Raw genomic sequence first — 56,108 nt, forward strand, 5'->3', positions numbered from 1 at the left:
CAGCAGGGTGTCGGCGTCCGGGGTCCAGCCCACGGCCACGTCGCCGTTCCACTTGTCGTAGCGCGAGGCGACGGTGTCGTTGTTGCCGTCCTTGTAGTCATCGGCGTGGGCTTGGTTGCCGATCACCCGCACATACCCCAACGGCCCGCCGGCGGCCGCATCGACGACTTTATCGAAGCGCCCGTTGGAGCCCGCCAGGATGCTCGCGTTGACCCGCGTACCCAGCTCGCCGAACTGCTCGGGCCCGCGCTCGAACAGGATTGTGCCCGCCGAAGCGCCCGGGCCCCAGAGCACGGTTTGCGGGCCCTTGATCACCGTCAGCTTGTCGTAGGTTTCCGGCGAGATATAGGAGGTGGGCGCGTCCATCCGCCCCGGACACGCACCGAGCATCATGCTGCCGTTGGTGAGGATATTCAGGCGCGAGCCGAACATGCCCCGAAGCACCGGGTCGCCATTGGTGCCGCCGTTGCGCACCAGGGCGAAGCCGGGGATGGTCTTGAGGTAGTCGCCGCCGTCGCTGGCGGGCACCGGTTGGCGCGGGTCCTTGGGGTTGGTGACGACGGTCAGGGGGGAGCTGGGGGCGATCGCAGTGATCACCGTCGGGCTCAGTTCATTGTGGTCGGCGTGCTCGTCGGCATGGGCCTGTGGAACCAGCAGCGCGCCGCATAGAACGGCGAACACGGGAGTGCATCCCAAACGGGTGTCAGCAGAAAACCTGGACATGAAAAATTCCATCATTCATTCGTAAACAACACGGCCAGCAGCCTGCGGCTGTCTGTCTAAAGTCGGCCGGGGTGAAGTAACGGTGTGAAGGGCTTACGCGATGATGGGCGGGGCTCGGCTGCGGGCGCCGGGGAACACGGTTTGCCGGGCATGGCCCAGGCGTGGGGCGGGGGTGAGGGCATTGGCGGGCGGCGGGCTGCCGAGGGTGACAAACGACACGCTGCCAGGCAGCGCCGGGCAACTGAAGAGCAGGCTGCAATAGCCGCACTTTTCCCAAAGCACGTGGTGCTCGTCGGGGGCCTTGTGGTGGTCGGTGGCAGGCTTTGCATCGCCATGACAGCTCGGGGCGTCCATGGACATTGCCATCGACATACCGGCGTGATGATCCATCGGCATCGCTTGGGAAATCAGCGGACCGATAAAGATCATCAGCATGGCGAACAGGCTGATCCAGCTGCCGCGCATAAGGCTCATTGGCTTACGGCGGTGTGGGGACAACCTGGCGCGTGGGGCGCCCACGAAGGTTTATCTACTGGGCGTGCATGTGCTCGTGACTGGCCATGGGCGGTTGCTTCTGCACCGACACTTCCACCTTCACGGGTCCTGCTTTCTCGAAGTTCAGGGTCAGCGGGAAATGCTGGCCGTCGCGCAATACGCTGCGGTCCTTCAGGTCCAGCAGCATCACGTGGTAGGCCATGGGCGCGAACGTCAGGTCACCTTTGGCCGGCACCGCGACGCTGGCCACCTGCTGCATCTTCATCAGATCGCCCTGCATCACATGCTCATGCAGCTCGGCCTTGGCGGCCACGGGCGTGTCGACGCTGAGCAGGCGATCCGCATGCTCGCCCTGGTTATGAATCACGAAATACGCCGCGACGGTCGGCGCGTTGGGCGGCAGCTCCTGGGACCAGGGTTCGCTGACCACCAGTTCGCCGACCTTGAAGTCTTCGGCATTGGCAGCAGCACACACCGGCAGCAACAACGCAGCCAGAAGCAGGGAAGATTTAAGCATGGCAGTTCTCCAGAACGGTTCTAAACGCAGTTCACTTGCGAAGAAATCAGACCGTTGGAGAGGCGCGGGGGTTAAGGCTCGGCCATTGCTGGCGCGGGGCAGGGGATTGCAATGACGGCGGTGGCAGGTCTTGCACCGCGTCGAATCGTGCGAAATACAGCGTGGGCGAATGCCCCGGCAGCGCCACTAATGGCGCCGAGCCGGAGCAGCACCAGCAATGCTGCATGGTGGAGTGATCGTCCTGCTGCGGTGCTGGAATTTCCAGCTTGCCCAGGGCAATGGCCGTCAGCTTGGTGGCATTGGAGGAGCAGAAACTGCCCCACAGCAATTGCTTGACCGGGTCGTCCGCCTGCTGCATCGCACTCGCCAGCGGCATGGCAAACGCATTGAACAGCACTGCAAGGCAGGCTATCCAGGCAATTGCAAAGCGTTGACGGGCCATGGCGGACAATCCGTAGGGTTAATCGATCAGGTGGGTATTTAGCCTGATCGGGGGGGATAAGTAAAAAGGGGCGGTGTGGTTTGGTGTCGCAGTGCTGTCAATCAGCCGTGGCGTGCAGCTTCAGGCCGAGCGCTTTCATAACCTTCATGATAGTCGCGAACTCGGGATTGCCAGTGCTGGAGAGGGCTTTATATAAACTTTCGCGTCCGAGGCCGGCGTCGCGGGCTACTTGAGTCATTCCTTGGGCGCGAGCGATGTTGTTGAGGGCTGAACGAATAAGCAGTCCGTCACCGGTATCCTCCTCGAAGCACGCTTCAAGATACTCGGCCATATCTTCAGGAGTCTTGAGGTGCTCCGCTATGTCGAAGTCTGTAAATTCAGTCATGGCTTACTCCTTTTTTTCAAAGTCTGCTGCAATTTGCTTAGCGCGCTGGATATCGCGTTTCTGCGTTGATTTATCGCCGCCTATCAACAACAGGTAAACCACCTCCTCTCTACGAGTGAAATAAACCCGGTATCCAGGGCCGTAGTGGATGCGCATTTCCGAAACGCCATTTCCTACTGTTTCACAGTCTCCGAAGTTACCTGATTGTGCGTTATCCAACCTTGCCAGTACGCGTGCACGGGCCGGTTTATTGTTTAACGAATCAAGCCACTCCAGGAAATGCTCGGATTTCTTGAAGTGAATCATCTTTGATCGTATTCCTTGGGATACAGAATGACAAGTCACGATGCGCCGCAAAAGCAGTGCATCCCCATCGCAGACTCTGGTGCAAAACTGCGAGAGGGGAGCTTAGGGCGAGGGCTTTTGGCTGAACCAGCCGGCTGGTTCGGAGGGGGTTGTAAGGCGAATCGGTTTTTAAAGCGGGGTTGTCAAAAGGATGTCGATGATTGAGGCGTTTTCCTACGAGGTCATTGCACCTTGCGATACCGGCGACTCGGTCTTCCTGCTGGTTTGAGGTGATGCTATCGCAGGCAAGCCAGCTCCCACAGTTTGGATTGTGCCCGATTCGAATGTGGCGGCCTTCCACAGAAATTTCCGACAGCGATTGGCGGTTGTCCTTGGGAAACTCAATCTCTAGTCTCCGTACACCGCTGCAAACTCAGCGGGCGGGCGTCGCGGCCCGGATCCCTATAGGCGCTAAGCGCCATCGTCTGCTTTCAGTTGGCGCTTTTTTATCGTCTACTGTGCGGCGCTATGGCGGCTGTGCGCGGGATACCTTCGGGTATGCCGGGTTGCCTAGGGACCGGTCCGCGAACCTGCGCACAGCTGCCACCCTCCATCGCGTCGCGGCGATCAGTGGCAGCTCCACTTCCCTTAGGAGCTTCACAATGATTAAACCTACCCCCAATCCCCCTTTTCGGCTGTTCACCGTAACCGACGGAATCAGCACCGAAGACTTGTTGATCAACCTCATCGAAACACTTGCCTCGGCCAACGCGCTGAGTTGCGACTTGGCGTTTAGCCTGGAAGGATCGAAGCGAGAGGAATTGCTGGGCGTTGCTCAGTTGATCGAACTGGCGGAGTTGCTGGCTGATCGGGTGCACGAAGGTGCTGGACAGACAGCCGCCGCGAGGAACTGACTGACCGACGCAGATCAGTGTGGGAGCTGGCTTGCCTGCGATGGCATCGCCGCGGTGTATCTGAACGACCGCGTCGTCTGTATCGCAGGCAAGCCAGCTCCCACCTTTGTTTCGTGTTGCGTCATACAGACTGGAATGCTTCCAGTACCGAGTTGACTGTCGTGAACTCCATATCCACCTGCGCCAACACCGGCCGCCTCAAAACCAACACCGGCACCCCCCGCTCCCGTGCCACTTCCAGCTTCGGCTCGGTAGCCGTGCTGCCGCTGTTCTTGCTGATCAGCACATCAATCTGCCGCCGCTCAAACAACGCCCGCTCATCCTCGATCAAAAACGGCCCACGGGCGCCAATCACTTCGCAGCGTTGATTGCTGGGGTACACGTCCAGTGCGCGCAGCGTCCAGAACTGTTCAGCGGGGATTTCGTGCAGGTGTTGCAGCGGCTCCCGGCCCAGCGTGAACAGCGGTCGCTTGAAGGGCTTGAGGGCTTCGATCAGCTCGGCCCAGTCACTCACCTCGCGCCAGTCATCACCGGCCTGTGGCTGCCATGCCGGGCGGCGCAGGGCCCAGCAGGCTACGCCGCACAAACCAGCGGCGCGGGCAGCATTGGCGCTGATCTGCGCGGCATACGGATGGGTCGCGTCCAGCACCAGTTCGATGCCTTCATCGCGAATAAACTGCGCCAGGCCTTCAGCGCCGCCGTACCCGCCAACCCGTACCTGACAGGTGAGATCGGTAGGCACCCGCCCCACACCCGCCAGGCTGTAGATATGCTCGGGGCCCAGTGTACGGGCGATGGCCAGGGCTTCCGTCACGCCGCCCAATAGCAGGATGCGTTTCATAGCGGCTTGATCACTTCCAGCAAGGTGATCGGCAGTGCCTGGCGCCAGGTATCGAAATCCCCCAGCGGCTGGGCCTGGGCCACATGAATGCGGGTCAGCTCGCCGCCGTGTTGTTCGCGCCAGGCCATCAGGGTCATTTCGCTTTGCAGGGTCACCGCGTTGGCAACCAGCCGGCCGCCGGGGCGCAGGTGGTGCCAGCAGGTGTCGAGCACGCCGTCGCGGGTGACGCCGCCGCCGATGAAGATCGCGTCCGGCGCTTCCAGGCCTGCGAGTGCGTGGGGCGCGGTGCCGCGAATCAGTTGCAGGCCGGGAACGCCGAGGGCGTCACGGTTGTGTTCGATCAACAGTTGCCGGCCTTCATCGGCCTCGATGGCCAGGGCGCGGCAGCTGGGGTAAGCGCGCATCCATTCGATCCCGATGGAGCCGCTGCCCGCGCCCACGTCCCACAGCAGTTCGCCGGGCATCGGCGCGAGGCGGGCGAGGGTCATGGCGCGCACGTCGCGCTTGGTCAGTTGGCCGTCGTGCTTGAAGGCCGAGTCCGGTAGCCCTGCCAGGCGTGACAGGTGCTGTGTACTGGCGTCGGCCACGCAGTCGATAGCCACCAGATTCAACGCGGCAATCGGCTCGCCCGGCCAATCCCGGGCGATGCTATCGATGCGCCGCTCATCCGGCCCGCCGAGGTGTTCAAACACGCTCAGGCGACTTTCGCCAAACCCGCGCTCGGCCAATTGCGCCGCGATAGCCGCCGGGCTCTGGCCGTCATTGCTCAGCACCAGCAAACGCACGCCGGTAGCGAGGTGAGCATTCAGCGCCGCCAATGGCCGGGCAACCACCGACAGCGTGACCACGTCCTGCAACGGCCAGCCCAACCTCGCTGCTGCCAGCGACACGGAAGAGGGCGCTGGCAAAATCAGCAGTTCGTCGGCCGGAATCTGCCGAGCCAGGCTCGCGCCCACGCCATAGAACATGGGGTCGCCGCTGGCCAGCACGCACACCGCCTCACCCCGGCGCGCCAGCACCGGCTCCAGGGAAAACGGGCTGGGCCACAACTGGCGCTCGCCACGGATACACACCGGCAACAGGTCCAACTGACGTTGGCCGCCTACAATTCTCGAGGCGCGCAACAGGGCATGCCGGGCGTTTCTGCCCAGGCCCTTGAAGCCGTCTTCACCGATGCCTACTACCGTCAGCCAGGGCGACATATGAATTCCTTGAACGACATCCGACGGGCAGGCTTTTCATGCCGCCGGACAAAGCAGGCATAATACCGCGCCTTTACCCGTGAACCGGTAGCCCTGTGAAACCACCACCACTGTCCAATACCTTGCGCCCCTCGGCTTGTCCGGGGTTGCTGCGTATTGTCCAGGCGTTGGATGGCGGGATTTGCCGGATCAAACTGGCGGGCGGTTCGATCCGCGCCGAGCAGGCGTTTGCCGTGGCCGACGCGGCCCGGGCCTATGCCGGCGGGGTGATCGAGGCGACCAACCGCGCCAACCTGCAGATTCGCGGGATCGGCGCCGAACCGGACGCATTGATCGCGGCCTTGCTGGCCGCCGACCTGGGCCCCCGTAGCGCCGCCGGGGATGATGTGCGCAACCTGATGCTCAGCCCCAGCGCCGGCATCGACCGCGACATGCTGTTCGATACCCGGCCGTTGGCGGACGAGATTCTCGCTACCCTGGAAACCCACCCGCGTTTCCATGGGTTGTCGGCCAAGTTCGCCGTGCAGCTGGACGGCGGTGAGGCCCTGGCGATGCTCGAACACCACCACGACCTCTGGTTGTCGGCCTTCAACGCCAATGGCCAGACGCTATTGGCGTTCGGCCTGGCAGGCTGCCCGGCACAGGACGCACCCCTGGCGGCGGTGCCTTTGGCGCAGGGGCATGCACTGGTGGTGGCGGTGCTGGAGTTGTTCCTTGAGCTGGCCCGGCCCGAACACACCCGCATGCGGCACCTGCTGGCCGAAACGTCTGTGGATAACTTTCTGGGGCAAATAGACCTGCCGTTGCAGCCTGTCGACGGCTTCTCACGCCGCGAAAACCCCGCGCCGCTGCACCTGGGAAGTTATCCACAGCGCCAAAAAAATCGGTGCTACGTCGCCGCCGTCGCCCCTTTGGGCCGCCTGAATTCGGCGATGCTCAGGGGCGCCGCGCAACTGGCCGTCGACCATGGCGACGCCACCCTGCGCGTCACGCCCTGGCAAGGCCTGCTACTGCCCAATATCCGGGATGCGGCGGCTGTGACCGAACGCCTCGAACAGCTTGGCTTTCTGTGTTCAGTGGACCAACCCCTGGCGCGCCTGATCGCCTGCACCGGTTCCAGCGGTTGCGCCAAAGGCCTGTCCGATACCAAGGCCGACGCCCTGCAACTGGCGACGCTTGCCCCCGGCCACAGTGTGCATGTGTCCGGCTGCCCGCGTTCCTGCGCTGCCGCACACACCGCGCCGGTCACGTTGCTGGCCGTGAGCCCCGGCCACTACGACCTCTATTTTCGCGACGCAGGCCTGCCCGGCTTCGGCCGTCTGCACGCGCGCACTCTTTCTATTGAAGCGGCGGGCGCCGTGTTGCGCGCCCACCCACGGAGCAACACCGATGATTGATTACATCCGCGACGGTCAGGAGATCTATCGCAACTCCTTCGCGATCATTCGCGCAGAAGCCAAGCTGGATCGCATTCCTGCCGACCTGGAAAAACTCGCCGTGCGGGTGATTCATGCTTGCGGCATGGTCGACGCCATCGACGGCCTGCAATTTTCCGAGGGCGCGGGCAAGGCCGGGCGCGAAGCCCTGGCCGCTGGCGCGCCGATCCTGTGTGATGCGCGGATGGTCTCCGAAGGCGTGACCCGTACGCGCCTGCCGGCCAACAATCAGGTGATCTGCACATTGCGCGATGACAGCGTGCCGGAGTTGGCCCGCGAGCTGGGCAACACCCGTTCCGCCGCCGCCCTGGAACTGTGGCGCCCGCACCTGGAAGGCAGCGTGGTGGTGATCGGCAATGCGCCGACTGCCTTGTTCTACCTGCTGGAAATGCTCGACGCCGGCGCGCCAAAACCCGCGCTGATCCTCGGTTTCCCGGTGGGTTTTGTCGGCGCCGCCGAATCCAAGGCCATGCTGGCTGCAGACAGCCGTGGCGTACCGTTCGTGATCATGCAGGGCCGCCTGGGCGGCAGTGCGATGGCCGCCGCCGCGGTGAACGCCTTGGCCACGGAGGTCGAATAATGCCGGCACGCGGACGTTTGATTGGCCTGGGCGTAGGCCCCGGCGACCCGGAACTGATTACCCTGAAAGCCCTGCGCCTGCTGCGCGAATCGCCGGTGGTGGCGTACTTCGTGGCCAAAGGCAAGAAGGGCAACGCCTTCGGCATCATCGAAGACCATCTGGTGCCCCAGCAAACCCTGATGCCGCTGGTGTACCCGGTGACCACGGAAGTATTGCCGGCGCCGTTGTCCTACGAACAAGTGATCAGCGATTTCTACGACACCGCCAGTGTCGACGTGGCGGCGCACCTGGATGCCGGGCGCGACGTGGCAGTGATCTGCGAAGGCGACCCGTTCTTCTACGGTTCCTACATGTATTTGCACGACCGCCTGGCCGAGCGTTACGAAGCCCAGGTGATCCCGGGCGTGTGCTCGATGCTCGGTGGCGCCTCTGTGCTGGGCGCGCCGTTGGTGTACCGCAACCAGAGCCTGTCGGTGCTTTCCGGCGTATTGCCCCATGACGAACTCAAACGTCGCCTGGCGGATGCCGATGCGGCGGTGATCATGAAGCTGGGGCGCAACTTCACCAAGGTGCGCCAGGTATTAGAAGAGTTGGGGTTGGCGAGCCGGGCGTTGTACGTCGAGCGCGCGACCATGGCCAATCAGAAAATCGTCGCCCTGGACCAGGTCGATCCAACGTCCTCGCCGTACTTCTCGCTGATCATTGTTCCCGGCGAAAGGTGGCAAGGCTGATGACGGCTCCCGCGATTGTCATCCTGGGGCAGGGCAGCCTCGCCACGGCCCGGGCTATCCAGCAGGTGTATCCCGACGCGTTGATCCACGGCCTGGCCGGACGGGTCGAGGGCGCAGACCAGCCCTACACCGAATTCGGCGCTGCCGTGCGCCAGTTGTATCAACAGGGCACGCCGATCATTGCGTTGTGCGCCGCCGGGATTGTGATCCGCACGCTGGCGCCGCTGCTGTTGGAGAAAGGCGTGGAGCCTGCCGTGCTCGCGGTCGCCGAAGACGGCAGCGCCGTGGTGCCGCTGCTCGGCGGCCTCGGTGGTGTGAACGTACTGGCGCGGGAAATTGCCGCCGCCTTGGGCGTTGCCGCTGCGATCACCACCAGCGGCGAGCTGCGTTTTGGCACCTGCCTGCTTAATCCGCCCAGCGGTTATCAGTTGGGGGACTTGGAGCTGGGCAAGCGCTTTGTGTCGGACTTGCTGGCGGGCGAGTCGGTGCGTATCGAAGGCGCGGCACCGTGGCTGGATCAGGCCAACTTGCCGCAGGATCAGCAAGCGCGTCTGGCGATTCATGTGGGCAGCGCCGAGCGCACGCCTGCGGCTAATGAACTGCTGATTTACCCGAAGAACGTGTTGGTCACCTGCCAGCCGGGGCCGCAATTGGCCGGCCGCATTCGTGCGGCGTTGCAGGACGCAGGGCTCGCCGTGCAGTCCCTGGCGTGTTTGCTGGCAGCTGAAACCGAGATGGCCGATTCGTCGTTGCATGAAGCGGCATTGGAGTTGGGCGTGCCATTGCGCTTCGCCGGTTTGGAGACGCCAGCGGACATTGCGATCACGGTGTCCGAGGCACCTCTGGACCTGTCCCAGATCGGTCGCCCCCGTGGTCGCCTGGCGGTCATCGGCCTGGGCCCCGGCGCTGCCGAGCTGATGGTGCCCGCCGTGAAGGCCGAGCTGACCCGCTGCACCGATGTGCTGGGTTACGAAACCTACGTGCGCATGGCCGGGCCATTCCGCCCGGACCAGATCCAGCATTGCACCGATAACCGCGAAGAAATGCAGCGCGCTCGTCACGCCTTTGAGCTGGCGGCGCAAGGGCGTTCGGTGGTGGTGGTGTCTTCGGGTGACCCGGGCGTATTCGCCATGGCCGCCGCGGTGATCGAAGCCCTGCACGAATCCGGCAACCCGGCCTGGCATCAGGTCGACCTGGAGATCCTGCCGGGCGTGTCGGCATCCCTCGCCACGGCGGCCCAGGCGGGTGCGCCGTTGGGGCATGACTTCTGCGTGATGTCGCTGTCGGACAACCTCAAGCCCTGGGCGATCATCGAGAAGCGCCTGGACCTTGCGTCCCAGGCCGACCTGGCGTTGGCGTTCTACAACCCGATTTCCCGTGCGCGGCCCTGGCAGTTGGGGCGCGCCCTGGAGATCGTCGCGCAGCACCGCACGGCCGAGACGCCAGTGGTGTTGGGCCGCGATATTGGCCGCCCGGGCCAGACCTTGCGCGTCACGACCCTGGGGCAACTGACCCCGGAGCAAGTGGACATGCGCACCATGGTGCTGATCGGCTCGTCCACCACCTGTGTATTCCCCCGGGCCGGTGGTGGCGAGTGGGTGTACACGCCACGTTGGTACGGCGAGAAACCGGCCTCCTGAAAAACGGTGGCCCCGCCATGGGGTCGCCTTGAAAAAGCTCTCAGGTGATGGAAGAAAGGTCTGCTTGCCGAATGTTTTTTGCATCGGGTCGAGTCGTACCTTTCTCTACCGGCTGAAGAAAAACACCGAGCCTTTCCACGCCGCCGGTTCATCCCCAGCGTTTATTCGGCGCCGCCGCCCGGGGTGGTTTTTCCTGCGTGCTGCAGCGCGTTTTGTCGTCCATTTCCAGTAACTCAAAATCCCCGGCAACTCGACTAGTGTTGGCGTTAAGCCCCATGTTGGGGGTTCTGGAGAATGGCTATGGAGCGAAATAACAGACGGATCAACAGTGCAAAACGCAGGAAGCTGATTGCCGCTTACCGGCTTCCGGGGGCGTCCGGCCCGTCGTCCGGGTGGGTCCCGCCGGTGAGGCCCGAGGGGGATGATGGGTTGAATGCGGCGGTGGTGAACAACAGTGTCATGTCGTTTGTGGACGGCATGACGAGCCTCAACAAGGAATACACCCGCAAGAGTTATCTGCTGGCGAGCAGCTACGTCAGCGATGTGTTGCGCATCGCACGGGGAACGGAGGCCTGGTACGACGAATTTATCAAGGTGATGATCAGCCTGGGCTGGATCCCGGTCAGGAGCAGTTTTGAGCGGGTGTACACGACCCGCAAAGGGTTGTCGGTGCAGTTGGCGGCGCTGAATCTGGTGGCGGCCACGGTGGCTTCGACGTTCTTGTCGGGGCCGTTGATCAGCGCGCTGCCCAAGCGGGTGGGTGATGCAGTGGAGGCCTTGAAGCAGCTCCCGGCCTCATTCGAGTTGTTCAAACGAAATACCACGACCCACGACGGTGGTGATTTCGGCTTGGCGTCCTGCTCGGAAACGGCGGGGGAAGTCTCGATGGTGTTGGTGACCTACAGTTCCCACGGTGTCAGCAAGCAGGTGGGCGTGCCGTTTCTGGAATGGGACAGTGGCTCCGTTGAAGCCTTCAGTGGTCGTACCTGCCTGGTGCTGAACAGCTCGGTGGTCAACGAAGCCACGCTTCAACTGCTGCGGGACAGCGCAGGGGACAAGGTCCGGCTGGCTATCGCCAAATACAGGATTTGATCTACGGCACCAGGTAACCGCGTACGCCGGTAAAGATGATTTGCGCGGCCAGGGCACACACAAACAGCCCCATCAACCGGCTGACAATTTGCAAGCCCTGGTCGCCGAGGATGCGTTCGATTCGGTTGGACAGGTACAGCACCACGCCTACCGTCAGGCTGGCCAGGGCAATGCTGAGGATGGCAGTGATCTTGTCGTCCCAATGCGGCTGGCTGACGCCCATCACCAGCAGCGCACCGATGGTGCCGGGGCCGACGGTCAGGGGGATGGTCAGCGGCACGATGGTCACGTCCTGCTGTACGTTGTCGGTCTGCACCGCCGACTTGCCTTGGGCCATGCCCAGGGCCGAGATAAACAGCACACTGCCGGCGCCGATGCGGAAGGCGTCGACGGTGATGCCGAATACGCTGAAGATCACCCGGCCGAACAGGTAGAGCAACACGCTCGAGACCAGGGTGGCGAGGGCCACTTTCCAGGCCAGGCGCCGCCGCTCCTTGCTGGAGTAACCGCGGGTCAGGCTGATAAAGCAGGAGAGCACGAAGAAGGGGCTGTAGAGCACCAGCATCTTCAGGTAAACGCTGAATAGCACATGGAGCATGGGCGCGGGCTCGCGGCGGGGACGTGTGGGGAGTCTATCAGGCGCCACGGAACAATTGTGGGAGCAGGCAAGCCAGCTCCCACAGGGATATCCTGTTTCAGGTCAGGTAGGGGCGTGTTCCGGTCGCTGTTGGCGCTGCGCCACCCAATACTCCACCAGCTCACGCAACTGCGATAACTCCACCGGCTTGGCCATGTGCCCGTCCATCCCGGCCTGGCGTGCACGCTCTTTATGCTCTGAAAGAATGTGCGCCGTCAGCGCCACGATCGGCGTGCGAATCCGCTGGTTGCTGACTTCCCATGCCCGCAGTTGCTGGGTGGCGGAGAAGCCATCGAGGATCGGCATTTCACAGTCCATCAACACCAGGTCGTAGCGCTGGGTCTTCATCGCCTGCAGGGCTTCTTCGCCGTTGCTCGCGGTGTCGGGCTGCAGGTTGAGCTTGCCGAGCATGCCGCGAATCACCTTGGTGGAGATGCTGTTGTCTTCCGCCACCAGGATCTTGAAATCACTCGGCACCGTCACGGGAACGGGGGCGCTGATCGCCGGCTGGCGAGGCTGCACGGTGCCCTTGCTGCGTTGGGTCAGTTCGTCGGCGAGCGTGGTCTTGAGGGTATAACCGGCCACGGGCTTGGCGAGGATGCGCTTGATCCCGCAGTTGCGCGCGATGATCTTGCTCGGCGCATTGCTGATGCCGGTGAGCATGATCAGCAAGATGTCGTGGTTCAGGCTCGGGTCTTCCTTGATCTTCGCCGCCAGCTGCATGCCGGTCATGCCAGGCATGTTCTGGTCCAGCAGCACCACGTCGAAATAGTCCCGCAGGTGCGCCTTGGTGCGCAGCAGGGCCAAGGCTTCCTTGCCCGACGGCACGGCGCTCACGTTCAGGCCCCAGGCCGTGCATTGTTGCACCAGCACTTTGCGGCAGGTGTCGTTGTCGTCCACCACCAGCACGCGTGCACCCTTGAGCGGGCCGTCGAGGTCGGAGGTCGGATGCTCCAGGCGTTCCGGGTCCAGCGGCAAGGTCAGCCACAGCGTGCTGCCCTGTTGGCTACCGCTCTTGATGCCGAACTCGCCGTTCATCAACAGGATCAACTGGCGGGCGATGACCAGGCCCAGATGGCCGCTCAAGCGGGTGGCAGACAGGAAGTTCTTGCTGTGCAACTCGCTGTGCAGCAGGGCGTCGCGCTCGGCGGGTTCCATCGGCAGGCCGCTGTCTTGCACGGCGATGCGCAGGCGCGGTTTGCTGCTGCGCTCGTCCAGTGCCACGACGATCAGCACTTCGCCTTCGTCGGTTTTTTGCAGGGCGTTTTCCAGCAGGCTCAACAGTGCCTGGCGCAGGCGCGTCGGGTCACCGCTGATCACCCGTGGCACTTGTGGCTGGATAAAGCTGATCAGCTCGACGTTCTGCTGTTCGGCCTTGGCGCGGAAAATACTCAGGCAGTCTTCGATCAGCGCATTGAGGTCGAATTGCACGTCGTCCAGTTCGATCTGCCCGGACTCCAGCTTGGAGATGTCGAGAATCTCGTTGATCAGGGTGAGCAGTTCATTGCCGGCGCTATGAATGGTTTGCACATAGTCCCGCTGCTTGACCGACAGCGGCGTGCCCAGCAGCAGTTCGGTCATGCCCAGCACACCGTTCATGGGGGTGCGGATTTCGTGGCTGATCTTCGCCAGGAACTCGGCCTTGGCGGCGATTTCGGCATTGCTGGCCGCCAGGTCGCGGCTGAGGCTGAAGTTGTCTTCGGTGATTGCGCGCTGGCGTTCGCCCAGCGCCAGGCTCATCAACAAGCCGCTGAGGCAGATAAAGCCGAGCAGGGTGACGATCAAGCCTTGGGGCGCCACCAGTGTCAGGCCCAGCAACGCGGGCAGGATGATCAGCGTGCCAATGTTGAAGATCACCATCGCCACCATGAACAGCCGCGCCGGGCGATAACCTTTTTGCCAGTGATAGGCCGAGACGAACAGCATGCTCAGGCCGGCCAGCGCCACCAGGGCGTAGGTGATGATGTTCAGGGGCAGCGTATTGACGAACAGCAGCAACAGCCCGACCAGGACGATCAGCAGGATGTCGGCCATCAACAGCTTGTTCAGCGGGTGCGGGCCCAGGGGGGCAAAAAAACGGTAGGCGAACATCAGCCCGCACGGTGCGGTCAGCAGCAGGGCGAGGTAGGCGCCGGGGGTTTGTACCGCGTGCCAGTTCGGCAGCCACGGCCCCACCACGTTGAGCAACAGCGCCAGGCTGAGCATCAACAGCACTTCGCAGGCGGCGAGCCACAGGCTGCTGCGGGAGCGATGGTAAGCGTAGCGGGTCAGGTTGTGCAGGATCAGCATCACCAGGCAGCCGAACAGCAGCCCGTAGATCAGTGTCTGGTTCTGGTTGGCCGCGGCCAGTACGGCGGGCTCCAGGGTGATGTAGGGGCGCAGTTCGTGTTCCGAGACCATGCGCAGGTACACGTCCAGCGGCTTTTGGCTTTGGGGCATCGGCAGCATGAAGTCGCTGCTGGGCAGCGGGCGCTCGGCCTGGGGCTGGCGGGTACCGGTGGCTTGCTGCTCCACCAGGGTGTCGCCGTCGAGCACGTACAGGTTCAGGTGAGACAGGTCGGGGGCGAATACCCGCAGCACTTGCTCGTGCTTGCCGGGTTGCAGCCTGAAGCGCACCCACAACGCACCGTCCGGTTGCGCGGCGGTAATCCGGTCCAGTTCGATGGGGCTGAATTGATTGATGTAGCGGGGCGAGCGGATATCGCTCAGTTGCAGATCGGCCTGTTCATCAAGCAATACCGCCCAGCCACTGCCTTGTGCGGCGGCCTGGGCCGGAAGCAAGCAGAGCAAGGTCAGCAGACTGACAGTGAAACCTATGGCGATCCTGAGCCAGCGCACGGCGAAATCCCTTCGTAGGTTGATGCATGGGTATAACTATGCGCGGGGCCACAAGAGTAGGGCAAGGGCCAAGGGCCCCTGCCTAACCGAACGGATAGCTGTTTACTGACTTTCGCCACGCTCACGGGCAATGGCGCGGTAGCCAATGTCGGTGCGGTAGAAGCAGCCCTTCCAGTCGATCTTTGCCGCCAGCTTGTAAGCCTGTTGCTGGGCGGCATCTACGCTGCTGCCCATGGCGGTTGCGCACAATACGCGACCACCGGCGGTGACCACCATGCCATCCTTGAGCGCGGTGCCCGCGTGGAACACCTTGCCTTCCAGCGTAGCAGCCGCGTCCAGACCTTCAATCACATCGCCCTTGGCGTAGTCGGCCGGGTAGCCGCCGGCGGCCAGCACGATGCCGACGCTTGGGCGCGGGTCCCATTGGGCTTCGACCTTGTCCAGGGCCTGGGCCAGCGCAGCTTCCACCAGCAACACCAGGCTCGACTGCAGGCGCAGCATTACCGGCTGGGTTTCCGGGTCGCCGAAGCGGCAGTTGAACTCGATGACTTTCGGGTTGCCGGCCTTGTCGATCATCAAGCCGGCGTACAGGAAACCGGTGTACACGTTGCCTTCGTCCGCCATGCCGCGAACGGTGGGCCAGATCACCAGGTCCATCACGCGTTTGTGCACGTCGGCGGTGACCACTGGGGCCGGGGAGTAGGCACCCATGCCGCCGGTGTTCGGGCCGCTGTCGCCGTCGCCCACGCGTTTGTGGTCTTGGCTCGTGGCCATCGGCAGCACGTTCTTGCCGTCGACCATCACGATGAAGCTGGCTTCTTCGCCGTCGAGGAACTCTTCGATGACGACGCGCGAACCGGCTTCACCGAAAGCATTGCCGGCGAGCATGTCGCGCACGGCGTCTTCGGCTTCGGCCAGGGTCATTGCGACGATCACGCCTTTACCGGCGGCCAGGCCGTCGGCCTTGATCACGATCGGTGCACCGACCTCACGCAGGTAAGCCAGGGCCGGCTCGATCTCGGTGAAGTTCTGGTAGTCGGCGGTCGGGATCTTGTGGCGCGCCAGGAAATCCTTGGTGAAGGCTTTCGAGCCTTCCAACTGGGCAGCACCGGCAGTAGGGCCGAAGCAGTCCAGGCCGCGGCTGCGGAACAGGTCCACAACGCCGGCCACCAGCGGCACTTCCGGACCGACGATGGTCAGGGAAACGTTTTTCTCGGCAAAGTCTGCCAGTTGCTCAAGGGCCAACACGTCGATGGCGACGTTTTCGCACTTGGCTTCAATGGCGGTGCCGGCGTTGCCGGGGGCAACGAACACTTTCTGGACGCGCGGGTCCTGGGCAACTTTCCAGGCCAGGGCGTGTTCACGGCCACCGCTGCCAATGATCAAAACATTCATTTCAAAAACCTCGAATTCTGTTAGTGGCGGAAGTGGCGCATGCCGGTAAACACCATGGCGATGCCGGCTTCATCAGCCGCTGCAATCACTTCTGCGTCACGCATCGAGCCGCCTGGCTGGATTACTGCAGTCACGCCAGCTTTTGCGGCGTTGTCGAGGCCATCACGGAACGGGAAGAAAGCGTCGGACGCCATCACCGAGCCCTGCACTTGCAGGCCGGCATGTTCGGCCTTGATCGCAGCGATACGCGCCGAGTTCACACGGCTCATCTGGCCGGCGCCGACACCGATGGTCTGGCGGTTCTTGGCGTAGACGATGGCGTTGGATTTAACGTATTTGGCGACTTTCCAGGCGAAGATCAGGTCGTTGATTTCCTGTTCGGTCGGGGCGCGCTTGGTGACCACTTTCAGGTCGGCACTGCCGATCATGCCGATGTCGCGGCTCTGTACCAGCAAGCCGCCGTTGACGCGCTTGTAGTCCCAGGCAGCGGCACGCTCGGCCGACCACTCGCCGCAGGCCAACAGGCGCACATTGGCCTTGGCAGCCACGATGGCGCGGGCTTCGTCGCTCACGGACGGGGCAATGATCACTTCAACGAACTGACGCTCAACGATCGCCTTGGCGGTCTCGGCGTCCAGCTCACGGTTGAAGGCGATGATGCCGCCGAAGGCCGACTCGGTGTCGGTGGCGTAGGCCAGCTCGTACGCCTGGCGGATGCCGCCTTCAGCGTCCGGGCTCACGGCCACGCCGCACGGGTTGGCGTGCTTGACGATCACGCAGGCTGGCTTGACGAAGCTCTTCACACATTCCAGCGCGGCGTCGGTGTCGGCCACGTTGTTGTAGGAAAGCTCTTTGCCTTGCAGTTGGGTTGCAGTGGCGATGCCGACTTCGGCAGGCTTGGCTTCCACGTAGAACGCCGCGCTCTGGTGCGGGTTCTCGCCGTAGCGCATTTCCTGGGCCTTGATGAACTGGCTGTTGAAGGTGCGCGGGAATTGGCTGCGACCTTCAGTGCTGAGGGTTTCAGCCGCCTGGTTCACGGTGCCCATGTAGTTGGCGATCATGCCGTCGTAGGCAGCGGTGTGTTCGAAGGCCTTGAGCATCAGGTCGAAGCGCTGGGCGTAGGTCAGGCCGCCGGCTTTCAGGCTTTCCAGCACGTTGGCGTAATCGCTGGCGTTCACCACGATGGCCACGTCTTTGTGGTTTTTTGCTGCGGAGCGAACCATGGTCGGGCCGCCGATATCGATGTTTTCGATGGCGGTCGGCAGGTCGCAGCCTGGCTTGTTGATGGTGGCTTCGAACGGGTAGAGGTTAACGGCCACCAGGTCGATCGGCTTGATGCCGTGCTCGGTCATGATGGCGTCGTCGATACCGCGACGACCGAGGATCCCGCCGTGGATTTTCGGGTGCAGGGTCTTGACCCGACCGTCCATCATTTCTGCGAAACCGGTGTAGTCCGCCACTTCCACTGCGGCCACGCCGTTGTCCTGCAGCAGTTTGAAGGTCCCGCCGGTGGAGAGAATCTCCACGCCCAGGGCTTCCAGCTCCCGGGCAAATTCGAGGATCCCGGTCTTGTCGGAGACACTGATCAAGGCACGGCGGATCGGCAGGCGGGTAGTCTGGTCGGTCATTTCAATTTCCATCAAAAGCAAAGGAGTCAGCAAAAAAGGCGACCGTTTTTACGCGGGCGCCTTTCTGGTTTGATTGAATGCTTACAGCAAATCGTACTGCTTGAGTTTCTTGCGCAGCGTGCCACGGTTCAGACCGAGCAGCTCACTGGCCTTGGTCTGGTTGCCCTTGACGTAGTTCATTACGCTTTCGAGCAACGGCGCTTCGACTTCGGAGAGCACCAGGTTGTACACGTCCGTGACGGCAGCGCCCTCAAGGTGGGCGAAATAATTGTGCAGCGCCTTCTCGACACTCCCGCGAAGGGTCTGGCCTTCTTCGCTCGGCGTGTTGAGGTGCTGTTTCAAATTGACGTTGTCGCTCACGGGTGTTGTTCCACTCACTAAAGTCTCGGTCATCATCGTCATGCGGCCACCCCTTCTCCGTCCCCTGTCACCAGGCTCTTGTAACGCTCGCAGAAGAACTCACGAACGTTGGCGCACTGTGCTTCCGTATCATCCAAACGATTGAAGTGGGCGCGAAACTCCCTGGCGCCCGGCAAGGTTGCGAGATACCAGCCCACATGCTTGCGAGCAATGCGTACTCCCATCACGTCTCCATAGAAGGCGTGCAGGGCGGCCAGATGCTCTAGCAGAATACGTTCCACCTCGATCAGCTCCGGTGCCGGCAACACTTCGCCGGTACGCAGAAAATGCTCGATCTCACGAAAAATCCACGGCCGCCCCTGGGCAGCCCGGCCAATCAACAGGCCATCGGCACCGGTCGCGTGCAACACGCGCCGGGCTTTCTCGGCTGAATCGATGTCGCCGTTGGCAAAGACGGGAATCGACACCGCCTGCTTGATCGCGGCAATGGTGTCGTACTCGGCTTCACCGGTGTAAAGGTCGGCGCGGGTGCGGCCATGCACCGCCAGCGCTGTAATGCCCGCCTGCTCGGCGATCTTCGCCACCGTCAGGCCATTCTTGTTGTCCCGGTCCCAACCGGTGCGGATCTTCAGGGTGACCGGCACATCCACTGCAGCGACAACGGCATGCAGGATCTCGCTCACCAACTGCTCATCCTTCAACAGGGCAGAGCCTGCGGCCTTGTTGCAGACCTTCTTGGCCGGGCAACCCATGTTGATATCAATAATCTGCGCCCCCAACTCCACGTTGGCCCGGGCCGCATCCGCCAGCATTTGCGCATCACCGCCGGCGATCTGTACCGAGCGGGGCTCGGGATCACCTTCGTGGATCATGCGCATCCGCGATTTGCGGGTGTTCCACAAGCTCATGTCGCTGGTGACCATTTCCGAGACTACAAGCCCTGCGCCCAAACGCTTGCAAAGCTGACGAAAGGGCTGGTCGGTGACCCCCGCCATCGGGGCGAGGATCAAGCCGTTGTGCAATGTGTATGGGCCGATGCGTACCGCCGACATAGGACTTCCCTGTTGTGGGGCCGGATCATTAGAGTTCGAAAAAGGGTTGGCATGATACCCGCTCTCGATGACTGGATAAAGGCTGAATTGGATAAAATCTGAGCAGTTATTTTCTTATCGCCACGGGTTTGGTCAAACGCGGTGCAGTCAATAATCTGCCGTCAAACCCCGGCCCATGAGCCGGATCACTCGGGAGAGTGGAAGCTCAGGCTGTAATTCACCGCTTTGTTGCCCGGGTCGAGGATGTCCAGGGCAATGTGGATCGGCGTCTGGGAGGGCATCTCGGTCTGGCCTGCCAGCTCACCGCTGAGGTACTCGGCGGGTTTGAAACGACGACTGGCGATCATATTCCCGTTCATGTCGGCAAAGCGTAGCTCCAGCAACGGGAACGGTTGGGAAAATGTCGCGCGGTTATAGATGATCGCGTCTACCACCAGGGCGCCGGCGAACTCCGGGTGGCTGCGCACCACCAGGTTGCTGCTCTTGATGTGGGCGATATCGACCCGTGATGGCACGGTGCAGCCCAGTTTCGGGCACAGTTCCTGGAACCACGGGCGATAGGCGTCCTGGCGTGCCAGGTCGTCAAATTGGTAGGCGACGTATTGTCCCGCCAGGCCGGCGGCGGCCAATAGCACCAACAGGCCCCAGAACAGGCGGCGGCCCCAGCCGGAGGAGCGCTTCTGGGAATACAGGTGCAGCGGGTCGTCTTCCAGGTCCTGCAGCATGTCGTCGTGCGCGCTGGCCCCGGAGCGAGGGCGCTTGCGCTTGGGCTGCGGGCGTTCGGGGTGTTCGGGTTCCGGTTCGACGGGTTCGGCGGTTACCGGCGGGTCGAGTGCTTCATCGGCGATGCCTGCGTGCAGCGGCGGCTCGTCGTCCGGCTCGATCGCTTCAAGCGACATCGAAGGCTCGGTGCGCTTGGGTTTGCCGGGGGTTGCCTTGGCCGGTTGAGGTTCATCGTCCGGTTGCGGGGCTTGCGCCCGATCGTCCCGCGGCTCGCTGAACAGGCTGGCGGCCCATTGCTCTTCCTCGGCTTTGGCCGTGTCGCGGCTGGCGCTGAGGGAGTCTTCCTTTTGCCGACGGTCGGAACCGTGTTGGCGACGGTCTGCACCCACGGGTTGGGTGTGTTGAATCTCGCGACGTTCCAGCTTGGCCAGTTCTTCGTCGAGGTCCAGGTTATCCAGGTCCAGCTCTTCGGCGGTCCATTGCTTCTGGCTGATTGCCCGCGGTGCTTCGGGTGGCGGTTCGGTTGCTGCCGGCGGCTGGGGCGCGGGCGCACTGGCGCGCTGCTCCAGCAGTTGGCGCGCGGCATTGAACACTTGCAGGCACGAGCCACAGCGCACCACTCCACGGGCCACGCTCAATTGAGCATGGCTGACGCGAAAGCGCGCTTGGCAATGTGGGCACTGGGTGACGAAACTGTCGGTCATGCGGCCATCCGATTCATGCAGGCGCTCATTCTAGCGCCGACGACCGCTGATGCGTACCCAGCCGTCGCGGTTGGCGATCGGGTCCAGCTCGAAATCCTGGGCGTAGGCGGCGGCAACGTCTTCACCCTGTTCGGCGAGGATGCCCGACAGCGCCAGGCGCCCGCCCGGCTTGACCAGGCTCGACAGCTGCGGCGCCAGGGAAACCAGCGGCCCGGCCAGGATATTGGCCACCAGCACGTCAGCCTTCACCTGGGGCAATTGCTCCGGCAGGTACAGCGGGAATTTTTCTTCGGCGATGTTATTGCGCCCGGCGTTATCGCGGGAGGCTTCCAGGGCTTGCACGTCGATGTCAGTACCGACGGCTTCCTTGGCGCCCAAGAGCAGGGCAGCGATTGCCAGGATCCCCGAGCCGCAGCCGAAGTCCAGCACGTTGCAGTCTTGCAGGTCCTGGCCGTCGAGCCATTCCAGGCACAGGGCGGTCGTCGGGTGAGTACCGGTGCCGAACGCCAGGCCCGGGTCCAGCAGCAGGTTCACCGCGTCAGGCTCGGGGGCGGCGTGCCAGCTCGGCACGATCCACAGGCGCTGGCCAAAGCGCATCGGCTGGAAGTTGTCCATCCAGCTGCGTTCCCAGTCCTGGTCTTCGATGATTTCGCTGTGATGCTCCGGCAGCGGGCCACCGGTGAGCAGTTCCATGTGGGCCAGGACGCTGGCGGCATCGGTGCCGTCTTCGAACAGGGCCAGCAGATGGGTGTGGGACCACAGCGGGGTGGTGTTGAGCTCGGGCTCGAAAATCGGCTGGTCTTCGGCGTCCATGAAGGTCACCGACACGGCGCCCACTTCGAGGAACGCGTCTTCGTAGGTTTCGGCTTGTTCTGGGCTGATGGCGAGACGGACTTGCAGCCAAGGCATGGCGGGCACCTTTGAAAAAATGAGTGTGCAGCGGGGGTAGGGCTGCGAAAGCGCGCCAGTTTACGCGAGCGGCGGGCAGAAGACGACACCACTGACTGCACGCAGCCCAAATGTGGGAGCTGGCTTGCCTGCGATAGCGCAGTGTCAGCGGAGTATTACCTCACTGATCCACCGCTATCGCAGGCAAGCCAGCTCCCACAGGGTTTTAAGGTGTTTTTTGTATCCCACAAACAACAAAGCCGCCCGAAGGCGGCTTTGTTGGGTGGATCACTTCGCTTACTGATTAGCCAGCTTGTGTTCCAGGTAGTGAATGTTCACACCACCTTCGCAGAAGCCTTCATCGCGAACCAGATCCCGATGCAACGGGATGTTGGTCTTGATGCCGTCTACCACGATTTCGTCCAGGGCGTTACGCATACGGGCCATGGCCTCGTCGCGGGTGGCGCCCCAGGTGATCAGCTTGCCGATCAGCGAGTCGTAGTTGGACGGAACCTTGTAGCCGCTGTACAGGTGCGAATCCACACGTACGCCGTTGCCGCCGGGCGCGTGGAAATGCTTGACCAGGCCAGGGCTTGGGATAAAGGTTTTCGGGTCTTCGGCGTTGATCCGGCACTCCAGGGAGTGGCCGTGGATCTTCACATCATCCTGGGTAAACGACAGCTTGTTGCCAGCGGCGATGCTCAGCATTTCCTTGACGATGTCGATACCGGTGACCATTTCCGAAACCGGGTGCTCTACCTGCACACGAGTGTTCATCTCGATGAAGTAGAAGCGACCGTTCTCGTACAGGAACTCGAAGGTGCCCGCGCCACGGTAGTTGATGTCGATGCACGCCTTGACGCAGCGAGCCAGTACTTCCTGGCGAGCGGTCTCGTCCAGGCCCGGTGCCGGAGCTTCTTCCAGTACCTTCTGGTGACGACGTTGCAACGAGCAATCGCGGTCGCCCAGGTGGATGGCGTGGCCCTGGCCGTCGGACAGTACCTGCACTTCCACGTGACGTGGGTTGGTCAGGTACTTTTCCAGGTAGACCATCGGGTTGCCGAACCAGGCGCCCGCTTCGGAGCGAGTCTGCTTGGCGGCTTCGATCAGGTCTTCTTCCTTGTGTACCACGCGCATGCCGCGACCACCGCCGCCACCGGCGGCCTTGATGATCACCGGGTAACCGACTTCGCGACCAATGCGCAGGGCGGTGGCCTCGTCTTCAGGCAGCGGGCCGTCGGAACCTGGAACGGTAGGTACGCCGGCAGCGATCATGGCGTCCTTGGCCGAGACCTTGTCACCCATCAGGCGAATGGTTTCGGCTTTCGGGCCGATGAAGGCAAACCCGGATTTCTCAACCTGTTCGGCGAAATCGGCGTTTTCCGCGAGGAAGCCGTAGCCCGGGTGAATACCATCCGCGCCGGTGACTTCAGCGGCAGCGATGATGTTCGAGACTTTCAGGTACGAGTTCGTGGCCAGTGGCGGGCCGATGCAGATGCTTTCGTCCGCCAGTTTCACGTGCATCAATTCGGTATCGGCCGTCGAGTAAACAGCGACGGTCTTGATGCCCTCTTCCTTACAGGCGCGCAGGATACGCAGCGCGATCTCGCCGCGGTTGGCGATCAGGACTTTTTGCAGTTTCTTCGCAGGTTTCAACATCGAAGGCGCTCCGCGGTTCAAACGATGGTGAACAGCGGCTGGTCGTACTCAACCGGCTGACCGTTTTCTACCAGGATGGATTCGATGACGCCGGCTTTTTCAGCCGTGATGTGGTTCATCATCTTCATCGCTTCAACGATGCAGATGGTGTCGCCCACTTTCACGGTGGCGCCGACTTCAACAAAGGCTGGCGAAGTAGGCGCCGGGGTGCGGTAGAAGGTACCGACCATTGGCGACTTGACCACAAAACCGTTCAGTTTAGGTGCAGCAGGGGCTTCGGCAGCGGCCGCAACCGGAGCAGCAGCCACTGGCGCAGCGGCAGGAGCCGGCGCTTGCATCTGTGGAGCGTAGAACTGTTGGGCCGGGGTCTTGCTGTGACGGCTGATCCGTACGGATTCCTCGCCTTCCTTGATCTCCAGCTCGTCGATACCGGATTCTTCCAGCAGTTCGATCAGTTTCTTAACTTTACGGATATCCATGAATCATCAACTCCCAAAGGGTCGGTCAGGGGCGCTTGGCCGTGTCTTCAAGCTGTTCCAGGGCGGCCTCCAGGGCCAGTCGGTAACCGCTGGCGCCAAGGCCGCAGATCACTCCTACCGCAACGTCGGAGAAGTAAGAGTGATGGCGGAAAGGTTCGCGTTTGTGCACGTTCGATAAATGCACTTCGATGAATGGGATGCTCACCGCCAGCAGCGCGTCACGTAATGCAACGCTTGTGTGCGTAAAAGCGGCGGGATTGATCAGGATAAAGTCCACGCCTTCGCTGCGCGCGGCATGGATGCGATCAATCAGTTCGTACTCGGCATTGCTTTGCAGGTAGAGCAGATGGTGGCCGGCATCACGTGCCCGTCGTTCCAGATCGAGGTTGATCTGTTCGAGGGTCACTGCCCCGTAGACGCCCGGTTCGCGGGTGCCGAGCAGGTTCAGGTTGGGTCCGTGAAGAACCAGTAAGGTCGCCATCGGCTGTTCCTTGTTATTGATGTGGGCACGGTAGAACCCGGCGACTATGCCGCAAAGGCTTTGTGACTGTCCAGTTCTATGCAGTAGGCAGCACGATTAGCGAGGATTGCGCAAAATATGTGACCGAGGTGTCAGATTCGGTCACTTGTAGGAGCCGGCTTGCCGGCGATGGCGTCTGTGAGTGCTGCGGTGAGAGTTCGGGCCTCATCGCCGGCAAGCCGGCTCCTACAGGGTGTGCATTAGACGCGGAATGCTTGCACGGCAGTATTGAGTTGCCCGCCCAGCACCAGCAAGTGCTCGCCCTGGCTGCGCCCCTGGCCGATTCGCAGCAAGTTGTCCTCGCCCAACTGGTGAATTCGCTCACTGTTATCGCGGATTTCACTCACGGCGCCACTTTGCTGGGCCGTCACATCGGCAATCCGCACGGCGGTGTCGGAAATGGTCTGGATCGCCCCGACGATTTCATCCAGCGCGCCGTCGGCCGCCTGGGCTTGTTCGGCGGTGGCTTCGGCGTGTTCGACCTGGGCGCGCATGCCTTCCACCGATTGCCGGGCGGCGGTTTGCAGGCCGGCGATCAGGTGCTGGATTTCGGCGGTGGCACCGGCGGTGCGCTGGGCCAGGGAACGTACCTCGTCGGCGACCACCGCGAACCCACGACCGGCCTCACCGGCCCGGGCGGCTTCGATGGCAGCGTTCAGTGCCAGCAGGTTGGTCTGGTCGGCAATCGAGCGAATCACCGTGAGTACCCCGCCGATGGTTGCGGACTCTTCGGCAAGTTTCTCGATCATCTGCGCATTGATCTGCACTTCGCCGACCAATGCGTGCAAGCCGGTCAGGCTCAAGCCGATCACGCGCTGGCCCTGTTCGACGGCCTCGCCTGCACTGCGGCTGGCGGCGGCGGCCTGGCTGGCATCGCCGGCTACCTGCTGGATCGTCGCTTCCAGTTCGCCAAGGGAATCGCGAATCTGCGCCGTATCACCGGCCTGGCGCTCGGCACCGTCATGCATGCCGCTGCTCAGTTCCGCCAGCGCGCTGCTGCTGCCGGCCACTTGCTCGGCGTTGCCTCTGATGGTGCCCACCAGGTCTACCAGGTAGGCGCGCAAGCGGTTCAGGGACTCTTCGATATCGTGCAGCTCACGGTTGGTCTTGCCCAAGGTAATGGGCTGGCTGAAGTCGCCCTCGGCCCATGTGGACAAGGCCGGCGCCAGGTTGGTCAGCACCCGCGCCAGCCGCCGTTGCAAGGTGTCGATCAACAGAGCGATCAGCAAAATCAGGCCGATCATCACGCCTTGCATCAGCCGCACTTCGCCCTGGATCTGCGCGTGCTGGGCCCGCACCACGGGCTCCAGCGCAGCGATGGCTTGCTGCACGGCGTTGATTTTCAGGTGGGTGGCGGTGGCCAGTTCGGTGCGTTGCTGGATTTGCTCGCGGGTCCGTTTCAGCTCGGCGGGGTAGCGAGTCAGCAGGCTGTTGAGCTCGCGCTTGAGGTCGACACCGGTGTCCTGGGCCACGGTTTTTTCGGTGTTTTCCAGGCCCATCATGGCCGAGAAATCGTCGGTATTGGACTCGCTGCTGGCCGTCACGCCCAGCAAGGGCAATTGCCCCAGCGCGTCAGCCTGGCTGCGGATGTTGCTGACTTCGCGCTCTACATCGTCGGCCAGTTCGCTGCGTCCGCTGCTCACCAGTTTGTCCCGGGCCAGGGACAGTTTGGCCAGGTGCTGGGACGCGGCCAATAAAGGCGGCAAATAACGCGCAGACTCCGGCGAATTCACACCGCTGGCGTACTGATTCAGTTGCTCCAGGTTCGCACCCAGTTCGCGCTCGGCTTGCAGCAGCAGGGCTTGCGGGTCGCCGGCCAGTTTTCCGGCGGCCAGCAGGTCGGTTTTGCTGAAGGTATCCAGGTCGACCAGGCTGGGGCGCAGGTTGTGCGCCAGGTCGGCCGGCAACTCATCCAGGTGTTGCAGCAGGTTCTCCAGGCTCTGGCTGGCGCTGCTCAGGCGCAGGGCGTCGCCGCTGGCGAGGTAATCGTCGATATTGCGTGCGGCCTGGTTCTGAAAGGTCTGCGACAGGCCGAGATAGCGCTCCATCAGCAGATAAGGCCGTTCCAGGGCGCGTTGCGACCACCAGAGCGTTGCGCCCAGGGCCAGGCAAACGGCGACCAGAAGGAGGGTGTTCAGATTCGTCAGCAGCTTCAGGCGCATGCGTGGTTTCAACCGACAGCAGAAGTAAGTGCCTGAAGTTATTGCGTTTCTATTACAGAGTTATGACGGATTCGGTGGATTCCGGTGAAAAGGTGGCACTTTGCTTTGATGCGCGCGCCGACATCACCCGGTTACGGCCTGCATCCTTGGCGCGATACAGCGCCTCGTCGGCCTGGGCGGCCATCATCAGGCTGTCGGAGCCGTCGCAGAGCTCCACCACGCCGGCACTGAACGTGCACCACAAATCCTGGGGCTGGGCGGGATAGTGAATCTCGGCGAAGCGCCCGCGGATCTCGTCCAGTACCTGACAAGCCCTGTCGAGGTCGGTATCGGGCATCACGATGGCAAATTCTTCGCCGCCGTAACGGCCTATATAGTCGGTCTTGCGCAGGCGCTGCTTGAGAAACAGCGCGAGGCTCTTGATCACCCGGTCGCCCATGGGGTGGCCGTGGCTGTCGTTGACCCGCTTGAAGTGGTCGATGTCGAGCATCGCGAAGCTCAGCGGCTTGTTTTCACGGCGTGCGCGGAAGCTGCAGTCTTCCAGCAGTTGCAGGATGTGCGTGTGGTTGTACAGCCCGGTGAGGCTGTCGCGCACCATCCGCGCCTTGAGGTTACGCGCCCGCGCCGCGCGGTTGCGCACGGTGGTGATCAGGTGCCGGGGCTTGATCGGCTTGGTGAGGAAGTCGTCGCCGCCTTCGCTCATGGCGTCCAGTTGCTTGTCCAGGTCGTCTTCGGCCGAGAGGTAGATGATCGGCACGCTGACGTAACGGTCATTGTGGCGGATCACCTTGGCCAGTTCGGTACCGGTACAGGCTGGCATATACATGTCGAGGATGATCAGGTCGGGCTGGAAGTCCGCCAGCTCGGCCATGGCCTGGATCGGTTCGATCAGGGTACGGGTGACGATGCCGGCGCTGTTGAGCAGGCGCTCGGTGTGCATCGCCTGGGCCCGCGAGTCGTCGATGATCAGCACCTTGTAAGGCTCGTACTGGGCAACGCAGGTCAGCACTTCAATTTTTTCCAGCAGGCTCGAGGCCTCCAGGGTTCCGGTGAGGAACTCCTGGCCGCCTGCGCGCACGGCGGCCAGGCGGGTGGGCGTGTCGGTTTCGTGCAGGCTGAAAAACAGCAGCGGCAGTTTTTGCTCAAGGCCTTCCTGGGCTTCGGCGGCAAGCTTGAGGCCGAGGCCGGCGCCGCAGAAATCCACATCCATAACGATAGCGGCGGGCAAGCGCTCGGCCATCGAGGCGCGAAATGCCGCCACGCTGTCGAGGGACTGGGCACTCAAACCGAAGAATTCCAGTTGCTTGGCCAGGCGCTCGGCGCGGTCGTGATCGGCCAGCATCACATAGATCGGCTTGCGCATGGGCGGCAGTAAGGTTTGTTCCAGCTGGTCGCCCTGGCGCAGGCCGGTGCGGGACAAGCGCTGCATCAAACGGTTGAGTTCGGTGATCAGGTGGCTGCTGAGGCGACCGCGGTTGTCGTCCACGGCCTTGAGTGAATCGCTGATCAGGTGCGCCAGCTGGCCGTGCTCCGGCTGCTCGAAGCGTTCGGCAAAACGCAGCAGGCGCAGGTTGGCCTCACTGAGCTCGGACAAGTCAGTGGTCGACCATTCGCTGCGTTGCAGGCGCTGCCAGATCTCAAGAATTTGACGTGCCTGATGAATTACCCGCTGGGCAAAATGGTGCTTGAGGCGCTCACGGCTGGGGTCTTCTGGCTCGGTCATATCCTGACTACTAGTTAGGCTGCATGCTGAGGTCGAACTGATGGCTCTATGCTAGCACCTCTTTTCCTCTGCACGAGTGTCATACGTCAATTAACTGCGAGGTCCTGGATATTCATTTGTCGACCCTGCAGTCGCGCGGGCGTAAAAAGCGTGCATCCTTTATAGTCGAGCCGCGCATCCGCGCCACCCCCGACTAAAAGCGCCCCGATGCTCGGCACGATGGGGTAGGGTTGTGGTCGTAGCTATTGAACTCAAGTGATTGAAAGGATATCGCCATGCTGGACTGGAAAAACCGCGCAGGCAGTGCAAAGGGCCCGGCCCCCGAGACCAAGTCGGCCCCCCGCAGCTATTTCCGTAACCTGCTGATGAGCCGTGCGCTGCTCTCGCTGGTCGCGTTGTATCTGTTGGTCACCGGTGCCCTGGGTTGGTACTGGAGTGAAGAGCCTGCGTTGTTCCCGGTGCAGCAGAACGCCCAGATTGCCGCCGAGAAGGAAGGCAAGCAGATGGTGGTGGGTTTCACCACCGTCGAAACCCTCAAGACCGTGGTGGGCACCTTGCTGAGCAAGCCGGGTGGCTACATTTCCAACGACCGCTTCCCGCCAGGCCTGTGGATGGACAACATGCCCAGCTGGGAATACGGCGTGCTGGTGCAGGTGCGTGACCTGACCCGTGCCCTGCGCAAAGACTTCGCCCGCTCGCAGTCGCAGTCGGCGGAAGACGCGGACCTGGCCAAGGCCGAGCCGCGCTTCAACTTCGACAACAAGAGCTGGGTGTTGCCGTCCAGTGAGTCGGAATACCAGGAAGGCATCAATTCCCTGAGCCGCTACGAAGCCCGTTTGTCTGACCCGAATCAGCGCGGCGCGCTGTTCTATGCGCGTGCCGACAACCTGAACAACTGGCTGGGTGATGTGGCAACCCGTCTGGGTTCGCTGTCGCAACGGCTGTCGGCCAGTGTGGGCCGGGTCAAGCTCAACACCGCGCTGAAAACCGAAGCGCTGGCGCCGGGTGAAGTGCCGCAAGTCGACGAAGAAGTGGTGGAAACCCCATGGATGCAGATCGACAACGTGTTCTACGAAGCCCGCGGCCAGGCTTGGGCCTTGTCCCATCTGCTGCGCGCCATTGAAGTCGACTTCGCCGACGTGCTGGCCAAGAAGAACGCCACCGTCAGCGTGCGCCAGATCATTCGTGAGCTGGAAGCCTCGCAGGAACCGGTGTGGAGCCCGATGATTCTCAACGGCAGTGGTTTTGGCATCCTGGCCAACCACTCGCTGGTCATGGCCAACTATATTTCCCGGGCCAACGCGGCAGTGATCGACTTGCGTCAGCTCCTGAACCAGGGTTGATGATGGACGCTTCCACCCGGGAGGCGGCGCACCGCGCCGCCTCCGACGCCGAACTGATTGCCTGGGTCGACGAGCAGGACAACCTGCTCGGCTCCCGGGTGCGTTCCGATTTGCGCCAGCGCGGGCTGATCGGGCGCTGCACCTTTATCTTCCTGTTCAACTCGGCCGGTGAGCTGTGTGTGCACCGGCGCACCCTGAGCAAAGCCATGTACCCGGGGTTCTGGGACACGGCGGCAGGCGGGATGGTGGCGGCCCACGAGTCCTACGCCGAGTCGGCGGCCCGGGAGCTGGAGGAGGAACTGGGGGTCAGCGGCGTCGAACTGACCGCTCACGATCACTTCTACTTCGAAGACGGCGACAGCCGGCTCTGGTGCACGTCGTTCTCGGCTGTGTGGGACGGGCCGCTGCGGATCCAACCGGAAGAAGTCATGGAAGCGCGCTTTCTGCCGCTGGCGACGGTGTTGCAGGAGGCCGAAGAAAAGCCTTATTGCCCGGATGCACAGGAAGGGTTGCGTCGATATTTGGCCCTGCGTCGCTAAAGTTGCATAAATTGGCGCCATTTGGCTCTTAGCAAGGGGCCTTTTTGCCGTTACACTGCGCGACTTTTCAGGCTGAACCGCTCTCGCGGTTCAGTAGCGCTGCCCCTGCCTGAGTGGGGCTTCGCGGTCGGTGACCCCATCGATCAGTCTTTGTCCTCCCAAGAGGATTGCCGGTGGCCAAAAAAGCCGCATCCTTCGCCGCCCTTGGTGGCCTGGTATTTTCCACCGACGCAGGTCGACATTGCCCGGACTGTCGCCAGCCCGTGGATTCATGCACCTGCAAAACAACCCTGATTCCCGAAGGCGACGGTATTGCCCGCGTACGTCGCGAGAGCAAGGGCCGTGGCGGCAAGACGGTGACCACCATCACCGGCGTGCCCCTGGCCGAAGATGCTTTGAAGGAGCTGGCCACCACGCTGAAAAAGCGTTGCGGCACCGGTGGCGCCCTGAAAGACGGCGTGATCGAGATCCAGGGCGACCACGTCGAGTTGCTGTTGGCCGAGCTGATCAAGCTGGGTTACAAGGCGAAGAAATCCGGCGGCTAGCAGCCTCTGTGAAAACCACCCCGATGGCCTGCTCGCTGAACGCGAACTGTCGTCTCCATGGTTTTCACAGAGCCTGTTCCTGACCGGTGTCTAAACTCTGTCCTGCAAGTGGGGTCTACCCCTCTCACAGGCAAATCGTCATTTTCATTCTTTAGACTGCGCCAGCCTCTGATCAGGCCGGTGCACTTCGACTTCATTTATAGGGGACTTCGATGTCCGTACGACGCACACGCAAAGACGATGGCAGCCAATGGACAGTTGCGGACAGCCGCAGTGTTTACGGGATTCGCCATTGGGGGGCCGGGTATTTCGCGATCAATGATGCCGGTCGCGTTGAAGTCCGTCCGAACGGCCCGAACAGCACGCCCGTCGACCTGTACGAGCAAGTAGACGAGTTGCGCAAAAGCGGCCTGTCCTTGCCGTTGCTGGTGCGCTTCCCCGACATCCTGCAAGACCGCGTACGCCAGTTGACCGGCGCCTTCGACGCGAATATCGAGCGCCTGGAATACCAGAGCAAATACACCGCGCTGTACCCGATCAAGGTGAACCAGCAGGAAGCGGTGATCGAGAACATCATCGCCACCCAGGATGTGTCCATCGGCCTGGAAGCCGGCTCCAAGCCGGAGCTGCTGGCCGTGCTGGCCCTGGCGCCGAAAGGCGGCACCATCGTCTGCAACGGTTACAAAGACCGTGAGTTCATCCGCCTCGCGCTGATGGGCCAGAAGCTGGGCCACAACGTCTTCATCGTGATCGAGAAAGAATCCGAAGTCGGCCTGGTAATCGAAGAAGCCGCCAACCTCAAGGTCAAGCCTCAGGTGGGCCTGCGGGTGCGCCTGTCGTCTTTGGCGTCGAGCAAGTGGGCAGACACCGGCGGCGAGAAATCCAAATTCGGTCTGTCGGCGGCGCAACTGCTGTCCGTGGTCGAGCGTTTCCGCGCGGCGGGCCTGGACCAGGGCATTCGCCTGCTGCACTTCCACATGGGCTCGCAGATCGCCAACCTGGCCGACTACCAGCACGGGTTCAAGGAAGCCATTCGTTACTACGGCGAACTGCGCAACCTCGGCCTGCCGGTGGACCACATCGACGTGGGCGGCGGCCTGGGCGTGGACTACGACGGTACCCACTCGCGTAACGCCAGCTCGATCAACTACGACATGGACGACTACGCCGGCGTGGTCGTGGGCATGCTCAAGGAATTCTGCGACGCGCAGAGCCTGCCGCACCCGAACATCTTCTCCGAGAGCGGCCGCTCCCTGACCGCCCACCACGCCATGCTGGTGGTGCAGGTGACCGACGTCGAGAAGCACAACGACGACGTGCCGCTGATCGAGAACAAGGAAAGCCTGCCGGAAACCGTGCAGTGGCTGGTGGACCTGCTGGGCCCGACCGACATTGAAATGGTCACCGAAACCTACTGGCGCGCCACCCACTACATGAGCGACGTGGCCACCCAGTACGCTGACGGCAAAATGACCCTGGCGGAAAAAGCCCTGGCCGAGCAATGCTACTTCGCCGTGTGCCGCCGCCTGCACAACTCGCTGAAAGCCCGCCAGCGCTCGCACCGCCAGGTGCTGGACGAACTCAACGACAAGCTGGCCGACAAATACATCTGCAACTTCTCGGTGTTCCAGAGCCTGCCGGACACCTGGGCCATCGGCCAGGTACTGCCGATTCTGCCGCTGCATCGCCTCGACGAAGAACCGCTGCGCCGCGCGGTGCTGCAGGATTTGACCTGCGACTCCGACGGCAAGATCAAGCAGTACGTCGACGAGCAAAGCATCGAGACCAGCCTGCCGGTGCATGCGGTGAACGAAGGTGAGGATTACCTGCTGGGGATTTTCCTGGTGGGCGCCTACCAGGAGATCCTCGGCGACATGCACAACCTGTTCGGTGACACCGACTCGGTGAACATCTACCAGCGTGAAGACGGTTCGGTGTACAGCGCCGGGATCGAGACCCACGACACCATCGAAGACATGCTGCGCTACGTGCACTTGTCGCCGGAGGAGTTGATGACTCACTACCGTGACAAGTGCGCCAGCGCGAAGATCACGGCGGCGGAGCGGACCCAGTTCCTGGATGCGTTGCGTCTGGGGCTGACGCGTTCGTCTTACCTGTCCTCCTGATACGGGGTACGGCGCAGCTTTTTGTGGTGAGCGAGCTTGCCTCGCGCGGGGCAAGCCCGCTCACCACAAAGGCCAGGGTTTACGCAAAGAGGGGCTAGGCGATGTCGAGCAAACTTCTGCAAGTGTTCACCCTGGCAATAGCCGCGCTGCTCGCAGCCTGCTCCCCCATCAAGGTCCTCAACGCACTCACACCCTCCAGCACCTTCACCAAAACCTCCTCCATTGCCTACGGCGATGACCCCCGCCAGAAACTCGATATCTACCGTCCCGTCACTGCCTTGCCCAATGCGCCGGTGGTGGTGTTTTTCTATGGCGGCAGCTGGAACAGCGGCTCCAGGGATGACTACGGTTTCGTCGGCGAAGCCCTGGCCTCGCGTGGCATCGTGGTGGTGATCGCCGATTACCGGCTTTATCCGCAAGTGCGTTACCCACTGTTTTTGCAGGACGGCGCCCAAGCGGTTGCCTGGACGCACCAGCATATTGCCGAGTACGGCGCCGATCCCGGCAAGCTGTACGTGATGGGCCACAGCTCCGGTGCCTACAACGCTGCGATGCTGGCGCTGGACCCACAATGGTTGGCCGGGGTTGGATTGTCGCCGTCAGTCTTCAAGGGCTGGATCGGCCTCGCCGGGCCGTATGACTTCCTGCCGATTGAAAACCGCGATGTGCGCCCGGTGTTCTTCTACCCGGATTCGCCACCCGACTCCCAGCCCATCAACCACGTCAGCGCAAGCGCACCGCCAAGCCTGCTGATTGCGTCGGTGGACGACAACCTGGTCAACCCCAAGCGCAACACCGGCGGCCTGGCGAACAAGTTGCGGGCGGCGGGTGTGTCGGTGGAGGCGTTCTACTTCACCAGGACCAGCCACGCGACGCTGGTGGCGTCCATGGCCCGGCCGCTGCGCTGGCTGGCGCCGGTGCTGGACCGGGTGACCGCGTTTATCAAGTTCACGCCGGGCCAGTAAGCCAGCGGTCCTGTTTGTTCAGGCGCCAGGCAATTGCCCATAGCGTGAGGCTGCGCAAGGCCATGAACAGCAGGAAGGTTATCCACAGCCCGTGGTTACCGAGGCCCTGCAAGGCCCAGGCGAAGGGCAGCACAATCACTACGGTGAGCAGCATGCCGTTGCGCATTTCCCGGGCGCGGGTGGCGCCGATGAACAGGCCATCCAGCAGGTAGCTCCACACTGCAATCAGCGGCAACACGGCGAGGTAGGGCAGGTAGATGTCGGCGGTTTCGCGCACGCTCGGGATGTCGGTTTGCATGGCGATAAACAGGTGGCCGAACACTGCGAACAGGATCGCGAAGCCGATGCTGGCCAGCAGCGACCAACCGCAGGCCACCACCAGCGAACGGCGCAAAGCCTGGCGGTCGTGGGCGCCGATGGCGTGGCCGCACAAGGCTTCCACGGCATGGGCCAGTCCGTCCAGGGCGTGAGCCGTCAGCAGTAATCCGTTAAGCAGCAGGGCGTTTGCCGCCACCGTCGCATCGCCCAAGCGGGCGCCTTGCACGGTGATCATGAAAAACACCGATTGCAGGGCCAGGCTGCGGATGAAGATATCGCGGTTTACCGCCAGCAGCGGGCGCCAGCTTTGCCACAGCTTGAGTGCGGCCCAGGCGATATGGCCGGGGTAGGCGCGCAGGGCTTTTTGGGTCAGGGCCAGGCCGAGGAGGGCGCCGGTCCATTCGGCGATCACTGAGGCGCGTGCCGAGCCGACCACGCCCCAATCCAGACCCAGGACGAACCACAGGTTGAGGGCGATATTGACGAGGTTGGTGGTGAGCAGAATCGCCAGCGGCGCGCGGGCGTTCTGGGAACCGAGGAACCAGCCGACCAGGGCGTAGCTGGCCAGGGCCGCGGGCAGGCCGAAGAGGCGGGTGTGGAAGAATTCCCGGGTCAGTTGGTTCAGCTCGGGCGAGGGCTGCATCCAGTCCAGCACCAGGCCGCTTAACGGAATGCCGATGCTGCCGAGCAACATCGCCAGGCCCAGCGCCAGCAGCAGCCCCTGCAACAGAATCTGCCTCAGCGCCGCACCATCACCGCGCCCGGCGGCCTGGGCGGCAAAGCCGGTGGAACCCATGCGCAGGAAACCCATGGCCCAGGCCAGGAAGGTGTACAGGCTGGCCCCCACGGCCACGGCGCCGAGTTGATGGGCGTGGGGCAGGTGGCCGATGACCATGCTGTCCACCAGCGCCACCAGCGGCACGGAGATGTTCGACAGGATCATCGGCGCGGCGAGGGCCCACACGCGGCGATGGGTGGGGCGGTCGCGCCAGTCGGTCAGCAGGGAAGTCATGCGGGCTCCTTTGGGGAGCGGTAGTGTAACTGGCTGTACGCATATCTGTTGCCTGGGCGATCGCTATCGCGGGCAAGCCCGGCTCCCACACTTGGAATGCATTCCCCTGTGGGAGCTGGCTTGCCTGCGATAGCTGACGGCCAGGCAATGAAGGCTTAAGTCTTACGCGGATGCAGGCATTCGATCGAGCGGTCGACCGTAGTCTTGGCAATTTCCAGCAAGTGCCACACGGCCAGGATCTTCGCTCGCTGCGGGCTTTCCAGCAGCTCGCCGCAATCGAGCGCAGTGGCCGAGGCGCTGCTCAGCAGGCTGGCGGTGTAGAGCAGGGAATCTTCGAAGCTCAGGTCTTCGTTGATCGTGTGGAAGCCCTGCGATGGCAGGTAGTGTTCGAGGGCGCGGTTAAAGGCGGCGCGGTCTTTGAGGAGGTCGCTGGGTGGATCTGGGACAAGCTTATGCATGGTGTAACTCCACTAGAAGGTAAGGAGCTGACACCCGCGCGACTAAACGAGGGTGGCGGCTGTACGCAGGTTAGTCGACCGGCTAGTGGAACCCGGCGCACCCGAAGGTGCCCTGCGCACAGCCGCCATGAAGCATGGCGACAACTTGCGCTCACTAATTCCGGGCGACTAAACCCGATCACTGATATGCAGTGAAGGGGCGAAGACTAGCCACCCATCCCAGCAGGCACAAGGCCGAAAGATTGTCTCGGAAACGTCCCTCAAATTAAAGGGATTTACCCTGCTGGCCCTTTATTAATGCACCACCCAACTGAGCACCCAGAGCCCGAGCATCAACCAGATAATCCCCATGATGATCGACGCCCGCATAAACGCGCGCACCGCCGAGTACAGCAGCATCAACCCGATAATCAGCATGAGGATGCTGATGATCGAGGTGTCCATCCCTAAGGATCTGGCCAGCCCGTCGACAAAGTCGCCGCCCGCGTGGGACAGGGTGTTGAACAGCCCGCTGAACAACTCGACGATAAAGTGGATGATCTGGCCGATTTTGAGGCCCAGCCATCCGAAAAAGTCTGTTTGCATGTGTGTGTCCTGATAAGACGGTGGGCGTAGCTGCCGAACCTGAGCCTTTGGTCGTTATTGGCCCAAGCTAGTTCCCTTCTAGCATAGAGGTTTACGGGCCGCAGGGATTCACTTGCCTTCGCGCGGCTTGCGCCCGAAGCTATACACCTTCAGGAGCCCCCCATGAACCTCGAACACCTCACCGAACGCCTGCACCGCATCCGCGATACCAACGACTGGAAGCAGTTCCACAGCCCCAAGAACCTGGCGATGGCCGCCAGCGTTGAAATGGCCGAGCTGGTGGAGATTTTCCAGTGGCTGAGCGAAGACCAGTCGCGGCAGTTGCCCGCCGATAAACTTGCCCACGCAGGCCAGGAAGTCGGTGACATCGTGCTGTATCTGCTGCTGTTGTGCAGCGAGTTGGGGTTGGACATGGATCAAGTGGTTCGCGCCAAGCTGGCTGACAGCGAACGGCGGTTTGCCAAATGAGTGACCGTCATTTCGACCAGTTGGCCACCCGTTTCGCCGAGAAGATCTACGGCGGTGCCAAGGGCGCGATTCGCCTGGCGGTGCTGCAAGCCGACCTGATTGAGGCGCTGCCGGACCGCCCGCTGCGGGTGCTGGATATCGGCGCGGGGCTGGGCCATATGTCGCTGTGGCTGGCCGAGCGCGGCCATGACGTGACCCTGGCCGAACCCGCCGAGCCGATGCTCGAAGGTGCCCGCCAGCGTTTCGCCGAAGCCGGGCAGACGGCGACCTTCATTCAAGCGCCCTGGCAGGACTTGCTCGGCCAACTCACCCAGCCCTACGACCTGGTGCTGTGCCACGCCGTACTGGAATGGCTGGCCGAACCCCACGCAATCCTGCCGGTGCTGCACCAGTTGACCGCGCCCGGCGGCTGGCTGTCCCTGGCCTTTTACAACCGGGACGCGTTGATTTACCGCAACCTGCTCAAAGGCCACTTCCGCAAAATGCGCAAGAACGACATGGCCGGCGAAAAACAGAGCCTCACGCCGCAACAACCCCTGGACCCACGGGAGTTGGCGACGCAACTCGAGGGCCTGTGGCAGGTCGAAACCCAGAGTGGCGTGCGGGTGTTCCACGACTATATGCCGGTGGAATTCCAGGCCCGCGCCGAATTGCAGGATTTGTTGGAGATGGAGCTCGCACACCGTCGTCACCCAAGCTTTGCCGGACTTGGGCGTTATTTGCACTGGATCTGCCGTCCGGTTTAAGCGGCCCAGTCTGCGGAGGTCGAAATGAAGCGCTGTCTTGGACTGATCCTGCTGGGCCTGGGCCTGGCGGGTTGCCAAAGCCCCAACCCGTATGTGGCGGCATCTGCCCCGATGCCGCCGGCGCCTGCCCAGGCGGCCAACACCTTTGATGCCAGCGCCTACCCGGCGCCGGTGCGCGACTATGGCGCCTACCGCAGTTGGGCCTGGCTCAACAATCAACTGCCGGCGGGCTCGGCCTGGGCCGATTCGGCGCAGATTGCCGAGGCCGTCAGCGGCGCCCTCGACCAGCGCGGCCTGCGCCCCTTGCATGACAACCGCGCCCCCGACCTGTTGGTGAGCGCCGATGTGCGCCTGGAAAAACGTCTGCGCCAGGTCCAGGACGATTATGGCTACGGCTACGGAGGCTATAACCGCTACGGCAACGGTTACGGCATGTACAACACGGTGCCGGTGGTACGCACCTATGAGGTGACGGTGGCCGTGGCGCGCATCAGCCTGTTCGATGCCCGCACCCGTCAGCCGGTGTGGAGCACCAGCGCCGAAACCGCAAGCCAGGGCAGCCTCGGCGAGCGCGCCGATGCGTTGCGTGAGGCGATGCAGAAAGCAATGACCGCTTATCCTCCCAGTTAGCAGCTATTCTCATCTCAAGCTCAGTTCGTCTTTTGGAGAAAAACCATGCTTCGTCGTATCGCTGCACTTGCTGTTGTTGTGTTGCTGAGCGGCTGCCAGAGCAGCCAGGTCAACCACGATTTTGACGCCAGCCGGGATTTTGGCGCGTACCGCAGTTGGAGCTGGAAAGAGCCTGCGTTGCAATACCGTCCGGATGACCCGCGCATCAAGAGTGACCTCACCGAACAGCGCATCCGCCAGGCCGTGGGCGAACAACTCGACCAGCGTGGCTTGCGCCCTGCGGCGCCGGGCACCAAGGCTGACCTGAATGTGCAGACTTACCTGATCGTTGAAGACCGCCAGCAACAAGTCACCACCAATTACGGCGGCGCCTGGGGCGGGCCGTGGAATGGTTACTGGGGCGCGCCGATGTACAACGAAACCCGCAACATCACCTACAAGGTCGCGACCATCCAGATCGATTTGCTCGACGGCAAGGACGGCAAGCTGGTGTGGCGTGGCAGCGATGAGCAAATGCTCGCCAGTTCCCCCGAGCCACAGGACCGCAGCGCCGCTATTCGCGCGACGGTGACCAAGGTGCTTTCCAACTACCCGCCGCACTGATTCTGTAATCAGCACCCCGCCAGTCGCCGAGGTATGGCGACTGGCCGGCAGCCCCCGCTGCGGTTGTCTACACTCCCAAGCAACACAGGAGAGTAAGCGCTCGGCAGTGTGCCGGCAAAGGAGTGCTCGATGTCTCTTCGACCTCGTTCCGGCCGCCTGGCCGGGTACGCAAGGCAGCGTGGTGCGATTGGCTTGATAGCGGCCGTGACCTTGGGCACGGCCTTGGTGTTCCTGTTGCTGGTGATCGACAGCAGTCGTTTGTACGTGGAAAAGCGCAAGTTGCAGTCCATCGCCGATACTGCAGCCCTGGAGTCCGCCAATCGTGGCGGGCAATGCGCGACGGGTACCACGGCCAACGATTACGCCACGCAGAATGCTACGCGTAATGGTTTCACGATAGTCGCCAACACCCGGGCACTGGCGGTCACCTGCGGCACGTTGGTGACCAATGCCAGCAATCAACGGGTCTTCAGCGCCAACGCCACAAAAAACGATGCGATCCAGGTGGTGGCCTCCGAGACCGTGGCTACCAGCGTTGCCGGCGGCATATGGAATATGGTCAACGGTACCGCCGTGACCGCGCAGACGACGGTGAGTGCAGTGGCGGTCGCCGCATTGGGGCCGCCCCTGGCGTCATTGACCATTCGCAGCACGGCCTTGGTCGTGGATACGAACAACGCGCCCCTGCTTAACGCGCTGACCGGCGGTTTGTTGGGCGGTGCCGTGAACCTCTCGGTGGCCGGTTGGAATGGTCTGATCAACAGCAATATTTCTTTGCTGAGTTACCTGGACCAACTAAAGCTCGACCTTGGGCTGACGGCCGTCGGGTACACGCAAGTCTTGGGTAACACCATCGCGGTTGGCCAATTGATTCAATCGGCAATCAATGTGCTGGACCCCACGCATACGTTATCTGCCACCGCGACCATCGCCAGCCTGCAGGCCTTGAAAGTCGCGGCGGGTGCGACCCAAGTGGTCTTGGGTAATGCGCTGTCGGTCCAGAGTGGAACCAGTGTTGCCGCCCTGGCGGTCAACATGCGGGTATTCGACCTGATCCAGGGGTTCGTGCAACTGGCCAACACGCAGAACGGCTTGGTGGCCAGCTTCCCCATCAACCTGCCGGGCGTGGCGCAAATCACCGCCAGTGTGCAGGTGTTGCAGCCGCCACAACTGTCGGCCATCGGTAATCCGGCGCTTGCCACGGCTGCCGGGCAGAACCCCCAGACCGGCCCAAACCGGATTTACGTACAAACGGCTCAGTTACGCACGAAGCTGTCGGTTAACCTGCCGATACTCAATACGGTCTCCACGCTGACTAATGCGGTGACCGGGTTGGCGAGCCCGTTGCTCGGCACCCTGGATGCGCTGCTCAGCCTGAACCTGGTCGGGGTGATCAATTCATTGACCTGCGCGATCTCGTGTACTTCGCCGGTGTTGCAGGTACTGCCGCCGCCGGTGGGCATTGATATCGAGCTGGATGCGGCGAGTGCTGCCAGTTGGGTCACGGGTTACAGCTGCGCCAGCCCGACCACTAAAACCCTGACCACGGCCACCAACACGTCCTTGGTCAATTTGAGGATGGGACAGATTGCCAGCAGCAGCGTTTTTGGCAGCGGCCCGACGCCGCCCACGGTGGTGGTGACGCCGCTGAAGATCGTCGATATCGGTACGAAGACCTGCACCTTAATTGTGTTGTGTAATCCGGTCGTGATGGGTGTGGGCGGAGGGTTGGGGTTGTCGGCCAATATTCAGGCCGGCGGTACCTATAACATTCCCCACACCTACCAGTCGCCGAATTTGCCGGAGGTTTCGCAGCCACCGTATTACTACAGCTACAGCACCCCCAATATCGTCAGCGGCTTGACCGACCCGGTGAATGGGGTGGTCGCTGGGCTTAACCTGAACATGTATGGCCCAACCCCGGGCAACTCGAACCTGCTGGGCAACCTGATTGGGGGGCTTGGATCAGTTTTGAGCGGTGTAACCACGGCGCTGCTCAACGTGTTAAATGCGACGCTGATACCGTTGATCAATTCGTTGGTGAATACCCTGCTGTTGGGGCTGGGTATCGACCTGAACCAGGTCGGAGTGGGTGCCAACCTCAGTTGCCACTCGGGCGGTGCTTACCTCGTGATTTAACCTCGTTCACTACCGGCAGCTCCACACAAAACTTCGCCCCATACTCACTGTTGGCGACGCTCAACCGGCCGCCCATGTTTTCGACAATGCCATAGCTCACCGACAACCCCAGGCCGGTGCCCACGCCAATTGGCTTGGTGGTGAAGAACGGCTCGAAAATCCGCTCCAGCAGCCGTGGGTCAATTCCGCCGCCGTTGTCCTCTACCCAGATACGCACGTGACGGCTGTCGTGCTCGATCTGCACCGAGATCCACGGTTGCAGGTCGCGGTCAGACTCGCGCTTGCTCAGCAGGGCGTCGCGGGCGTTGACTATCAGGTTGATCAACACCTGCTCCAATTGGTCGACATAGCCCTTGACCTGCACCGCAACGTCCGACTGCGTCACACGCAGGTCTACGCCTTTGCCGCGCATGCCTTCACTGAGCAACGACAGTGTGCCTTCCACCGCCTGCGCCGGGTTGAAGGGTTGCTGTTCGACTTCCGAGCGGCGGCCGAACACGCGCATATGGTCCACCACCCGGGCCGCCCGCTGAACCTGGGCGTCGATGCGCTGGAGTTTTTCCGTCAGGTAGTCGATCTGGGCGTCGCCGTTGCTCAAGCGCTTGAGCACGTTGACGATGGCCATGCGCATCACGTTCAGCGGCTGGTTGATCTCGTGGGCCAGGCCGGTAGCCATTTCGCCGAGGGTGGCCATTTTCGCGCTTTGGGTAAGTTGCTGTTGGGACCGGCGCACTTCGGTGTTGTCCCGGCCCACGGCCTGCACTTCCTGCAACTGGCCCTCTTCGTCGAATACGCCGCGGTCCGACCATACCCACCAGGCGTGTGTACGCCCCGGCAGTTGCAGGCTGATTTCGGCGGTGCTCACGGGGAACTCCGGGGTCAACTGCCGGATGCGCTGCACAAAGGCCTCGCGCTGTTCTTCGGACAGCCACTGGCTGAGGTTCATCCCTGGCAGTTGCTCGGGCAGGCACTCCATGTAATTGGCCAGGGGGGTATTGCCGAAGGTCAGGGTCAGGTCCGGGCGGTAGCGGCAGATCATGGCGGGGGAGTCTTCCACCAGGATCCGGTAGCGCTCCTCGCTCTCCTTGACCCGTTGCGCTGCCAGGGTTGCCTCGGTGACATCCAGCCACAGGCCCACGGCCTCCACGGGCAACCCCAGGTCGTCGCGCAGCAGCCGGGCTTCATCCAGCAGCCAGTGGTAATCGCCCTGTTTGTCGCGCACCCGGTAGCGGCAGCTCACGTGGCCTTCGCGCAGCAGTTGGCGGGTACGGTCGAAGTAGAGGTCGCGGTCTTCGGGGTGGATCCATTCGTTCAGCGCCGCCGGGGTGAAGTCGGCCAGGCTGCGGCCCAGCAGCGGCAGCAGGCTGTCACTGAAGAACACCGGTTGCAGCGTGCCCTCGACGTAGCGCTGCACGTAGATCACGGCCGGGGAACTGGCGATCAGGTTATCCAGGCGGGCGTGGGCGGCGGCGGCCTGTTGTTGCTGGTTTTTGATGTCGCTGATGTCGAGCATGAAACCCACCAGCCGACGCTGCTCGCCCGCCCCCAGCGCTTGCCCTTGCACGCGGTACCAGATGGGGTTTTGCGCCGGGTCGCTGCGTTGCAGGCGAACGCTGGTGGAGAGTGGCTTGCCCAGGTGCTTGAGGTCTTGCAGGCGGCTGGCGAGTTCTTCGCGATCCGCGGGGTGAATCAGGTTGAGCCACATCGGCAACGACAGCCGTGTGGTGGTCTCACCCTGGCTGAGGGTGTGCAGCAACTGCGGGGCGAGTTCAATGTCCTCACTGTGGGGAGGCAGCTCCCACCAGCCGGTACCGAGCAGGCCCTGCAGCGCGTCGACGCGATCCAGCTGCTGCTGATGGCGCTGTTCGCGCAGGCGGCTGAGCAACGGCATGGCGAGGGCGGCGGTCAGTTGCAACCAGTCGCGGTCGCTGGTGTGTTCCTGGCGGCTATAGAAACCGCACAGCAGCCATGCGCCTACGCCGTTGCCGTCCCTGTAAGGCACCAGAAAACCATCGGCATTGCCAAACAGGCCTTGCAGGCGCGGGTGGTCGCTGTGGCCACGGTGCACCTCCAGGCTCATCGGCGCCGTACCGCCCAGGCTGTCGAGACTGGAGCCCAAGGCCTGGCCGTTGCTCCAGAGCGCCGGAGCGTCGTGGGCGGTGTAGCAGCCCTGGATGCGCCATTCCTGGCCCTGCTCATCCAGCAAGGCGATGGCGACGCAGGGGATACGCCAGTGCTGGGAAAGGCTCTGGAGTGTGTCGTGCAGTACCTCGGGCAGGCGCGTCAGGCTGCATACCCGCAGTTGCTCGCTGATCTGATCGCTCACGCGCTGCTGGTGTTCGCGCACCTGAGTGAGTTGGCGGTGGGCAATCAGGTCGCCAATGTCCAGCAGTTGCAGCAGCCAACCTTTGCCGTCGGGCTGAACCCAGCCGCGGGTATGTAGGGTTTGCCCGGCAAGCCCCTTGAAGTCCAGGTCCAGGCTTTGCCCTTGCCAGTCGCCGGGCGCGCCTTCGATCGCCAGGCTGCTCATCGGCGTGAGGTAGTCGAGCAGCGGTGTTGGTTGTGGCGGTTGCGCGGCGGGCTGTTCCAGCCGGTGGCGCAACGAGCCGTGGACGTCCACCACCCGGCCCTGAGCATCCAGGTAGAACAGCAACGCGGCGCTGCCTGGCATCGCTGTCGGCGCGTCGGTGGCCAGGTGATTGCTGCGTCCGAGCAGGCGGCCGAACAGTTTGTCCCCTGAGGTCAAAACTGCATGCTCGATTGGGCGGAAAGCGTGGGAGGCAGTGCGGGTACGGTCCCAAAGCCTGGAAGCACCAGGAACGGCAACACACTTTGGAGGCTGGACGTCGGGTAGTTGATGTTCACCGTCAACAGGCCCGCCGGGGTGTAGGTTGCCGTGACGTACGTGGGAAGGAATTTGAACTGGGGAGGGAGCCACGACAGTTGCGCCTGCGCCGCCGCGATGGCCTGGTTGGGCAGGGCCGTTGGGTAGTTTGCCGTGGCCGGGTCCAGCGCGACGCTACGCCTTACGCCTTCGGCGGCGGCCTGGGTAAAGGACTGCATCAGCAGCAACGGCAGGCTATAGCTGACCAAGCCATAAAATACGGCAAAAAAAATCATGAAGACCATCGCGAACTCCAGCGCGGCGGCACCTTTTTGCTTTCTAGGGAGGCCTTTTTTCATGACTCGTCTACCCTGACTACAACTACCTGATATCAGCATAGAATCATTCAGCAAAAAGGGATTTTTTTTACGTGATTCAAAGCCTCGTCCTACTTGTTTGGCTGGCGCTGTGCGCTGTGCAAGATATCCGTCGACGTGAGATCTCCAACCGCTTGACCCTCGGCGCGGGCCTGCTGGCGCTGGTTTACCTCCTTTGGACTGGCACCACCTGGCTCGGCGCACCCGCTGCCGAGGGTGGCGTGGCGTTTGTCCTGGCCCTGCTGTTCACTGTGCCCGGTTACGCGCTGGGCCGTCTTGGCGCCGGTGACGTGAAATTGATCGCGGCATTGGGGCTGGCGACCAACTCCTTCTACGTACTGGGCACGTTTATCGGTGCCGGCCTTGCCAGCGCGGCGTGGCTGCTGCTGGCCCCCAGGCTGTGGCCGCTGATGAATCAACGGCTTAGGAATACTTTGCAATACCTTGATCCGGCACGCCCGACCAAGCAGCCGTTCGTGCCGTTTTTACTGATGGGTTTTTGCCTGGCCTGGCTTTGGATCCCATTAGTCGCCACGTAGGCTATCGCTATGTACATAGTAGGAAAGTACGTCTACGTTTATGGGTAGGTTGTATAGGAAAGTGGTCGGAATGGATCGGTCGGTCTTTGGCTTGCCCAGGCATGGAGTAGCGCGTGAACAAGCTTACCTCTGAAGTGAAAGTGCTCGTTGTCGATGATCAGCCCCTGATCGTGGAAGAGCTTTGCGAATTTCTTGAAAGCAGCGGTTACCGCTGCGTCCCTTGCCACTCCAGCCAGCAGGCCATCGAGCGCTTTCGCGACGATGCCGAGATCGGTCTGGTGCTGTGCGATCTGCATATGCCGGAGATGGACGGGATCGAGCTGGTCCAGGCCCTGCAACGCTTGGCCGGCAAGCAGCGGGTGTTTGAGGCCATCATGTTGACCGGGCGCGCAGACAAGCAGGATGTGATCAAGGCCCTGCGCGCCGGGATTGCCGATTACTACCAGAAGCCGATCAACCTCGGCGAGCTGCTCGAAGGGTTACAGCGCCAGGTCGTGGCGTTGCAAGACCGGCAGAAAAACCTCGACCTGGGGCATCTGAACCAGAAGCTGCAGTTTCTCTCGGCGTCCATCGACGATCTTTATCATGACCTCGACAAGGTGCGCAGCAGCTCGCAATCCAACTTGTCGACAGAAGCCGACGGCGACGTCAGCGACGCTGACCGCGTTGAAATACCGGCGATCTTCAATCAGCTGTCTCCACGCCAGCTGGATGTCGCCAGGCTGGTAGGCAAGGGCCAGACCAACTATCAAATCGCCTGTGAGCTGGGTATCACCGAAAACACGGTGAAACTCTACGTGTCCCAGGTGCTGCGCCTGACCCATATGCACAACCGCACCCAGCTGGCGCTGGCGTTATCGCCGAGTAACTCGGCGGCACGCCAGCGCGTCACTGCCCACTAGTTACTGCTGCCGCCACCGGGGGTGGAACCCCCCTGTTTCTGGTCGTAGTACTCGGGAATAGTGTGTTTGTAACTGTCCAGCCAACGTTGCATGGCCTGGTCGCGTTCAGCGGGCGAGGCCTTCTGTCGGTTGGCGGATGCCCGCTCGCCGCTGACTTGCAACTGCAGCCAGCCCTCGGTCTGTTTTTGTTGTGGCGAAGAAGGTCCGGGTTCAATCGCCAGAGCCGTCATTGGCAGGCCGGCTAGCAATAGCGTGGCGAGCAGTGTGAGTTTCATCGTGTGTACTCCCTTCTTGGACCTATTTGACCGGCGCCTGCGCCGCGTCGCTGGCGGCGGCGACCTGATCTTTTGGCGCGGTCGCCATGGATACGGGGGCTTTCAGTTGCTGCGCCCGGGCTTGGGCCTGCGTCACTTGTTCAGGGCTCAGGCCCATGCGGCTGGCCACTTGTGCGGCTTGCTCCCAGTTGTCCTGATAGATCATCAGCGTGACCAGATTGACCGCCGCCAGTTGATCACTTTGCTTGAGCTCCATGGCGGTGAGGAATTCAAAGCGCGCGTCTTCCACGCGCCGTTGATTGAGGTACACGACGCCCAGGTCGTTGCGGATTTTCTCGTCGGTGGGCGACATCCTGGCCGCGCGCTGCAAGTGCGCCATGGCTTGGCCGTTGTCACCCCGGGCGGCGGCCAATTGGCCCAGGCCGTGCTCGCCTTCGGCGGCCAGGCAGGTGCCGAGCAGGCTGCGGTACAAGGGTTCGGCTTCGCTGCGCCCCAGCAGGCGGTACACCTTGGCCTGACGCTGGCGTACCTGGGGCAGGTTGTCCGGCAGGTTTTGCAGGTTGGCCAGGCTGGCGTGCAGCTTGCCCTCGTTGGCCATGTCGTCGGCCAGGTTCAACGACAACTCCTGATTGGAATTGGGCTTGGCACAACTGCCCTGAGCGCTGAAACCCGCCCATGGCAGTTGTCCGTTACTGGCACAACCACCGAGTAACAACAGGCTGCAGGCGATCATCACGGTCTTCATTGCATGTCCTCTCAAGGCGTGAAGGCTTTGGCGATGGCGATAAAGCCAGGGCCGGCCAATACGATCAGTAATGCGGGAAACAGGAACAGCATCATCACCACGGACATCTTGGCGGACATCTTGGAAATGTATTCCTGCAAGCGGGTCAGGCGCCGGTCATCCAGCAGTTGCTTGAGCGATTGCAGCGACTTCATCGCACCACCGCCCTGATGCAGTAGCTGCTGGAGGATCAGGCAGGTGTCGGTGAGTTCGTCGACGGCCAGCACCTGGCTGGCCTTGTTCAATTCTTCACCCAATTCCAGCCCGGAATCCACGCGCGCCAGCACCAGGCGCAGTTCGGCGGTCAGCACCGGCAACAGTTTCTGTGCGTCGTAGGCCATGACCCGAAGCGCCTGCTCTACGGCCATGCCGGACTCAAACAGGATGCGCACCAGGGGAATGAAGGTCGTCACTTCCCGGCCGATTCGTGCCTGGCGCTTTTTGGCGAGGGAAACCAGGACTCGCTTGGGCAGCAGGTAACCGATGATCAGGCCCAGCAGGGCGATCACAGCACCATGCTCGGTGTCGGGGAAAAACACATTCAGTGCCAGCGCGGTCAGGCCAAACAGGAGTATCGGCGCGCCGATCTGGCAAGCGGCAAACATCGAACGCTGGCTGGCCTTTCTCCAGCCCATGCGGTTGAGCAGGGTTTGGGTTTCGTTGTCGAGGCTGACGGTGCGTTGGCCGATCCGAGTACTGCCTAACTGGTGCAACCACTCACTCATCTTGTCGTTGCGGCCCGGCTCGCCTTGCAGCCGTTGGGTGACCAGGCGTTGTTGCCGACGACTGCTCAGGATATTGGCCAGCAGCAGCGATAACGCGGCAAGAAACAATACGGCGCTGATCACTATCGCCATCTCATATGCTCCGCAACATGCGCCATAGCACCACGCAGCCGGTGATTTGCAAGGCGAACGCAGCGAGCATCAGGCGCTGGCCACTTTGGTCATCCCACATGGCCATCAGGTACGTCGGATTAACGATCAGGAAGTAGCCCGCGACACTCACCGGCAGCACCGCGAGTACCAGTGCGGTCACCCGGGTTTCACCCGTCATGGCGCGTAATTGCCGGGCGCCCTGGTCGCGCTCGCGAATCATCTTGATCAGGTTTTCCAGCAGCTCACTGGCGTTGCCTCCGTAGCGGTGGTTGACCTTGAGGCCCAGGGCAAACAGGCGCAGTTCATCCTGTTCATAAAACTCGGCATAGTCTTGAGCCGCGTCGGGCAGGCTGACACCCAGTTGCACATTGCGCTTGATACGGCCCATGGATTTTTTCAGCGGGTCGTCGCTGGCATCGATGCCGCTCAGGATCGCGTCTGCCAGGGTGCGTCCGGATTTGAGGCTGCGTACGGCGTGGTCGAGCAACTGCGGCAATTGCTCGATCATTCGGCGCAGCCGGCGGCGGTAGCGTACGGCGATGTACAGGCGCAACGCCAAGGGCGGTACCACCACCATCACGAACAGGCCTATCCACTGGCCCAAGAGCCCTCCCAGCAGGGCGCCAACGGCCCACAGGGTCAGCCACAGGCCCAAGCGTTCGGTCGGCCTGCCAAGGCCTGCACGGATAAAGGTGCGTTCCAGGCTGGTGGCTACCGCGTTGTCTTTCATGGACTGGGGCTGCCCTTCGGCCAGGCGTTTCAACACCCGGTCGGTCTGGGCCTTGCGCAAACCGTTGCGCATCAGGCCCACGCCGAGCACCAGAAGGGCCAGGGCAAGCAGGGCGAGCAGCATTGGACCGATCATCGGGTTGCCTCCTACACCGGCAGGTGGCCTTCGTGGCGCAACTTGTCGCCCGCAGGATTGACGGCTTCCCGCAGGAAGCCGAAGCCGGTGCGCTTGTCGTGGCGGAACAGGGTGTTGGTGACGTACACGTCCTCGCGTATGCCCACCACTTCCACCACCTCGCTGACGCAGCGTCGGCCATCGGGCAGGCGCGTCAGCTGGATCACTACATCCAGCGCCGCACAGATCATTTGCCGCAGGGTTTTTTCCGCCACGACCCGGCCGGTCAGGCCCACCAGGGTTTCCAGGCGCAGGAGGGCGTCCTGGGCGTTGTTGGCGTGCACGGTACTCATCGAACCGTCGTGGCCGGTGTTCATGGCGGTCAACACATCGATGACTTCCACGCCCCGAATCTCGCCGAGGATGATCCGGTCGGGCCGCATCCGCAGGGCGTTGCGGATCAAGTCACTGGCTTTCACCTCGCCATGCCCCTCGGCATTGGGCGGTCGGGTTTCCAGGCGCACGACGTGAGGATGGCCCAGTTGCAACTCGGCCACGTCTTCAATGGTGACCAGGCGTTCGCGAGGGTTGATCAACTGGCTGAGAATGTTCAGCAGCGTGGTTTTACCGGTGCCGGTACCGCCGCTGATCAGGATGTTGCAGCGTTTGCCGACGGCGTCCTGGAAGAACTCGAAAATCGCCTGGTCGATGGTTTGCATCGCCACCAGGTCGCTGCTTTTGAGCATGTCCTTGCGAAACTTCCGAATCGACAGGCAGGGCCCGTCGAGGGCAATCGGCGGGATGATCGCATTGACCCGGCTGCCATCGGGCAGACGCGCATCGACCATTGGCGAGGACTCATCCAGCCGCCGTCCGAGGGGCGCGAGGATGCGCTGCATGACCCGCTCCACATGGTGGTCGTCAATGAAGCGCAAATCACTCTGTTGCAGCAGGCCGTCGCGCTCGACGAACACCCGATGCGGGCCGTTGACCAGAATCTCGGTGACGGTCGGGTCGCGCAGCAGCACTTCCAGCGGGCCGAAGCCGGTCAGCTCATCGACGATCTCTTCGGCCAGGCGCTCCATCTCATAGCGGGAAATCGCCAAGTGCATGCGCGTGATGTATTCGGCGACCTTGTCGATCACAAATTGGGCAAGGGATTGGCGGGTGCCTTCCAGCAGGTTTTTCCCCGAATCCTCGATGGCATCGATGATGTAGCGATGCAGCACCAGTTTCAGGCCGTCGTGATCGGTGTTGCCGACGCTGCCGCGCGGGGCAACACCAAACAGCTTCTCGCCGCTCATTTGGTCCTCAGCAGGCGGTTAAGCCAGTTGGTGGAAGGTTTTTCCAGGCCTTCGGAGCGTTTTGCCAGGCGCTCGCCCAAGGCGCGCAACGCTTGCGTCAGGCTTTCCCGAGGCGCCAGGGAGAACAGGGTCTGGGCCTGGTTTTTCGCACTCAGGCGCACCTCCGGGCTCCAGGGCAATACGGCGATCACTTCCAGCCCGAAGCTTTTGCCCAGCGCTTCCGAGTCCGGGGCGGCACCTTTCAGGTAGCGGTCTACCAGCAGGCGGGCGTGCTCCAGTTTCATGCCTTTTTCGCGCCACAGGTTGAGCACCGCCAGGTTACGGCGGCAGTCCGGCACGCTTTGGTCGGTGCACCACAGCAGCTTGTCGCAATGGCTGACAAAGGTGCGCAAGGCTTCACTGTCGGGTTGCCCGGTCAGGTTCACCACAATGTGCTGGAAGTGCTGGCGCAGGGCGCTGAGCAACATGTACAGCTCGGCCGCACTGGTACGCTCCAGGGGCTCGTCATTGTTGTGGTAGGCGAGGATGCGCAGGCCGGCTTCGGCCGAGGTGAACGCGCTGTTGATCAGTGTTGAGTCCAGGCGTCGCAAGTGGCGCAGGGCATCGCCGAAATGAAAAGAGCTTTCCAGCCCCAGCAGCGCCAGGCTGTCCGCGAGCGGCAGGCCGAGGTCGAGCAACAACGTTTGCTGCCCGCTTTTTTGCACCACCAGCGCCAGGTGGCTGGCGATCAGCGCGCCGTCGGCATTGCCCTGGGTGCCGTAGAGCACGGTCAGCCCGCCCAGATGGGCGTTGGGGGTAACCGCCGGCAAGCGTTTACTCAGGCGGCGGACCAGGCCGGCGACTTCACTGGAGCGTGAGCCGTAGGCCACGAAATCCCGCGCACCGGCACGCATCGCGTTCAGTACAAGCTGGTTGTCCATGCCGTCACCCAGGGCCACGATGGCGAGCATCGGCTTGGCTTCCAGCGCGCCTTCGATCAGGGCGCACTGGGTGGTCACGTGTTCACGGTCCAGGCCGATAAACACCAGGTTGGCGAATGTCACGTCCACCAGCGCCAGCAGTTCGTCGAGGCTGCCGGCGCCGGCGCTGACCACTTGGCCCAGAGGCGCGAGTGCACCCTGGAGCCATTCCAGATCCGTGGTGTTGCGGGTAATTGCCAAAAACGTCTGGCTCAGGCTCTCGCTCATTCGGACAGTCCACTGCGGCGGTCGAAATTGCCGTTTTCGAGGAAATACAGGCGGTACCAGTTAGGGTCGTAATTGCGCAGTTTTTCCCCAGGCAACGAGGGCAACTGGGCGTTGGCGGCCAGCGGCTGTACCAGGTGCGGAGTGACGATCATCAGCAGCTCTTTTTCCTGGCGATTGATGCTGGAGTCGCGAAAGAACGCACCGAGGACCGGGATGTCGCCCAGCCCCGGGAATTTGCTCACGTTGGAGCTGTTGTTGGTGCTGATCAGGCCGCTGATCACGAAACTTTCGCCGTCGGCCAGGGAGATGCTGGTGTCGGTGCGCCGGATGGTCAGGGCCGGCACGGAGATGCCCTGGATGGTGACCGCGTTGCTGTAGTCCAGCTCACTGACCTCTGGCGCGACCTTCAGGGAAATTCGCCCATGGTCGATGACCGTCGGGGTCAGGGTCAGGCGAATACCGAACTCCTTGTATTCGATGGAGATGCTGTTGCTGCCGCTGCTGGGCACCGGGATCGGTACTTCGCCACCGGCGAGGAAGGTCGCACTTTGCCCACTGAGCGCCACCAGGCTCGGGCGGGCGAGGGTGTAGGCAAAACCGCTGCTTTCCAGGGCGTTGATCATGGCCGAGACACGCCCGCCGCCAAAGCCGATGTTGAAGGTGTCGTTGTTCACCGGGAGCCCGCGAAATCCCGTGGCCGCCGCGTTGGCGACGTTGTTGGGGGCACCAAACAGAAAGTTGCCGCCCCGGCCAAAGATCGAGGTACTGGCCTCCTTGAGCTTGGTGCGGCTCACTTCCACAAAGCGGATGTCGGTTTGCACCTGGCTGGGCAGTGTCGGGTCATCGGACGGCGACAGGGCCAGGCTGGTCAGGGCCGAGGTGGCTTTGCCTTGAACAAACACCATGCTTTGGCGCGGGCTGCTGGAGCAGGCCGTCCAGACCATCAGACTGGTGGTGCCCGAGGCGATGCCGGTGAGCAGGAACGCCTGGTTGCCATTGACTTGCACATCGGCCACTTTCGGATCGCCGATGGCCAGTCGCGTAATCGGCACCGGCGAATGAATGGCCTGTTGATTGCCTTCGCCCACCTCCAGCACCGCCGGCAGCTGGCCCAGGCCTGCGCAATTACCTGACGCTGCCAGTGCCGCCCCGACGGGCAGGCTCAGGGTGAAAAGAGCCCCGAATACTCGTGAAAAAAACCAAACGGAACGACTGCTCATTCAAGGCATCCTTAGCGCTTTCAGGGCGTTTGTTGAGTCACCTGGTTGCCGCGTATCACCTCGACCCCCGAGCGTTTTGAAGCACCATTGGCCGTGGCCGGGCCGTAGCTGTTGGCGGGAGCCTGGCTGAAGGACAGTTGGTTGAACTGGTAGAGATCGCGCTTGGCGTTTTCCAGGTTGATCGCGGACTCCGTTTCACCGGCCCAGTATTGGCTCAGCAGTTGTTCGTCGGCACTGCGTACGGCCAGGCGCAGCACGCCGGATTGGGCCGCGAGCATCAGCCGGCTCAGCAGCTCCTCCGGCACGGCGAGCAGTACCGTACGTGCGCTGGCGCGACTCTGCTGTGCCTTGAGTTTTTCGTCCGGGGTGGTCGGTGGTACAGAGCCGGGCTTGCCATCGTTGGTCAGCCCCAATTGATCGCCGACGCCCAGCAGGCGCAAGGCGGGCACCACCACTTGTGCCGACTGCTGCGGGTTGCTGGCTTCCTGGCGCAGGAAGAGCAGGACGTCCACGTAGTCCCCCGGGGCCAGTTGCCCGCTGGCACCGATCACTTCATCCACGGCGACGGCCAAGGCGCGCTCGTTGGGGCGGATCATCCGCGCCAGGGTGCCACCGGCGTTGAAGCTCTCCTCGGTCAGCCAGGTACCGGCCGACAGCGGCCGCCAAGGCACCTTGCCCACGGCCTGGTCGAGGCTGGTCAGGCTGCCGGCGGGGACCGTGCGCAGTCTTTCCAGGGTCAGGTCGGCGGCAGTGAGTGCAACGAAGGGTGCAACATCGTGGGCCAGTACCACCACGGGTTGGCGTGTCTGGTCTTCGGCGACAGGTTGCACCACTTCAGGTGATGGGGTCACGGGCGGTGCGACAGGGGCAGGGCGGCTGAGTACCAGGCCCCAGTAGCCTGCAATCAGCGCACCCACCAATAGCAGTCCGGCGAGGATCAAGCTAATGCGACTGTTCATGAAGGCTCTCCTTTTCCTGCTGCATCCACTGCTCTTTCCTACTAATACCTGCGTATTCGGATCGCTTCCTACATCTAACTATTTCGCTATTTGAAGGTAGTTCAGCTAGGACAAAATGCCATTACCGTGCGAAAAATATCTCCGGATCCTCTGGGAAAGTTGGATTTTTGGCGCCAGCGAGCCGACTAATACTTTGTGATTAATCAGTTCTTACAGTTGTTGGTATGGGGTTTGTTGACAATGCTCTAGTGGCACACCGGAATCATTTTGTGATGCCGCGGTACCAGCGCCATGGGCGCAAAGGAGAAGTCATTATGTTCCTTGATCTTATTCGCATGGGTTTCATCAAAGTCCAGATTTTTTTCTACTCAAGAGAAGGTGCGTCGGGTATCGAGTACGCACTGGTTGCGGCGATGGTAGCGGTGGCGCTGGCGGCCTTTATTACCCCCATCCGGACCGCGATAACAGGCGTCTTTAACTCGATACAGGCCGCCATTCATACTTGACGCGGGTACTCGCGCAAACACGTGCAGGTCTGCTGAATGATCTATTGCGCATCAGGCATTTCTCCATGAATTCCTCTTTGTCTCCGCGGCAACAAATCCTTTTGGTGGATGACGAAGAGGACGCCCTCATTGAACTGGCCGAGTCGCTGGAGAATGAGGGCTTTGTCTGTTTTACCGCCACCTCGGTGACCTTCGCGTTGCAGGAGTTGACCCTGCATCCCGATATCGCCCTGGTGATCACCGACCTGCGCATGCCCGAGGAAAGCGGTATCTCCTTGATCAAGCGCCTGCGCGAACACACTTCACGCCAGCACCTGCCGGTGATCGTCATGTCTGGCCATGCCGAGATGGACGATGTCAGTGACATGCTGCGCTTGCAGGTGCTGGACCTGTTTCGCAAGCCGATCTACCTGGTGCGGCTGATCGACACCCTCAACAACCTTTTCCCCATCCCCAAAATCAGACTGATGTAGGCGCGAGCAAGCTCGCTCCTGCAGCAGGGTTCAGAGTTGGTAGCTGAAACTCAGCGTATACCGCGGCCGCCGATTGAAGCTGTCCAGGGCAATGTCTGACATTGGCTTGGCCGCTTCCAATGCGATGTTGTAGTACTTGTTATCGCCGAAGCGCAGGCCCACGGCCGCCGATGACATGTTGTTGCCCTTGACCGGCAACTCGTTGAACCAGGTTTTTGCCTTGTCCAGTACCACGTAGGGCTGCAGGATTTTTACCCACTCGCCGCTGCGGTTGAAGCTGTAGTTGACCTCATACGCCACGCCCCAACCCTTGTCGCCCGAGCCCTGGTCATCCGGGTAACCGCGCCCGAAATTCTGCCCGCCGAACGTCGCGCGTTCGCTGTCGGGCAAGGTGTCGTCGCTCCAGTAAAAGGCCGCCGATGCCACGCCTTGCCAGTTGTCGAAGAACTTGTCGCTTTGTACGCCCGAGACGCGTAGGCGGAAGAAGTCGATGTCGGGCTTTATCCCCTCGAAGTCACTGCGGGTCTTGGCGCCCAGGCCGTCGATGCCCTGGTACAGGCCGGCGCTGAGGATGCGCAGTTGGCGCGTGTCGGACTTGCGCCAGTCACCTTCAAACGCCAGGGCGCGCAGGTTGGTTTCCAGGTCGAAACGTTGGGGGAAACCCACCAGTTGATAGCGGGTGGTCTGGTCCACGGCATACAGCCGCGTGCCCAGGGTCAACGACTCGGTGGGGGAGGCGATCAGCGGATGACTGAGGCCAACGGAGTAACGGTCAATCTCCTGGTGGGGCTTGAGTTCAAAACCGCCGTCCAGTTGCACATTGCTGCGCGGGTCGGCGCGGTAGCGCTCGGCGTTGACCACCAGTTGGGTACCCTCGGCATTCACGAACTGGCTGTAGCCCAGGCGGTAGTAGTGCTCCTTGTCCTCGCCGGGCGGGAACAGGCCGCTGACGCTCAACTGCTCGCCCATGGAGGTCTGGGAATTGCTGGTGCCGGTGATCAGGGCTTGCAGGCCGCCACGGCTGTCGTCCGTCATGCTCATGCTGCTGGTGAAGGGTTTGCGCGAGGCCTGGATCTGCATGCGCGTGCCGCCATCGGTGGTGCCCGGCGGCGGTACTTGCGCCTGCAGCGTTACCCCCGGAATACGGCCCATCAACGTGGTGTAGCGTTCGAAGGTCTTGCGGGTCAGCGGGCGCTCGGCCAGCAGCTTGGCTGCCAGCTTGTCGACGTAGGCCGAGACTGAACCGATGTCGCCCTGCACGTTGTAGTCCTTGATGTAGCCCTCCACCAGGATCACGTGCACCAGGCCGTTTTCGAAGCGCTGGTCGGGCAAGTAGGCGTAGGACAACAGGTAGCCGTCCTGCTGGTAGCGGCGGGTGATGCCACGGGTGGCTTCGATCAATTGTGCAAGGGTGGTTTCATGGCCAATCAGCGGCTCGAAAACCTTGGCCACGTCCTGGAGCGGGTAGATCGTTCCCCCGTCGATTTGCAGCTTGCGGATGGTCACTTTGGTGTCCATCAACAACGGTTGGCCCTGGGGCGCCGCCGGCTCGGGCAACTGGGTCTGGGGCGTGACCGGGCGATAGGCGTCGGCGGGGAGGTTGGGCACCGGCAGGTTGCGAATGGTGTCGTTGCTGTTGAGGAAACTGGGCAGGGTCTCGGCGTGGACACTGGCGGCAATGAGGGTGAGCAGAAACAACGGTGTCGAGGCGCGCATAGGACACTCCATGGTCAAACTGCAGCAGCGTTTCGCGGATTCCCGCCGGGTTCTGGGGCACGGTTCGGGAGGGCCTTTCACTGGCCAATAAAAAAGACGAGAGACTCATTGGAATCTCTCGTCTCAACCAAGCGTAGGCGCTGGAGGGGAGGCCGTCTAATGGCCAGGTGCAATTCTATTTTTTGCCGGTCAGCCCGCCGAGCAAGCCTCCCAGACCACCGCCTGTGTTTGCGTTTGCAGTGCCGCCGGCCGAGGCGCCGGCACCCACATTCAAACCACCGAGCAAGCCGCCACCGCTACCGCTGGTGCCACCGGTAACCAAGCCGCCCACCGAGCCGACCGTATTGCCGACGGCATTCAGGGCTCCGCCCACAGCATTGGTGACTGGATTGGCGTTGGCCGCTGTCAGGTTGGTGCCCAGGCCGCTGACTGCGCCGCCGACCTGGGTGACCAGACCGTTGACAGGGGCGCCGATACCGGTGCTGGTGCCGATGTTTTGAGTCAGACCGGCAACGCCTGACGTTACAGGGTTCAGAGCTGCGCCGACATTCGTTGCCAGGCCTGCGACCGGCGCCGTGGCGCCCGTGTTGGCCACACCATTGCCGCCAATCAGCGTACCGAGGGATGCGACGGTGTTGCCCACTGCGCCGCCGGTGATGCCTGCTGCACTGACAGTGCCGTTGGTGTTACCGGCATTCAGGCCGTTGCCGACGTTGGCGACCAGACCACCGACGAGTTCAGGCAAGCCCGATTGCGGGGTTGTGGTGGCTGGATTAACGTAGCCGCTCGACT

Annotated in this window: 55 protein-coding genes and 1 pseudogene (2 of these 56 running past the window's edge); 20 read left to right on the plus strand and 36 right to left on the minus strand. The window is 62.3% G+C overall.

Features of this window, described 5'->3' with window-relative positions; genetic code table 11:
• The 6 genes from MUM_RS0121610 to MUM_RS0121635 all read right to left on the minus strand — a co-directional run.
• On the minus strand, positions 1-738 hold the beginning of the coding sequence (locus tag MUM_RS0121610) for a TonB-dependent copper receptor (protein ID WP_029616041.1). The gene continues 1,350 nt to the left of window position 1, outside the view; the window shows 738 of its 2,088 coding nt (coding positions 1-738); it begins with the start codon at positions 736-738; the stop codon falls past the left edge of the window.
• A 78-nt stretch (positions 739-816) separates the two neighbouring features.
• Positions 817-1,188 carry a DUF2946 domain-containing protein gene (locus tag MUM_RS0121615; protein ID WP_010173985.1) on the minus strand — a complete coding sequence of 124 codons (372 nt, stop codon included), beginning with the start codon at positions 1,186-1,188 and terminating at the stop codon, positions 817-819.
• Positions 1,189-1,252: 64 nt separating this feature from the next.
• Positions 1,253-1,735: a copper chaperone PCu(A)C gene (locus tag MUM_RS0121620; RefSeq protein ID WP_010173988.1), complete on the minus strand. Its 483-nt coding sequence runs from the start codon at positions 1,733-1,735 to the stop codon at positions 1,253-1,255.
• 46 nt (positions 1,736-1,781) lie between these two features.
• Positions 1,782-2,177: a DUF2946 domain-containing protein gene (locus MUM_RS0121625; protein WP_010173990.1), complete on the minus strand. Its 396-nt coding sequence runs from the start codon at positions 2,175-2,177 to the stop codon at positions 1,782-1,784.
• Positions 2,178-2,274: 97 nt separating this feature from the next.
• Positions 2,275-2,562, minus strand: a complete 288-nt coding sequence (locus MUM_RS0121630) for an addiction module antidote protein (protein WP_010173992.1) — start codon at positions 2,560-2,562, stop codon at positions 2,275-2,277.
• 3 nt (positions 2,563-2,565) lie between these two features.
• Positions 2,566-2,868: a type II toxin-antitoxin system RelE/ParE family toxin gene (locus MUM_RS0121635; protein WP_010173995.1), complete on the minus strand. Its 303-nt coding sequence runs from the start codon at positions 2,866-2,868 to the stop codon at positions 2,566-2,568.
• A gap of 641 nt (positions 2,869-3,509) precedes the next feature.
• Here MUM_RS0121635 and MUM_RS0121640 point away from each other — a divergent pair.
• Positions 3,510-3,761, plus strand: coding sequence for a DUF6124 family protein (locus MUM_RS0121640; RefSeq protein WP_010173996.1), 252 nt, complete (start codon positions 3,510-3,512; stop codon positions 3,759-3,761).
• Positions 3,762-3,882: 121 nt separating this feature from the next.
• On the opposite strand, the gene MUM_RS0121645 is transcribed toward MUM_RS0121640, so the two are convergent.
• Together MUM_RS0121645 and MUM_RS0121650 are read right to left on the minus strand one after the other, a co-directional pair.
• Positions 3,883-4,602, minus strand: a complete 720-nt coding sequence (locus MUM_RS0121645) for a cobalt-precorrin-6A reductase (RefSeq protein WP_010173998.1) — start codon at positions 4,600-4,602, stop codon at positions 3,883-3,885.
• On the minus strand, positions 4,599-5,804 hold the full coding sequence (locus MUM_RS0121650; protein ID WP_010174001.1) for a bifunctional cobalt-precorrin-7 (C(5))-methyltransferase/cobalt-precorrin-6B (C(15))-methyltransferase: 1,206 nt from the start codon (positions 5,802-5,804) through the stop codon (positions 4,599-4,601). Before MUM_RS0121650 ends, MUM_RS0121645 begins: the two co-directional genes overlap by 4 nt.
• A gap of 110 nt (positions 5,805-5,914) precedes the next feature.
• Here MUM_RS0121650 and cobG point away from each other — a divergent pair, with 110 nt between their 5' ends.
• From cobG to MUM_RS0121675, 5 genes are all read left to right on the plus strand, one after another.
• Positions 5,915-7,201 carry a precorrin-3B synthase gene (cobG, locus tag MUM_RS0121655; protein ID WP_337999227.1) on the plus strand — a complete coding sequence of 429 codons (1,287 nt, stop codon included), beginning with the start codon at positions 5,915-5,917 and terminating at the stop codon, positions 7,199-7,201.
• Positions 7,194-7,820 (plus strand): precorrin-8X methylmutase, encoded by a 627-nt coding sequence (locus tag MUM_RS0121660; protein ID WP_010174005.1) that lies wholly within the window; start codon positions 7,194-7,196, stop codon positions 7,818-7,820. The genes cobG and MUM_RS0121660 overlap by 8 nt, the downstream gene beginning before the upstream one ends.
• Entirely contained in the window at positions 7,820-8,551 is a 732-nt protein-coding gene (locus MUM_RS0121665) for a precorrin-2 C(20)-methyltransferase (RefSeq protein ID WP_003217336.1), read from the plus strand. The genes MUM_RS0121660 and MUM_RS0121665 overlap by 1 nt, the downstream gene beginning before the upstream one ends.
• The gene (cobJ, locus tag MUM_RS0121670; protein WP_010174008.1) at positions 8,551-10,191 is read left to right on the plus strand and encodes a precorrin-3B C(17)-methyltransferase; all 1,641 of its coding nucleotides are present in this window, start codon (positions 8,551-8,553) and stop codon (positions 10,189-10,191) included. Before MUM_RS0121665 ends, cobJ begins: the two co-directional genes overlap by 1 nt.
• 300 nt (positions 10,192-10,491) lie before the next feature.
• Positions 10,492-11,283 (plus strand): hypothetical protein, encoded by a 792-nt coding sequence (locus MUM_RS0121675; RefSeq protein WP_029616042.1) that lies wholly within the window; start codon positions 10,492-10,494, stop codon positions 11,281-11,283.
• A gap of 1 nt (position 11,284) precedes the next feature.
• On the opposite strand, the gene MUM_RS0121680 is transcribed toward MUM_RS0121675, so the two are convergent.
• The 13 genes and pseudogenes from MUM_RS0121680 to MUM_RS0121740 form a co-directional block, all read right to left on the minus strand.
• The gene (locus tag MUM_RS0121680) at positions 11,285-11,881 is read right to left on the minus strand and encodes a MarC family protein (protein ID WP_003217330.1); all 597 of its coding nucleotides are present in this window, start codon (positions 11,879-11,881) and stop codon (positions 11,285-11,287) included.
• Between the two features lie 102 nt (positions 11,882-11,983).
• On the minus strand, positions 11,984-14,758 hold the full coding sequence (locus MUM_RS0121685) for a hybrid sensor histidine kinase/response regulator (RefSeq protein WP_010174012.1): 2,775 nt from the start codon (positions 14,756-14,758) through the stop codon (positions 11,984-11,986).
• A gap of 102 nt (positions 14,759-14,860) precedes the next feature.
• Positions 14,861-16,153 carry a phosphoribosylamine--glycine ligase gene (gene purD / locus MUM_RS0121690; protein ID WP_010174014.1) on the minus strand — a complete coding sequence of 431 codons (1,293 nt, stop codon included), beginning with the start codon at positions 16,151-16,153 and terminating at the stop codon, positions 14,861-14,863.
• Positions 16,154-16,173: 20 nt separating this feature from the next.
• Complete coding sequence (gene purH, locus MUM_RS0121695; RefSeq protein WP_010174016.1) at positions 16,174-17,781, minus strand: bifunctional phosphoribosylaminoimidazolecarboxamide formyltransferase/IMP cyclohydrolase; 1,608 nt, start codon at positions 17,779-17,781, stop codon at positions 16,174-16,176.
• An 81-nt stretch (positions 17,782-17,862) separates the two neighbouring features.
• Positions 17,863-18,183, minus strand: coding sequence for a DNA-binding transcriptional regulator Fis (gene fis, locus MUM_RS0121700; protein WP_003186237.1), 321 nt, complete (start codon positions 18,181-18,183; stop codon positions 17,863-17,865).
• Positions 18,180-19,193, minus strand: coding sequence for a tRNA dihydrouridine synthase DusB (gene dusB / locus MUM_RS0121705; RefSeq protein WP_010174025.1), 1,014 nt, complete (start codon positions 19,191-19,193; stop codon positions 18,180-18,182). The genes fis and dusB overlap by 4 nt, the downstream gene beginning before the upstream one ends.
• 185 nt (positions 19,194-19,378) lie before the next feature.
• Positions 19,379-20,620 (minus strand): DUF3426 domain-containing protein, encoded by a 1,242-nt coding sequence (locus MUM_RS0121710; RefSeq protein WP_010174027.1) that lies wholly within the window; start codon positions 20,618-20,620, stop codon positions 19,379-19,381.
• Between the two features lie 30 nt (positions 20,621-20,650).
• A complete protein-coding gene (gene prmA / locus MUM_RS0121715) occupies positions 20,651-21,529 on the minus strand; it encodes a 50S ribosomal protein L11 methyltransferase (RefSeq protein ID WP_010174030.1) in 879 nt (292 codons plus the stop codon).
• A 276-nt stretch (positions 21,530-21,805) separates the two neighbouring features.
• Positions 21,806-23,167: an acetyl-CoA carboxylase biotin carboxylase subunit gene (gene accC / locus MUM_RS0121720; protein ID WP_010174033.1), complete on the minus strand. Its 1,362-nt coding sequence runs from the start codon at positions 23,165-23,167 to the stop codon at positions 21,806-21,808.
• Positions 23,168-23,184: 17 nt separating this feature from the next.
• Positions 23,185-23,646 carry an acetyl-CoA carboxylase biotin carboxyl carrier protein gene (gene accB, locus MUM_RS0121725; RefSeq protein ID WP_003217309.1) on the minus strand — a complete coding sequence of 154 codons (462 nt, stop codon included), beginning with the start codon at positions 23,644-23,646 and terminating at the stop codon, positions 23,185-23,187.
• A gap of 25 nt (positions 23,647-23,671) precedes the next feature.
• Positions 23,672-24,127 (minus strand): type II 3-dehydroquinate dehydratase, encoded by a 456-nt coding sequence (gene aroQ, locus MUM_RS0121730; RefSeq protein ID WP_003217307.1) that lies wholly within the window; start codon positions 24,125-24,127, stop codon positions 23,672-23,674.
• 239 nt (positions 24,128-24,366) lie between these two features.
• Positions 24,367-24,861, minus strand: a pseudogene (locus MUM_RS1000000135090) (methyl-accepting chemotaxis protein); the annotation flags it as partial.
• Positions 24,862-26,380: 1,519 nt separating this feature from the next.
• On the minus strand, positions 26,381-28,051 hold the full coding sequence (locus MUM_RS0121740; RefSeq protein ID WP_010174038.1) for a response regulator: 1,671 nt from the start codon (positions 28,049-28,051) through the stop codon (positions 26,381-26,383).
• 275 nt (positions 28,052-28,326) lie between these two features.
• On the opposite strand from MUM_RS0121740, the gene MUM_RS0121745 reads away from it, so the two are divergent.
• The 5 genes from MUM_RS0121745 to MUM_RS0121765 all read left to right on the plus strand — a co-directional run bounded on the left by MUM_RS0121745 (position 28,327) and on the right by MUM_RS0121765 (position 33,569).
• Positions 28,327-29,394, plus strand: a complete 1,068-nt coding sequence (locus MUM_RS0121745; RefSeq protein ID WP_010174040.1) for a DUF2333 family protein — start codon at positions 28,327-28,329, stop codon at positions 29,392-29,394.
• A 2-nt stretch (positions 29,395-29,396) separates the two neighbouring features.
• Positions 29,397-29,933, plus strand: a complete 537-nt coding sequence (locus MUM_RS0121750) for an NUDIX hydrolase (protein ID WP_010174041.1) — start codon at positions 29,397-29,399, stop codon at positions 29,931-29,933.
• Positions 29,934-30,106: 173 nt separating this feature from the next.
• Positions 30,107-30,478: a translation initiation factor Sui1 gene (locus MUM_RS0121755; RefSeq protein WP_010174042.1), complete on the plus strand. Its 372-nt coding sequence runs from the start codon at positions 30,107-30,109 to the stop codon at positions 30,476-30,478.
• A gap of 212 nt (positions 30,479-30,690) precedes the next feature.
• Positions 30,691-32,604, plus strand: coding sequence for an arginine decarboxylase (gene speA, locus MUM_RS0121760; protein WP_010174043.1), 1,914 nt, complete (start codon positions 30,691-30,693; stop codon positions 32,602-32,604).
• A gap of 101 nt (positions 32,605-32,705) precedes the next feature.
• Positions 32,706-33,569 (plus strand): alpha/beta hydrolase, encoded by an 864-nt coding sequence (locus MUM_RS0121765; protein ID WP_010174044.1) that lies wholly within the window; start codon positions 32,706-32,708, stop codon positions 33,567-33,569.
• Here MUM_RS0121765 and MUM_RS0121770 read toward each other — a convergent pair.
• The 3 genes from MUM_RS0121770 to MUM_RS0121780 form a co-directional block, all read right to left on the minus strand.
• A complete protein-coding gene (locus MUM_RS0121770) occupies positions 33,553-34,899 on the minus strand; it encodes an MATE family efflux transporter (protein WP_010174045.1) in 1,347 nt (448 codons plus the stop codon). The genes MUM_RS0121765 and MUM_RS0121770 overlap by 17 nt on opposite strands.
• Before the next feature lie 155 nt (positions 34,900-35,054).
• The gene (locus MUM_RS0121775) at positions 35,055-35,357 is read right to left on the minus strand and encodes a DUF6124 family protein (protein WP_010174046.1); all 303 of its coding nucleotides are present in this window, start codon (positions 35,355-35,357) and stop codon (positions 35,055-35,057) included.
• Between the two features lie 294 nt (positions 35,358-35,651).
• Positions 35,652-35,942, minus strand: coding sequence for a hypothetical protein (locus MUM_RS0121780; RefSeq protein ID WP_010174047.1), 291 nt, complete (start codon positions 35,940-35,942; stop codon positions 35,652-35,654).
• Positions 35,943-36,104: 162 nt separating this feature from the next.
• On the opposite strand from MUM_RS0121780, the gene MUM_RS0121785 reads away from it, so the two are divergent.
• The 5 genes from MUM_RS0121785 (at position 36,105) to MUM_RS0121805 (ending at position 40,528) form a co-directional block, all read left to right on the plus strand.
• Complete coding sequence (locus tag MUM_RS0121785; RefSeq protein WP_010174048.1) at positions 36,105-36,410, plus strand: MazG-like family protein; 306 nt, start codon at positions 36,105-36,107, stop codon at positions 36,408-36,410.
• Entirely contained in the window at positions 36,407-37,156 is a 750-nt protein-coding gene (locus tag MUM_RS0121790) for a methyltransferase domain-containing protein (RefSeq protein WP_010174050.1), read from the plus strand. The genes MUM_RS0121785 and MUM_RS0121790 overlap by 4 nt, the downstream gene beginning before the upstream one ends.
• Positions 37,157-37,180: 24 nt before the next feature.
• On the plus strand, positions 37,181-37,786 hold the full coding sequence (locus MUM_RS0121795; RefSeq protein ID WP_010174052.1) for a DUF4136 domain-containing protein: 606 nt from the start codon (positions 37,181-37,183) through the stop codon (positions 37,784-37,786).
• 45 nt (positions 37,787-37,831) lie between these two features.
• Positions 37,832-38,389 (plus strand): DUF4136 domain-containing protein, encoded by a 558-nt coding sequence (locus MUM_RS0121800; RefSeq protein ID WP_010174054.1) that lies wholly within the window; start codon positions 37,832-37,834, stop codon positions 38,387-38,389.
• Positions 38,390-38,518: 129 nt separating this feature from the next.
• On the plus strand, positions 38,519-40,528 hold the full coding sequence (locus tag MUM_RS0121805) for a pilus assembly protein TadG-related protein (RefSeq protein ID WP_050543217.1): 2,010 nt from the start codon (positions 38,519-38,521) through the stop codon (positions 40,526-40,528).
• On the opposite strand, the gene MUM_RS0121810 is transcribed toward MUM_RS0121805, so the two are convergent.
• Positions 40,491-43,274, minus strand: a complete 2,784-nt coding sequence (locus MUM_RS0121810) for a PAS domain-containing protein (RefSeq protein WP_010174058.1) — start codon at positions 43,272-43,274, stop codon at positions 40,491-40,493. The genes MUM_RS0121805 and MUM_RS0121810 overlap by 38 nt on opposite strands.
• Positions 43,271-43,711 carry a TadE/TadG family type IV pilus assembly protein gene (locus tag MUM_RS0121815; RefSeq protein ID WP_029616044.1) on the minus strand — a complete coding sequence of 147 codons (441 nt, stop codon included), beginning with the start codon at positions 43,709-43,711 and terminating at the stop codon, positions 43,271-43,273. Before MUM_RS0121815 ends, MUM_RS0121810 begins: the two co-directional genes overlap by 4 nt.
• Positions 43,712-43,785: 74 nt before the next feature.
• Between MUM_RS0121815 and MUM_RS0121820 the strand changes: the two genes are divergently transcribed.
• A complete protein-coding gene (locus MUM_RS0121820) occupies positions 43,786-44,268 on the plus strand; it encodes a prepilin peptidase (RefSeq protein ID WP_029616045.1) in 483 nt (160 codons plus the stop codon).
• 113 nt (positions 44,269-44,381) lie between these two features.
• The gene (locus MUM_RS0121825) at positions 44,382-45,170 is read left to right on the plus strand and encodes a response regulator transcription factor (RefSeq protein WP_010174063.1); all 789 of its coding nucleotides are present in this window, start codon (positions 44,382-44,384) and stop codon (positions 45,168-45,170) included.
• Here the strand turns inward: MUM_RS0121825 and MUM_RS0121830 are convergent.
• Genes MUM_RS0121830 through cpaB form a run of 8 tightly spaced genes read right to left on the minus strand, consistent with a single transcriptional unit; the run spans position 45,167 to position 52,621 of the window.
• The gene (locus MUM_RS0121830) at positions 45,167-45,445 is read right to left on the minus strand and encodes a DUF3613 domain-containing protein (protein WP_010174065.1); all 279 of its coding nucleotides are present in this window, start codon (positions 45,443-45,445) and stop codon (positions 45,167-45,169) included. The genes MUM_RS0121825 and MUM_RS0121830 overlap by 4 nt on opposite strands.
• 22 nt (positions 45,446-45,467) lie before the next feature.
• On the minus strand, positions 45,468-46,190 hold the full coding sequence (locus tag MUM_RS0121835; RefSeq protein WP_010174067.1) for a tetratricopeptide repeat protein: 723 nt from the start codon (positions 46,188-46,190) through the stop codon (positions 45,468-45,470).
• Between the two features lie 11 nt (positions 46,191-46,201).
• The gene (locus tag MUM_RS0121840) at positions 46,202-47,086 is read right to left on the minus strand and encodes a type II secretion system F family protein (RefSeq protein ID WP_010174069.1); all 885 of its coding nucleotides are present in this window, start codon (positions 47,084-47,086) and stop codon (positions 46,202-46,204) included.
• Between the two features lies 1 nt (position 47,087).
• The gene (locus tag MUM_RS0121845) at positions 47,088-47,972 is read right to left on the minus strand and encodes a type II secretion system F family protein (protein WP_010174071.1); all 885 of its coding nucleotides are present in this window, start codon (positions 47,970-47,972) and stop codon (positions 47,088-47,090) included.
• Between the two features lie 11 nt (positions 47,973-47,983).
• Entirely contained in the window at positions 47,984-49,255 is a 1,272-nt protein-coding gene (locus MUM_RS0121850) for a CpaF family protein (protein ID WP_010174074.1), read from the minus strand.
• The gene (locus tag MUM_RS0121855; RefSeq protein WP_010174076.1) at positions 49,252-50,442 is read right to left on the minus strand and encodes a Flp pilus assembly protein TadZ; all 1,191 of its coding nucleotides are present in this window, start codon (positions 50,440-50,442) and stop codon (positions 49,252-49,254) included. The genes MUM_RS0121850 and MUM_RS0121855 overlap by 4 nt, the downstream gene beginning before the upstream one ends.
• Positions 50,439-51,662 (minus strand): type II and III secretion system protein family protein, encoded by a 1,224-nt coding sequence (locus MUM_RS0121860; RefSeq protein ID WP_010174077.1) that lies wholly within the window; start codon positions 51,660-51,662, stop codon positions 50,439-50,441. The genes MUM_RS0121855 and MUM_RS0121860 overlap by 4 nt, the downstream gene beginning before the upstream one ends.
• 20 nt (positions 51,663-51,682) lie before the next feature.
• Positions 51,683-52,621, minus strand: coding sequence for a Flp pilus assembly protein CpaB (cpaB, locus tag MUM_RS0121865; RefSeq protein WP_010174079.1), 939 nt, complete (start codon positions 52,619-52,621; stop codon positions 51,683-51,685).
• A gap of 314 nt (positions 52,622-52,935) precedes the next feature.
• Between cpaB and MUM_RS0121870 the strand changes: the two genes are divergently transcribed.
• Positions 52,936-53,127, plus strand: coding sequence for a Flp family type IVb pilin (locus MUM_RS0121870; protein WP_010174081.1), 192 nt, complete (start codon positions 52,936-52,938; stop codon positions 53,125-53,127).
• A 65-nt stretch (positions 53,128-53,192) separates the two neighbouring features.
• Complete coding sequence (locus tag MUM_RS0121875) at positions 53,193-53,600, plus strand: response regulator (RefSeq protein ID WP_010174083.1); 408 nt, start codon at positions 53,193-53,195, stop codon at positions 53,598-53,600.
• A 30-nt stretch (positions 53,601-53,630) separates the two neighbouring features.
• On the opposite strand, the gene MUM_RS0121880 is transcribed toward MUM_RS0121875, so the two are convergent.
• Together MUM_RS0121880 and MUM_RS01000000132635 are read right to left on the minus strand one after the other, a co-directional pair.
• Positions 53,631-55,316, minus strand: a complete 1,686-nt coding sequence (locus MUM_RS0121880; protein WP_010174085.1) for a ShlB/FhaC/HecB family hemolysin secretion/activation protein — start codon at positions 55,314-55,316, stop codon at positions 53,631-53,633.
• Positions 55,317-55,491: 175 nt separating this feature from the next.
• A protein-coding gene (locus MUM_RS01000000132635; RefSeq protein ID WP_029616046.1) for a collagen-like triple helix repeat-containing protein crosses the window boundary here: on the minus strand, positions 55,492-56,108 show its 3' end. The gene runs 1,018 nt beyond the window's last position; only the last 617 of its 1,635 coding nucleotides appear in the window; its start codon lies beyond the right edge, outside the window; its stop codon occupies positions 55,492-55,494.

This window comes from Pseudomonas sp. PAMC 25886 (assembly GCF_000242655.1).
In the GTDB taxonomy this organism is placed as follows: domain Bacteria; phylum Pseudomonadota; class Gammaproteobacteria; order Pseudomonadales; family Pseudomonadaceae; genus Aquipseudomonas.

Bases quoted from the DNA above. Each gene is read 5' to 3' on its own strand.
- fis (WP_003186237.1), bottom strand. From the start codon at position 18,183: ATGACGATGATGACCGAGACTTTAGTGAGTGGAACAACACCCGTGAGC.
- MUM_RS0121745 (WP_010174040.1), top strand. From the start codon at position 28,327: ATGCTGGACTGGAAAAACCGCGCAGGCAGTGCAAAGGGCCCGGCCCCC.
- MUM_RS0121785 (WP_010174048.1), top strand. From the start codon at position 36,105: ATGAACCTCGAACACCTCACCGAACGCCTGCACCGCATCCGCGATACC.
- MUM_RS0121640 (WP_010173996.1), top strand. From the start codon at position 3,510: ATGATTAAACCTACCCCCAATCCCCCTTTTCGGCTGTTCACCGTAACC.
- cpaB (WP_010174079.1), bottom strand. From the start codon at position 52,621: ATGAACAGTCGCATTAGCTTGATCCTCGCCGGACTGCTATTGGTGGGT.
- MUM_RS0121830 (WP_010174065.1), bottom strand. From the start codon at position 45,445: ATGAAACTCACACTGCTCGCCACGCTATTGCTAGCCGGCCTGCCAATG.
- MUM_RS0121625 (WP_010173990.1), bottom strand. From the start codon at position 2,177: ATGGCCCGTCAACGCTTTGCAATTGCCTGGATAGCCTGCCTTGCAGTG.
- MUM_RS0121850 (WP_010174074.1), bottom strand. From the start codon at position 49,255: ATGAGCGGCGAGAAGCTGTTTGGTGTTGCCCCGCGCGGCAGCGTCGGC.
- MUM_RS0121635 (WP_010173995.1), bottom strand. From the start codon at position 2,868: ATGATTCACTTCAAGAAATCCGAGCATTTCCTGGAGTGGCTTGATTCG.
- MUM_RS0121795 (WP_010174052.1), top strand. From the start codon at position 37,181: ATGAAGCGCTGTCTTGGACTGATCCTGCTGGGCCTGGGCCTGGCGGGT.
- speA (WP_010174043.1), top strand. From the start codon at position 30,691: ATGTCCGTACGACGCACACGCAAAGACGATGGCAGCCAATGGACAGTT.
- purD (WP_010174014.1), bottom strand. From the start codon at position 16,153: ATGAATGTTTTGATCATTGGCAGCGGTGGCCGTGAACACGCCCTGGCC.
- MUM_RS0121665 (WP_003217336.1), top strand. From the start codon at position 7,820: ATGCCGGCACGCGGACGTTTGATTGGCCTGGGCGTAGGCCCCGGCGAC.
- MUM_RS0121840 (WP_010174069.1), bottom strand. From the start codon at position 47,086: ATGGCGATAGTGATCAGCGCCGTATTGTTTCTTGCCGCGTTATCGCTG.
- MUM_RS0121805 (WP_050543217.1), top strand. From the start codon at position 38,519: ATGTCTCTTCGACCTCGTTCCGGCCGCCTGGCCGGGTACGCAAGGCAG.
- MUM_RS0121790 (WP_010174050.1), top strand. From the start codon at position 36,407: ATGAGTGACCGTCATTTCGACCAGTTGGCCACCCGTTTCGCCGAGAAG.
- purH (WP_010174016.1), bottom strand. From the start codon at position 17,781: ATGACCGACCAGACTACCCGCCTGCCGATCCGCCGTGCCTTGATCAGT.
- MUM_RS0121710 (WP_010174027.1), bottom strand. From the start codon at position 20,620: ATGACCGACAGTTTCGTCACCCAGTGCCCACATTGCCAAGCGCGCTTT.
- MUM_RS0121870 (WP_010174081.1), top strand. From the start codon at position 52,936: ATGTTCCTTGATCTTATTCGCATGGGTTTCATCAAAGTCCAGATTTTT.
- MUM_RS0121740 (WP_010174038.1), bottom strand. From the start codon at position 28,051: ATGACCGAGCCAGAAGACCCCAGCCGTGAGCGCCTCAAGCACCATTTT.
- MUM_RS0121680 (WP_003217330.1), bottom strand. From the start codon at position 11,881: ATGCTCCATGTGCTATTCAGCGTTTACCTGAAGATGCTGGTGCTCTAC.
- MUM_RS0121650 (WP_010174001.1), bottom strand. From the start codon at position 5,804: ATGTCGCCCTGGCTGACGGTAGTAGGCATCGGTGAAGACGGCTTCAAG.
- MUM_RS0121750 (WP_010174041.1), top strand. From the start codon at position 29,397: ATGGACGCTTCCACCCGGGAGGCGGCGCACCGCGCCGCCTCCGACGCC.
- MUM_RS0121775 (WP_010174046.1), bottom strand. From the start codon at position 35,357: ATGCATAAGCTTGTCCCAGATCCACCCAGCGACCTCCTCAAAGACCGC.
- prmA (WP_010174030.1), bottom strand. From the start codon at position 21,529: ATGCCTTGGCTGCAAGTCCGTCTCGCCATCAGCCCAGAACAAGCCGAA.
- accB (WP_003217309.1), bottom strand. From the start codon at position 23,646: ATGGATATCCGTAAAGTTAAGAAACTGATCGAACTGCTGGAAGAATCC.
- MUM_RS0121630 (WP_010173992.1), bottom strand. From the start codon at position 2,562: ATGACTGAATTTACAGACTTCGACATAGCGGAGCACCTCAAGACTCCT.
- MUM_RS0121620 (WP_010173988.1), bottom strand. From the start codon at position 1,735: ATGCTTAAATCTTCCCTGCTTCTGGCTGCGTTGTTGCTGCCGGTGTGT.
- MUM_RS0121880 (WP_010174085.1), bottom strand. From the start codon at position 55,316: ATGCGCGCCTCGACACCGTTGTTTCTGCTCACCCTCATTGCCGCCAGT.
- MUM_RS0121860 (WP_010174077.1), bottom strand. From the start codon at position 51,662: ATGAGCAGTCGTTCCGTTTGGTTTTTTTCACGAGTATTCGGGGCTCTT.
- dusB (WP_010174025.1), bottom strand. From the start codon at position 19,193: ATGTCGGCGGTACGCATCGGCCCATACACATTGCACAACGGCTTGATC.
- MUM_RS0121660 (WP_010174005.1), top strand. From the start codon at position 7,194: ATGATTGATTACATCCGCGACGGTCAGGAGATCTATCGCAACTCCTTC.
- MUM_RS0121875 (WP_010174083.1), top strand. From the start codon at position 53,193: ATGAATTCCTCTTTGTCTCCGCGGCAACAAATCCTTTTGGTGGATGAC.
- MUM_RS0121765 (WP_010174044.1), top strand. From the start codon at position 32,706: ATGTCGAGCAAACTTCTGCAAGTGTTCACCCTGGCAATAGCCGCGCTG.
- MUM_RS0121615 (WP_010173985.1), bottom strand. From the start codon at position 1,188: ATGCGCGGCAGCTGGATCAGCCTGTTCGCCATGCTGATGATCTTTATC.
- MUM_RS0121675 (WP_029616042.1), top strand. From the start codon at position 10,492: ATGGAGCGAAATAACAGACGGATCAACAGTGCAAAACGCAGGAAGCTG.
- MUM_RS0121835 (WP_010174067.1), bottom strand. From the start codon at position 46,190: ATGAAGACCGTGATGATCGCCTGCAGCCTGTTGTTACTCGGTGGTTGT.
- cobJ (WP_010174008.1), top strand. From the start codon at position 8,551: ATGACGGCTCCCGCGATTGTCATCCTGGGGCAGGGCAGCCTCGCCACG.
- MUM_RS0121645 (WP_010173998.1), bottom strand. From the start codon at position 4,602: ATGAAACGCATCCTGCTATTGGGCGGCGTGACGGAAGCCCTGGCCATC.
- MUM_RS0121815 (WP_029616044.1), bottom strand. From the start codon at position 43,711: ATGAAAAAAGGCCTCCCTAGAAAGCAAAAAGGTGCCGCCGCGCTGGAG.
- MUM_RS0121855 (WP_010174076.1), bottom strand. From the start codon at position 50,442: ATGAGCGAGAGCCTGAGCCAGACGTTTTTGGCAATTACCCGCAACACC.
- accC (WP_010174033.1), bottom strand. From the start codon at position 23,167: ATGTTGAAACCTGCGAAGAAACTGCAAAAAGTCCTGATCGCCAACCGC.
- MUM_RS0121845 (WP_010174071.1), bottom strand. From the start codon at position 47,972: ATGATCGGTCCAATGCTGCTCGCCCTGCTTGCCCTGGCCCTTCTGGTG.
- MUM_RS0121780 (WP_010174047.1), bottom strand. From the start codon at position 35,942: ATGCAAACAGACTTTTTCGGATGGCTGGGCCTCAAAATCGGCCAGATC.
- MUM_RS0121800 (WP_010174054.1), top strand. From the start codon at position 37,832: ATGCTTCGTCGTATCGCTGCACTTGCTGTTGTTGTGTTGCTGAGCGGC.
- aroQ (WP_003217307.1), bottom strand. From the start codon at position 24,127: ATGGCGACCTTACTGGTTCTTCACGGACCCAACCTGAACCTGCTCGGC.
- MUM_RS0121770 (WP_010174045.1), bottom strand. From the start codon at position 34,899: ATGACTTCCCTGCTGACCGACTGGCGCGACCGCCCCACCCATCGCCGC.